This is a genomic window from Zestosphaera sp. (assembly GCA_038843015.1).
Taxonomy (GTDB): Archaea; Thermoproteota; Thermoprotei_A; order Sulfolobales; family NBVN01; genus Zestomicrobium.
The window spans coordinates 1-48070 of the sequence record JAWBSH010000011.1; the positions used below are offsets into that span (position 1 = coordinate 1).

At 42.8% G+C, this 48070-nt stretch carries 40 protein-coding genes and 1 tRNA gene; 20 read left to right on the top strand and 21 right to left on the bottom strand.

Annotation, left to right across the window (positions count from 1 at the left end; translation table 11 throughout):
• Positions 1–42: 42 nt before the first annotated feature.
• Together QXL29_07215 and QXL29_07220 are read left to right on the top strand one after the other, a co-directional pair.
• Positions 43–1347, top strand: coding sequence for a DUF438 domain-containing protein (locus tag QXL29_07215; protein MEM2284382.1), 1305 nt, complete (start codon positions 43–45; stop codon positions 1345–1347).
• Complete coding sequence (locus QXL29_07220; protein ID MEM2284383.1) at positions 1348–1767, top strand: transcriptional regulator; 420 nt, start codon at positions 1348–1350, stop codon at positions 1765–1767. It abuts the gene before it with no gap.
• A gap of 11 nt (positions 1768–1778) precedes the next feature.
• Here QXL29_07220 and QXL29_07225 read toward each other — a convergent pair whose 3' ends face one another.
• The 4 genes from QXL29_07225 to QXL29_07240 all read right to left on the bottom strand — a co-directional run bounded on the left by QXL29_07225 (position 1779) and on the right by QXL29_07240 (position 6666).
• Positions 1779–3674 carry an aldehyde ferredoxin oxidoreductase family protein gene (locus QXL29_07225; GenBank protein MEM2284384.1) on the bottom strand — a complete coding sequence of 632 codons (1896 nt, stop codon included), beginning with the start codon at positions 3672–3674 and terminating at the stop codon, positions 1779–1781.
• Positions 3675–3708: 34 nt separating this feature from the next.
• Positions 3709–5169 (bottom strand): sodium:solute symporter family protein, encoded by a 1461-nt coding sequence (locus tag QXL29_07230; protein MEM2284385.1) that lies wholly within the window; start codon positions 5167–5169, stop codon positions 3709–3711.
• Between the two features lie 196 nt (positions 5170–5365).
• Entirely contained in the window at positions 5366–5887 is a 522-nt protein-coding gene (locus tag QXL29_07235) for a type 1 glutamine amidotransferase domain-containing protein (GenBank protein ID MEM2284386.1), read from the bottom strand.
• Positions 5888–5967: 80 nt separating this feature from the next.
• Complete coding sequence (locus QXL29_07240; GenBank protein ID MEM2284387.1) at positions 5968–6666, bottom strand: DUF72 domain-containing protein; 699 nt, start codon at positions 6664–6666, stop codon at positions 5968–5970.
• Between the two features lie 139 nt (positions 6667–6805).
• Here QXL29_07240 and QXL29_07245 point away from each other — a divergent pair, with 139 nt between their 5' ends.
• Positions 6806–8092 carry an SLC13 family permease gene (locus tag QXL29_07245; protein MEM2284388.1) on the top strand — a complete coding sequence of 429 codons (1287 nt, stop codon included), beginning with the start codon at positions 6806–6808 and terminating at the stop codon, positions 8090–8092.
• Positions 8093–8211: 119 nt separating this feature from the next.
• Here QXL29_07245 and QXL29_07250 read toward each other — a convergent pair whose 3' ends face one another.
• From QXL29_07250 to psmB, 4 genes are all read right to left on the bottom strand, one after another.
• Positions 8212–8469 (bottom strand): Lrp/AsnC ligand binding domain-containing protein, encoded by a 258-nt coding sequence (locus QXL29_07250; GenBank protein MEM2284389.1) that lies wholly within the window; start codon positions 8467–8469, stop codon positions 8212–8214.
• 396 nt (positions 8470–8865) lie between these two features.
• Positions 8866–9279 carry a DUF120 domain-containing protein gene (locus QXL29_07255; GenBank protein ID MEM2284390.1) on the bottom strand — a complete coding sequence of 138 codons (414 nt, stop codon included), beginning with the start codon at positions 9277–9279 and terminating at the stop codon, positions 8866–8868.
• On the bottom strand, positions 9257–9904 hold the full coding sequence (locus QXL29_07260) for an endonuclease V (GenBank protein ID MEM2284391.1): 648 nt from the start codon (positions 9902–9904) through the stop codon (positions 9257–9259). The genes QXL29_07255 and QXL29_07260 overlap by 23 nt, the downstream gene beginning before the upstream one ends.
• Before the next feature lie 13 nt (positions 9905–9917).
• Positions 9918–10526: an archaeal proteasome endopeptidase complex subunit beta gene (gene psmB, locus QXL29_07265; protein MEM2284392.1), complete on the bottom strand. Its 609-nt coding sequence runs from the start codon at positions 10524–10526 to the stop codon at positions 9918–9920.
• Positions 10527–10607: 81 nt separating this feature from the next.
• Between psmB and QXL29_07270 the strand changes: the two genes are divergently transcribed.
• Genes QXL29_07270 through QXL29_07280 form a run of 3 tightly spaced genes read left to right on the top strand, consistent with a single transcriptional unit; the run spans position 10608 to position 13950 of the window.
• A complete protein-coding gene (locus QXL29_07270) occupies positions 10608–10862 on the top strand; it encodes an RNA repair domain-containing protein (protein ID MEM2284393.1) in 255 nt (84 codons plus the stop codon).
• Positions 10844–11884, top strand: coding sequence for a GTPase (locus QXL29_07275; GenBank protein MEM2284394.1), 1041 nt, complete (start codon positions 10844–10846; stop codon positions 11882–11884). Before QXL29_07270 ends, QXL29_07275 begins: the two co-directional genes overlap by 19 nt.
• On the top strand, positions 11881–13950 hold the full coding sequence (locus QXL29_07280) for a phosphoadenosine phosphosulfate reductase family protein (GenBank protein ID MEM2284395.1): 2070 nt from the start codon (positions 11881–11883) through the stop codon (positions 13948–13950). The genes QXL29_07275 and QXL29_07280 overlap by 4 nt, the downstream gene beginning before the upstream one ends.
• A gap of 361 nt (positions 13951–14311) precedes the next feature.
• Here QXL29_07280 and QXL29_07285 read toward each other — a convergent pair whose 3' ends face one another.
• The 3 genes from QXL29_07285 to QXL29_07295 form a co-directional block, all read right to left on the bottom strand.
• Entirely contained in the window at positions 14312–14659 is a 348-nt protein-coding gene (locus QXL29_07285; protein MEM2284396.1) for a DUF2286 domain-containing protein, read from the bottom strand.
• 15 nt (positions 14660–14674) lie between these two features.
• Positions 14675–14857 (bottom strand): hypothetical protein, encoded by a 183-nt coding sequence (locus QXL29_07290; GenBank protein ID MEM2284397.1) that lies wholly within the window; start codon positions 14855–14857, stop codon positions 14675–14677.
• Between the two features lie 191 nt (positions 14858–15048).
• A complete protein-coding gene (locus QXL29_07295; protein MEM2284398.1) occupies positions 15049–15651 on the bottom strand; it encodes a CDP-alcohol phosphatidyltransferase family protein in 603 nt (200 codons plus the stop codon).
• 533 nt (positions 15652–16184) lie between these two features.
• Between QXL29_07295 and QXL29_07300 the strand changes: the two genes are divergently transcribed.
• Complete coding sequence (locus tag QXL29_07300; GenBank protein MEM2284399.1) at positions 16185–18182, top strand: hypothetical protein; 1998 nt, start codon at positions 16185–16187, stop codon at positions 18180–18182.
• 262 nt (positions 18183–18444) lie between these two features.
• Here the strand turns inward: QXL29_07300 and QXL29_07305 are convergent, their stop codons facing one another.
• The 5 genes from QXL29_07305 to QXL29_07325 are packed head-to-tail and all read right to left on the bottom strand — an operon-like array spanning position 18445 to position 23734.
• A complete protein-coding gene (locus tag QXL29_07305) occupies positions 18445–19242 on the bottom strand; it encodes an ABC transporter ATP-binding protein (GenBank protein MEM2284400.1) in 798 nt (265 codons plus the stop codon).
• The gene (locus QXL29_07310) at positions 19229–20194 is read right to left on the bottom strand and encodes an ABC transporter ATP-binding protein (GenBank protein MEM2284401.1); all 966 of its coding nucleotides are present in this window, start codon (positions 20192–20194) and stop codon (positions 19229–19231) included. The genes QXL29_07305 and QXL29_07310 overlap by 14 nt, the downstream gene beginning before the upstream one ends.
• Complete coding sequence (locus tag QXL29_07315) at positions 20185–21117, bottom strand: ABC transporter permease (GenBank protein MEM2284402.1); 933 nt, start codon at positions 21115–21117, stop codon at positions 20185–20187. The genes QXL29_07310 and QXL29_07315 overlap by 10 nt, the downstream gene beginning before the upstream one ends.
• Before the next feature lie 3 nt (positions 21118–21120).
• Positions 21121–22149 (bottom strand): ABC transporter permease, encoded by a 1029-nt coding sequence (locus tag QXL29_07320; protein MEM2284403.1) that lies wholly within the window; start codon positions 22147–22149, stop codon positions 21121–21123.
• A 1-nt stretch (position 22150) separates the two neighbouring features.
• Entirely contained in the window at positions 22151–23734 is a 1584-nt protein-coding gene (locus QXL29_07325) for an ABC transporter substrate-binding protein (protein ID MEM2284404.1), read from the bottom strand.
• Positions 23735–24394: 660 nt separating this feature from the next.
• On the opposite strand from QXL29_07325, the gene glnA reads away from it, so the two are divergent.
• Both glnA and QXL29_07335 read left to right on the top strand, forming a co-directional pair.
• Positions 24395–25753 carry a type I glutamate--ammonia ligase gene (gene glnA, locus QXL29_07330; GenBank protein MEM2284405.1) on the top strand — a complete coding sequence of 453 codons (1359 nt, stop codon included), beginning with the start codon at positions 24395–24397 and terminating at the stop codon, positions 25751–25753.
• 92 nt (positions 25754–25845) lie between these two features.
• Complete coding sequence (locus QXL29_07335; GenBank protein MEM2284406.1) at positions 25846–26148, top strand: transcriptional regulator; 303 nt, start codon at positions 25846–25848, stop codon at positions 26146–26148.
• A 47-nt stretch (positions 26149–26195) separates the two neighbouring features.
• Here QXL29_07335 and QXL29_07340 read toward each other — a convergent pair whose 3' ends face one another.
• Positions 26196–27143 (bottom strand): glycosyltransferase family 2 protein, encoded by a 948-nt coding sequence (locus QXL29_07340; protein MEM2284407.1) that lies wholly within the window; start codon positions 27141–27143, stop codon positions 26196–26198.
• Positions 27144–27189: 46 nt separating this feature from the next.
• Between QXL29_07340 and QXL29_07345 the strand changes: the two genes are divergently transcribed.
• The 9 genes from QXL29_07345 to QXL29_07385 all read left to right on the top strand — a co-directional run bounded on the left by QXL29_07345 (position 27190) and on the right by QXL29_07385 (position 41590).
• Positions 27190–27468, top strand: a complete 279-nt coding sequence (locus QXL29_07345; protein ID MEM2284408.1) for a hypothetical protein — start codon at positions 27190–27192, stop codon at positions 27466–27468.
• Between the two features lie 4 nt (positions 27469–27472).
• Positions 27473–28453, top strand: a complete 981-nt coding sequence (locus QXL29_07350; protein ID MEM2284409.1) for a hypothetical protein — start codon at positions 27473–27475, stop codon at positions 28451–28453.
• Positions 28431–29567 carry a hypothetical protein gene (locus tag QXL29_07355; protein MEM2284410.1) on the top strand — a complete coding sequence of 379 codons (1137 nt, stop codon included), beginning with the start codon at positions 28431–28433 and terminating at the stop codon, positions 29565–29567. Before QXL29_07350 ends, QXL29_07355 begins: the two co-directional genes overlap by 23 nt.
• Complete coding sequence (locus QXL29_07360) at positions 29557–31050, top strand: hypothetical protein (protein ID MEM2284411.1); 1494 nt, start codon at positions 29557–29559, stop codon at positions 31048–31050. The genes QXL29_07355 and QXL29_07360 overlap by 11 nt, the downstream gene beginning before the upstream one ends.
• Positions 31051–31056: 6 nt before the next feature.
• Entirely contained in the window at positions 31057–31716 is a 660-nt protein-coding gene (locus tag QXL29_07365; GenBank protein ID MEM2284412.1) for an ATP-binding cassette domain-containing protein, read from the top strand.
• A 444-nt stretch (positions 31717–32160) separates the two neighbouring features.
• On the top strand, positions 32161–32841 hold the full coding sequence (locus QXL29_07370; GenBank protein MEM2284413.1) for a hypothetical protein: 681 nt from the start codon (positions 32161–32163) through the stop codon (positions 32839–32841).
• 74 nt (positions 32842–32915) lie between these two features.
• Positions 32916–37145, top strand: coding sequence for a S8 family serine peptidase (locus QXL29_07375; GenBank protein MEM2284414.1), 4230 nt, complete (start codon positions 32916–32918; stop codon positions 37143–37145).
• Between the two features lie 57 nt (positions 37146–37202).
• Positions 37203–40598: a hypothetical protein gene (locus tag QXL29_07380; GenBank protein ID MEM2284415.1), complete on the top strand. Its 3396-nt coding sequence runs from the start codon at positions 37203–37205 to the stop codon at positions 40596–40598.
• 74 nt (positions 40599–40672) lie between these two features.
• Positions 40673–41590 carry a hypothetical protein gene (locus QXL29_07385; protein ID MEM2284416.1) on the top strand — a complete coding sequence of 306 codons (918 nt, stop codon included), beginning with the start codon at positions 40673–40675 and terminating at the stop codon, positions 41588–41590.
• A 58-nt stretch (positions 41591–41648) separates the two neighbouring features.
• Here the strand turns inward: QXL29_07385 and QXL29_07390 are convergent, their stop codons facing one another.
• The 3 genes from QXL29_07390 to QXL29_07400 form a co-directional block, all read right to left on the bottom strand.
• Entirely contained in the window at positions 41649–42404 is a 756-nt protein-coding gene (locus QXL29_07390; GenBank protein ID MEM2284417.1) for a tRNA (adenine-N1)-methyltransferase, read from the bottom strand.
• A 157-nt stretch (positions 42405–42561) separates the two neighbouring features.
• On the bottom strand, positions 42562–42897 hold the full coding sequence (cutA, locus tag QXL29_07395; protein MEM2284418.1) for a divalent-cation tolerance protein CutA: 336 nt from the start codon (positions 42895–42897) through the stop codon (positions 42562–42564).
• Between the two features lie 5 nt (positions 42898–42902).
• Entirely contained in the window at positions 42903–44177 is a 1275-nt protein-coding gene (locus QXL29_07400) for a M20 family metallo-hydrolase (protein MEM2284419.1), read from the bottom strand.
• Between the two features lie 81 nt (positions 44178–44258).
• Between QXL29_07400 and QXL29_07405 the strand changes: the two genes are divergently transcribed.
• Entirely contained in the window at positions 44259–45050 is a 792-nt protein-coding gene (locus tag QXL29_07405) for a nicotinamide mononucleotide deamidase-related protein (protein ID MEM2284420.1), read from the top strand.
• Between the two features lie 34 nt (positions 45051–45084).
• Here the strand turns inward: QXL29_07405 and QXL29_07410 are convergent, their stop codons facing one another.
• Positions 45085–47868 carry a DNA-directed DNA polymerase I gene (locus QXL29_07410; GenBank protein MEM2284421.1) on the bottom strand — a complete coding sequence of 928 codons (2784 nt, stop codon included), beginning with the start codon at positions 47866–47868 and terminating at the stop codon, positions 45085–45087.
• Between the two features lie 112 nt (positions 47869–47980).
• Between QXL29_07410 and QXL29_07415 the strand changes: the two genes are divergently transcribed.
• A tRNA-Arg gene (locus tag QXL29_07415) sits at positions 47981–48055 on the top strand.
• The last annotated feature ends 15 nt before the right edge of the window (positions 48056–48070 follow it).

The window sequence follows — 48070 nt, forward strand, 5'->3', positions numbered from 1 at the left end:
AAGCTTATAAACTCTGAAAACATTCTCTTTTTGGTGTGACACGTGTCAAATATTGAAGAAAGAAAAATAGAGCTCGTTAAGAGTTTGCTTAAGAAGCTTCACGAGGGTGTTAAGCCTGAAGAACTAAGTAGAGAGTTTAGTGAGGTTCTTAAGCAAGTGTCTCCTTTCGAGGTAGTGCTTATAGAGCAACAATTAATTAAGGAGGGTTTTAGAGTCGACGATATTCTTAAACTTTGTGACCTGCACGTTCAGCTCTTCAGGAAGTACTTAATCTCTAGGGAGCTGAAGGGGGTTCCTGAAGGACACCCACTAGACCTCTTACTCAGAGAGAATGAGTTGATTCTTAAGTGGAGTGAGTTGTTAGGGGTTTATGCGGGTGCTACCCTCAAGACTACTGGCGAGGATCTCGTGAGGATACTTAATCAGTTAGCAGGAGTCGTGGAGAACTTGAGGAACTTGAGACTACACTACAGGAAGATACAGATGTTGGTCTTCCCGTACTTAGAGAAGAGGGGGATTATAGCAGTGCCGAGGGTTTTGTGGGGTCGTGAGGATCAGGTGCTTCAGAAGGTGAGGGAGCTTAAGAAGCTTGTTGAGGAGGCTCGCGTGAAGAGCGAGTTAGTTAGTGAAGTAGCTAGTAAAGCTTTAGAGTTGTCTAGAGAGGTTAGTGAGTTAGTCTTCAGGGAGAATAAGATATTGTTCCCTGCCGTATGGGTTCTCTTAACTGAGGGTGAGTGGGCAGCTATAGGCGAGATTAGCGAGGAGATGGGTTACTTAGTACCAGTAACTAAGGAGTGGAAGCCTAGCGCGCGCCCCGTAATGCCTTACGAGATAGTTCCTGAAGTAACTAAGGAGCAAGTTGATGCTCTACCTCCTGAGTTTAGAGAACTAGCTCTCAAGAAGCTTGAAGCAGACACTTACGACGTGAGGGTGGGTAGCGACATAGAGTTAAGTACTGGTTTCCTGAGTAAGAAAGAATTAGAAGGTATTCTCAAGTCACTACCTCTAGAATTAACGTATGCCGACATGAACGATAGAGTGAAATTCTTTACTGAGAGCAAGCTGTCTAGAGGATTCGTGAGGACTAAGACAATATTAGGGCGTAGACTACTCTACTGTCACCCACCAAGACTTGAAGGCATGGTTAGAGTTAACGTTGAGAGACTGAAGAAAGGTGAGGAGTACAGAGAGTACTGGACTAAGCAAGGTGATAGAATAATTAGGGTTCTCGTAGTAGCTGTTAGGAGCGAGAGTGGAGAGTATTTAGGCACGCTAGAAATAGTTGAAGACCTTACTGAGGTAGTTAAGAACCCTGATGAGGTTATGAAGAAATTAGTGGTGCTCTAGATGTCGTCAGTTTTTGAGTTAGGGTATAGGTACCTGGTCCCCTCACTCAAGAAAAGACTCGCAGAAATAATGAATAAAGAGCTAAGAATGAGTGAAGTAGAAATAGCTAGAAAACTCAAAATAACTCCGTCAGCAGTATCGAGGTACCTGAGCAGCGAGAGGGGTACTGCGATAGACTTAACTAGATTCCCAGACTTAGACAGAGAGCTCTCGAAACTGGCTAGAGACTTGATCGCGCGAGACCTAGACTGGCTAACCATAGAAGCAAGACTCCTAGAGATATCTCTGCTAGCTATGAGTAAGAAGTACTTATGTGGGCTACACCACAAACTACAGCCAATAATAGACCCCATGAAGTGTAGGATATGCCCTGAATTCTTCTCAACATCAAAAACACACCTTAGTAATTTCTCTGAATAAAAGCAAACCAATTATTTGAGTTTCCCATACTTTTCAAGCTTACTCACTATGTCTTGTAATCCAAGCTCCAGTAACGTTTCTCTTTTTTGTAAGCCTGTATTCTCATCCCACCCATGTAGATTATAATACTCACTAAGCATCTCGTCATACTTCTTTCTATCTATCTTTAGACCCTTTAACTTACCACTTTTCACTTCCTCTACGAAAACTCTAGGCGGTGGCATGTCGTCAGTCCTTGTGAAGTTAGCGTGGATGGTGTTGAATGCCTTCTCATATTCTCGGATTTTTCTTCCAATTAAGAGTAGCTCAGACGACGTGATTTCCTCGCCTGTCACAGCGTAGTAAAGCTTCGCGTAGTCGTCAGGCCCTAATAGCTCTAATGCATTACCCCAATAGGTTGCGAAGTAGCATATGCCTAACGCGTCTGTTACCGCTTTAAAATTCTCAAACCAGAAGACTAATCTAGCCTTTCCCTCGTAAACTGTTTGAAGAGATGCTGTCGCTACTCCAAATAGCTTAAGAGACTGATCTGGCGTGTAGTCTCTGGCTTCAGTTGTTGGTGATCCGTCTAGGTGTCTAGCGCCTCTAATTGATGTGAAGTGACCGAACCCCCATGCTACGGCTGTCCTGACGGAATCTATTATTCCTTGATTCTTAACCTGCATGGCGTAATAGCCTGAGCCCCTATCTATTAATAGGGTTGCTTGTTTAAACCCCATTGCTAATATGTCTCCAATACCTTCCCTGTAAGCAAGCTTCCTAAGCATCTCAAGAAGAGCGTCTCCACAACCCCACGTAAGTTCTAAACCATCAACCTCCTCTCTGCTTATTAATCCCTTGTTATAAAGTTCGAAAATCCATGAGATGATCGTCGCCGCATTATCTATGTCGAGTCCTAACTCATTACATAAGGCGTTAGCCTTGATAATTACTGAAGGGTCATCTATATCGAATCTAGGACCGAATCCATATCCTGCATTAGCCTGGAGCCCTACACATCTAGTGCCAGTATGCTTACCTTCATGTATCTCTAGAACGTTCATGCAAGGCATATGGCAGAGAGGACATCCCTTCATATCTACTCGATATTTCAAAGCGTCAAGTAGCTTATTCAGCTTATCTTCATCCCATACATCATCTTCATAGTTTCTGACAGGAAGCATTGAGAGTTTCTGGAATCTAGGTAACACCCTGCCGAAAGAACCAAGATTCTTGTGAGTTTTTGCAAAGCTAGATTTTTCTATCCTGCCAATTATTTCCTCTCTCAACTTACTGAAGACCTCTGGGTGAGCTACCTGAATTTCCTCATCACCGTAAGCGCTTATAGCCTTCAGCTTCTTAGAGCCTAGAACGCTGGCTATGCCGCAACCACCAGCGGCGTTTCCTTCATCTACTATGATGGCTGACGCAAATACTAGGTTCTCCCCGGCCGGACCTATAGTCATGACACTAATGTCGCTCCCTAGTTCTTTCCTTAAATATCTTAAGGTCTCCGTAGTAGTTAAGCCCCATAAATATGGGGCGTCTCTTATCTCTATGGTGTCCTTCGTGATTAATAGGTAGGCAGGTTTTTCAGATTCACCGTATATGATTAGATTATCTATTCCAGCACACTTTAGTCTATAGCCGAAGAACCCGCCGACGTTGGAGTACCCTATTCCTTCTGTAATGGGGCTTTTTGACGATACGTTCGTCCTATTTGCTTCGGGGCATGCAGTGCCTACTAAGCGACCGGGTGAGATTACTACTATATTAGCTGGGTCAAACGGCTTAATTTTTGGTTCTAAAAAATGAAATAATAGATACGCCCCAGTACCTCGTCCGCCGATTAGGCGGACGTAATTTCTTGAGTCTTCTAACTTAACTTTCTTCTTAGATAGGTCTATAAAGGCAGTCTTTCCAGCCAACCCGCCGTAAGCTTCTTTTATAGTTTATCCCTCCTCAGAAGTAGGGCTTAATGAGTTCCTCTGAGGGTGGTTTAGTTAGCAGCGATACTATCACCGTTAAAACGAAGCTGGTTATGACGCCCATGCCGACTGGTGGGAGACCATAAATGCTAAAGCCCCATAAAGTCTGCCATGCTATGAATACTAAGACTCCCGCTATCGTGCCTACTGCTACGCCGAGTGCCGTGGTTCTTTTCCAGTAGAGGCCGAGCAACACTGGAGCGAAGTAAAGCACGCCCATGAGACCCAGTGTATACCCGCCTAAAGCTAGTATCTCTGCCGCGGGATATATTGAGTAGTATATGGCTGCGGCAACTAAGATCGCTGTTACTGCCCTAGATATTAGAAGAGCGCTCTTCTCTGAAATTCCTCTCATTAAGTTTCTTACGACATCTATAGATAACGATACTGAAGCTAAGTGTATTTGTGTGTCTAAAGTTGAAGCCGCAGCCGCTATTATGCCGGCGAGAACAGCGCCGGCAATGATCGGGTGTGTATAGTTAACCATGAGGTAAGGGAATATCCAGTCAGACTTATATCCTTCGGGCATCGTAGGTACTAAGACCCTACCTCCTAGACCTATTACTACGAAGAAGAAGTATATGACAGTCAATGCTAACCAAGAATACACGTACATACGTAGCGAGAGCTTAATATCTTTAGCAGCTTGAATTCTTTGCAGATATTGTGGGTGAGCTCCAGTGCCTGGAGCCTGAGTGAACCACTGAGCTATGAACCAAGGTAGTGTTAAGAAGGATGCTACGGTTACTAAAGCTCCTGGAGGTGTTGGTGATAAACCTACTTCAGGAGGTGTGGATATTGTGGCAGCATTAGTGATTATGGTGTCTAATCCGCCACATAACTGTAAGACTGTTATGCCACCCACTATAGCGCCTGCGGTAAGCACAAATCCCTGAATAACGTCTGTCCAAGCAACTGCTACTATGCCTCCTAAGACTGTGTAGAGAGCTACGATTATACCACCTATTATGACGCCCTCACTGAAACTTCTACCAGTAGCTAGCGTGTAAACGGCGCCTAATGCATTTAATTGAATTATGAAGAACGGTATGAGTGCCACACACGTTATTGAGGCTATAAGTATGCGTAAGCTCCTACTTCCAAATCTTTTTTCAAAGTATTCTGCCGGGGTGATTAAAGCCACTCTCCTGAATTTATAGGCTATTATAGGACCTATCGCGCTTCCAGTAGCCCACATGATGGGGTATACGACGTTAGTGATACCTACTCTGTATATGCCACCAATACCGCCCAGAAACGAGAGAGCGCTTATAAACGTCGCGAAGTATGTGCCAGTTAGCGCTATTAAGCCCATTTTATGTCCTGCCACTGCATAATCTTCTAGAGTCTTGATCTTCCTAGCTGCAAGTAGGCCTACCGCCCCGTATATTATGAAGTAGGCTATGATAGTGTAGATTATTGTTTCAGAATTCATTTCTATTCACCTTTTTCAACTTACGTAGTATAATCGTTGCTACTATAACTGGGGTCAGACAACCGAGAGTCTGTAACAAACTGAAGATATATACAGTTTCAGACAATACGAGTGTCACCCATGAATAACCTTATTAAAGGTTAATAAACTTTAAATAAAAGTTTGATACCGTATAAGTCAGGTAATGAAGCATGCTTTAGCTTTTAGCATGTTTAATCAGTTTAATGAATTCTTTCATCCAATATGGTAGGTCTGGTGGTGTTCTAGCTGTTACTATGTTTCTGTCTACGACTACCGGTTGGTCAACCCATTCACCACCTGATACTCTGATGTCATCGGCTATTCCTGCGTAGCTAGTTAGTTTTAGTTTCTTGACGACGCCTGCTGATATTAGTAGTTGGGGTCCGTGACATATTGCCGCGACAGGCTTTCCAGACTCTACGAAGTGCCTCACTATCTTGACTGCTTCTTCTCTTGCTAATACCCTAATTCTCTCAGGGCCTCTACCGCCAGGAATTACTAGAGCTATGTATTCTTCAGGATTCACTTTACTCAGAGGTACTGCATTCACTACATAGCCGTGCTTACCCTCAACCCTGCCCTCACTAGGTGCCGCAACAACAACCTCAAAACCTTCCTCAACGAGTCTATAGTAAGGATACAGAACCTCAATATCCTCAAACTCCGGACCAACTATCATGAGGACCTTACTAACCACTACAAACACACCAACTTATATACGCTAACCACAAATAAATTTGTGTGAGTATCTAAGAGTTTCTTAGTAGAGAACTCGCGTTAGAGAGACTTAAGTATATTTAACATGACTCTAGCGTTCTCAAGCATCCAGTGATTGTTGTTGAAGAATACGTAGATTTTCTCTGGGTATAGGTTGAGTATCTTCTCAGCTAGTTCTTTTAGCTCGTCGTAGCTGTATTCGTAGGCGTACCACTCTCCACGCCCGTGTAGTCTTAAGTACACGTTAGTGTTAGTTCTGACAATCCATGAAGTCTCTGGTGAGTCTATAGAAACTAGTGTTAGTCTTAAGTTACGCCCCCACTCAGCTACCCTCTCAGTAAAACATGAGGGATGCCTGAACTCGACAGCAAACCTCTGCTTAAGTCTTGTTTCATCGTAGAATACTTCAACTCTACTCAGCAACTCTTCTCGACAAGTGAAGTTAGGCGGTAGCTGGAATAAGTAGAAGTCTATGTTTTCTTCCAGCAACTTAAATAATTCATGAAACCTAAACCAAGTTTCTAAAGTTCTCTCACTCATTTTGCCCGCGTGAGTTATGCCTCTGTAGACTTTAACAGACCACCTGAGACTACTGCCTCTCCGAGACCAGCCCAAGACTTGATTCCTGTAAGGAAACCTATAAAAACTTGCGTTGAGCTCTACTGCGTTAAGACCTGAGAACTTGACATACCAGTCTAGAGTCCCGCCTAAGTTCCAGTCATAAACCCACCCACTAGTACCTACGAAAACCTCCGGCACGAGAGAGCCCCAAAGAATACGTGTATTACGTAGTAAAAATTAACCCTATCTCTGACCTCCTCCCAGCCCTAAAGGGCAAAGCTTTCGGATTGTAAAGTCTTTATTACCTCACCCCTTCTTAACAGTTAGGTAGCAACCCATGCTGTACGAAGACGTAGTGCGTAGTGAGTGGGTAGGTTTAGGAATAGTAGTGTACTTAGTTACTTCATTAATTGTGAGGAGCAGGAAAACCCACGTACCGGTATGGAGTCTCATGGCTTTCTCAGCCTTCATAACAGTTATTACGGGGCTAGTTAGTTTCGATGAGGTAGGCTTAGTCATAGATATAGACGTCATACTATTTTTGATTGGCATGTTCAGCTTAGTAAGTCTCTCAGAATCTTCCGGACTCCTCTCAGCCATCTCTGCTTGGTACGTGAGTAAGTTTAAGAATAAACACTCACTAATCTACGCTTCCTCACTTCTCTTCGGCTTCTTATCGGCTTTCGCAGTAAACGACACAGTAGCTCTCATGGGTCCTCCCATAGCTTACGTAATCTCTAGAGCTGCCGGCCTAGACCCTAAATTCATGTTTTTGCTCCTAGCATACTCACTAACTATAGGTTCCGTAATGACGCCTATAGGGAACCCGCAGAACGTCTTAGTAGCTATACAGAGCGGTATCCCAGCACCATTCATAATATTCATTAAGGAACTCACAATACCGACACTCATTAACTTAATTGTGTTGCCGTTAATTTTAATAAAGATTTTTAAAATCAAGAATGAGCCAGTCAAAATAAGCTTGATACCTTACGAACTCATCACAGATAAGCGAGACGCCTTACTCGCAGGAGCCGGACTACTCGCAACAGTGGCAAGTCTGGTAGCGAATGACTTGCTAGAACTCTTAAGCTTACCTCACGTAACTCACAGAGGCTTCATACCTTTCATAGTAGCGGCCGGCACATACCTTCTCTCCAGGAACCCTAGGAAAGTGCTCGCAAGCGTTGATTGGGGGACTATAGTCTTCTTCATAACAATGTTCGTAACTATGGAGGGAGTATGGAGGAGTGGGGTCCTGCAACCAATCCTGACTTTCTTAATGTCTGGCAAACTCGGGAGTGTGGAAAGCGTGTTATCAGTGACAGTAGCTTCACTGCTCTTGAGTCAAGTACTCAGCAATGTTCCGTTCGTGAAGCTCTTCATAACTTTCTTGAAAAATGTTGGTTATGGGCCAGCAGACGTTAATATATGGTTAGCCCTAGCTGCTATGTCAACTATAGCCGGCAACCTAACTATATTGGGCGCTGCCTCTAACATAATCGTGTTAGAGACGTTAGAAACTAAAATGAAGACCTCAATAACTTTCATAGAATTCTTTAAAATAGGTCTTTTTGTAACAGTCGTTAACACACTAATATACTTAGTCTTCCTGCTCACGTAACTATCATCATAAAGTCGTGGAAGCTAGCCCTCCAAAAGCGGTAACTGAAGCATCTCTAACTACTAATAAGGTGTAGTATTAAAACTTATGAAGAAGACAAAAACATTAACTACTTGTTCTTACGAGATTATCCTTTGCTCTACTACTATCATAGTAGTAGTTCCTCGTACTTGAGGAATCTTTCTAATCTTGTTTATTATTAAGTCTCTTAAAGCTTCGTGTGTAGGAGCTTCTATCTTGACTACGACATCATACATGCCGTAAACTTCGTAAATTTCTTTAACTCCCTCGATATTAGCGAGAGCGTTTAATACGTCAGCTTCAGACCCTATCTCAGTATTTATGAGAACTATAGCTACAGGCATGCTGATCCACAATATATATAATGTAATCAAAGTTAAAAAACATTAATACGTGAGTAAAACGAGTTTTATTAAGAGCTCTATATGAGCGTTAAGTCAGTGGAAGTGTTGTGTGAGGTCAGCATATCATGTTTAGAAATCATAACCTATTACTTCACGAGACTCATATCTTTTTAGTGTGAAAAGTGTTTTCAGTGTGGAAGTCTTCGTTAACTCCCACATTCTTAAATAAATGCTGGAGTATCCTCTCTGAAATCCTAGAAAGAAAGTCTGCGAGACTAGAAGAAAAGAGCTGATATAACTAATTCCTAGGCCTCGTTATAGTTCTCTAGTTAATAGAAGAAGTAGTAAAATTCTCTGGTTCGTATCAGCACTTGATCTCTTGAAGGAGGTAGAGAAATAGCTGTGAGTTTAAATAGGTATGAAGTCAGCGCAGAATATCTTAATACTTACTAGCTTTCCATCTTCTAGAGAGAGTTTCTTTCTTAGGTTGTGCCCTGAAATTACCTCTATGATGTTTGGCTTGTGTTTACTTAAGTACGGTCTAATCACTAAAACCCACTCATCCGAGAGTTCGGGGATCTTGCCAAACCAGTAGTAGAAGCCTCCTCTCTCAGTCCCGTCAACTATGAGGCTTCTTATCATTGAGGGAGTGCACTCTCTAATTAACTCCTCGTAAGTTTTGTTTATTTCTATGTTGAGGGTTCCTGGATATGGCTCCTCATCTATCAACTCTGTCAGAATTATGTTGTAAGGCGGCATAGAGACGTACTTAGCTCCAACTCCTAAACCAGTTATTACCTTACCTTCGAGTACTACGTGCAATCTTACTCCTCACCTGCTTAGAGATCTTGTCAGCGGTATATATTGGTTCCGGTAATTCGTGGTCTTTAAATAGTTTTGGCGTGACCTCAACTATGAATTTCAGACTCACTTTATGACCTATACTCAAGTATGTTTTAGATGTGCCTCTCACAAACACGTAAGCTCCTAACACTCCATTATTTTCTAGGTACTTCTCTCCATTAATTACTACCTCTCTTCCTGAAAGGATTCTCTTAGCAACGCCTATAGTCGGCTTGTCGAGAACCACGCCCACATGTGAAGCTATGCCGAAAGACCTGGGATGCGTTATGCCATGTCCGTTAACTAGAATTAAGTCTGGGTCTATGTCTAGCAGTTCATAAGCAACAAACATTAGAGGCGCTTCTCTGAAAGCTAGTAGTCCGGGCACGTAAGGGATGTGAACTTCGTCGGAAGCCACAGAATACTTCACTAGACTCATATCTGGATACTTATGCAATGTTGCTATAGCTATCCCTATATCGCCGACATACGATAAGTCTAGCCCTACTATCGTGTCTATCCTGTCAGGCTCGTACGAGGTATCAACTAACTCAGAGAGTTTCTTCTGTATTGCTGACGCTCTGTAGTGGTCGAAAAGAAGCATAAGAACTTATTCCTCATGTTGTGAGACTCACGAACTTCTCAGTTACTCCCCCAGGTCTTATCAATACTACGTCTACACCGTCTCCTGAGAGAGCGTCTCTCTTTATAGCTGCGGAAACAGCTTCTACGGCTATCTGCGCAGCTTCTTCTAGGGAAATCCCCTCCCTATACTTAGATTCTATGATGCCTATAGCTATCGGTGCTCCAGAGCCTATAGCCGCGTACACGTCCTCTATTAGTGATCCGAGCATGTCCATCACGTATAGGTGTGTGCCAGTCTCGTCAACTCCTCCGAAGATTACTTCAGATATGAAGGGTAGCCACTTATTCTGGTATAAAATGATTGACAGTAGCCTGGCTGCTGAGTGAACACTTATTGGTCTTCCATTCTCTAGCTCGTAAGAATGTATTAATACGTTCATGGTCCTATTCAGTGTTTGTATATCAGAAAATAGGCCCGCAAACGCTAAGCCAAACCTGTCTTTAATAGCGAATACTTTCTTACCGCCTCTACTCATAACAAACCCGCCGTAAGATACTCTCTTCTCGGCAGCCAGTACTACACCCTCTCTAGTCTTGATACCGACTGCTGTGGCGCCAGTCCCTATCCTCTCGTACGACATACAAACACCTAATTAATTGAGTTAAACACATAATATAAAGGTTTAATACCGTGTATAAGGAGTAAATGTTTATGGTGTGAGGTGCACGCGATTAAGAAACTAGAAAACTATGAGTTGATTAAGAAGATAATTCACACTGTACCGGCTGAAGAGCTAGGAGACTACGTTATAGTAGTCTTAGATAGGAAGGCTAGTAACTCTCTAAAAGAAATTAGAGTTAGTGAGGTTACTAAGTTAATGAAGGATAGGTTAGTCTTGGGAGATACTATCATACCTCTTCATAGGATAGTAGAGATTAGGAGGTTAGGTGAGGTTCTGTGGAGAAAGAATGTTTGAGTAATGCTTTAAAGAGTGTTAGAGTGTGGAACTACGCTGAGGTCAGAGAAGTACTAATGAGTATATACTCAGAACCCGTCACTCTAGCTAAGAAAGTTAAGAGGAGGAACGTGATGAGATATTTAGTTAAGCTAGATAAGACGTACGAGGCGCTCAATAAAGTTTTCGAAGTCTTAAACACTCTGCCAGACCCAAACACGTTAAACCCCTTCTACGCTGAACTCTTAGCTATTTCAGGAATAACAGACTATAAGTCACTCTATCTCAGGTTGAGAGGCTTCAAGAAAGTTGTGAGGAAGTTGTGGAAGTATTATAGGATCCGAGTAAAGCTCGCCCTAACTAGTGAGGAAGCCAAGAAAGACTTAAGAGAGTTTATTGGTAGGTCTTTATCTATTATTAGAAGACTTAATAAAGACTTAAAGAAACTTGAGGTAGCCGTTAATGAGTTGAAGAAATTACCTTGCATCGACTTCGCTAGTCTTAAAGTCGTTGTTTCTGGGATGCCTCAGGTAGGTAAGTCAACGCTAGTTGGCAGAATCTCGACATCAAAACCGGAAGTATCTCCGTTTCCCTTCACAACAAAAAACATAATTTCTGGTCACCTTCAGCTAGACCACATGAGAATACAAGTTTTTGACACTCCAGGAATACTTGATAGGCCTATCTCAGAACTCAACGAGATAGAGAAGAGAGCTTTAGTAGCTATTAAGTTCCTTGCTGACGTAATAATATACTTGGTTGACCCAAGAGAGTCTAGTTACTACACTATAGGTCAGCAGATAGACTTGCTCCAGATGATTAAGGCGATGTTTAGCGACAAGCCTCTCTTAGTAGTCGTAAATAAAATCGACGAAACTTCGGAGGAGAGAATATCAGAAGTCTCGAAGCTGATTAAGAAAGTTTACGATAGCGAGCCATACAAAATAAGCGCTCTTAAGGGAATTGGTGTAGACGCTCTACTAGAGTGGGTTAAGAGTAAGTGTCTTGAGTTTTACGAGTCTCGACACCAGTTAACTCCTTGAATGCCGTAGTTATGTGTGAGAGCTTCAGCGGGGGTAACGTCTTGACGAGAAGATGGGGTGTGAGGCTTAAGCTCTACTGGTGTAGTAACTGTAATGTGCCTATCAGAGACCAGATTTGCAGTAAGTGTGGGGCTGCTGGAAGGGAATTACGTGTAGGAGAGCCTGGTGACATAAGACCTGGTTTCTATGGTGACCTGAAGATAATTGAGGAAGGGATTGTTAACGAGTTCGGCACTGCTAAGTTAGTTAGTCTTCTTGATTTAGAGTCGAGTTTATTCTTCTTGAATAAGGTTCCTCACGTAGATGATATGAGAGAAATCATAGTTGGCGGGGTTGTTGTAGGTAGACTCCACTTTGACCCTGATTTGATGTGCTGGAGATGGAGGTTAAGTAAGTATAGCTCCCTACTAGCACTTAATGAAGGATTAGTTAAGAAGTTCGTTGTAGACAGGCCTAAGCCTCTAGAGCCTGTAGGTGATGAGGGAAGAGATGGTGAGCAAGCAGTCATAGTAGATAAGTCTGGCTATCCAGTAGCGCTAGCGGTGGCTAGGAAAGGTAAGTTTAGAGTGCAGACTCTGTTTAAGGGAGAACCTGAAGAACCTATAAGGAAGAGAACTACCTTTGAGGACTTAATAAAGAGTAATGACTTCTGGCTTAGAACGAGAATCTCGAAGGGAGTGAAGAACGTCGCTATAATGTCTAGAAAGACTGGGCTGCCTATAGTTGTCTCTTATTCTGGTGGTAAAGATTCGTTAGTAGCTCTTCACTTAGTTCTTAAAGCTGGTATAGAACCTACGATGTTATTTAATGATACTGGTTTAGAACTTCCTGAGACTCTCAGGAACGTCAGGGAAGTTAGTGAAGCTTACGGCTTGAAGCTGATTAACGCGGACGCAGGTAATAAGTTCTGGGAAGCCGTAAGAGTATTCGGTCCTCCCGGGAAAGACTATAGGTGGTGTTGTAAGGTAGTGAAGCTAGTTCCTATATCTAGAGCGTATAAAAGCAGTTTTCGAGGAAGTGTCTTGTCTATTGTTGGGCAGAGAGCTTTTGAATCTATTGATAGGTCTCTTTCAGGCAGTGTGTGGAGGAATAGGTGGCTACCCGGAGTATTGTCTATGTCCCCCATACAAGAATGGGACCAGATAAGTGTGTGGTCGTATATACACGTCAATAAACTGCCTGTTAACCCACTCTATTTTGAGGGGTTTGAGAGACTTGGTTGTTATTTGTGTCCGGCAGCTAACGTCGCAGAATACCATGAAATAAAAAAGAAGTACCCGGATTTATGGTGTAGGTGGGAAGAATTTCTCAGGACGTGGGTCGCTGAACGTGGACTACCTGAGTATTATGTCTCAAAACATTTATGGAGGTGGCATAACCCCGAAGCTCAAGGGAGGAGAAGGGTTGAGAAGTGGGCGGGCATTACTGCTACTTCATGGGTCTCAGAATTCATTAGGAGGTCGGGATTTGAGGCAACACTACTGAAGAAAAATAGTGAGGAAGTTTCTGTTAAGATTACTCCTAGGCTACCGCTAGATTCTCTTTTGAGTCAGTGGAGAGTTCTAGGATATAAATACTCACTAACTAACGAACTACTAGAGATTAAGTCGGTTAACGGCATCTTACAAATAAACTCAAACGGGCTCATAAATGCTGTATCGAGTGATGCGTTCGAGGAAGTAATCACTACTATAAAGCTTGGTGTTAGGTGGCTTAAATGCGTTAATTGCTTAAGTTGTGTTAATTGGTGTCCCCGCGACGCTATTAAGATAGTTGATGGGAGACCTCAAGTAGATTCTTCAAAGTGTTCAGGTTGTAGGATATGCGTTGACGCATGCCCGATCGCTGAGATGTTAGTTGAGAAAAACATAGTTACTCAGTTGTTAGGGAATCCTAGGAGTAGGGGGAGGAGAAAAGATGTTGTTACTAAAGCCCTCTCAATACTCTCTGGTGAGGGTGTTAGGAGAGTAAGTAGGAGAAGTATACTCTACACTGAGGAGGATTTAGGAGGATTTATAGACTTTCTTAAACACATCGATACCGCGCCCGAGGATGAGAGTCCTTAATTCTCGTGTAGTCGTGAGTTAGTAGCTTGCGGTAAAATTAGGAGAATTAATCAGCTTGTGGTCCTTCAATCACCGCTCAGGCAGGACACCACTCATCATTTCGTGTGAGTAGGTCCTTACAGTAGCTATATTTGTGCTTGCTTGATGTACACGCTACCTAGACTTGCTCTGACCTCCTCCCCGCTCTGAAGTGTGAGGATTCCGGGGAGGTTTAGAGCTACATCCCCATCGAAAGCGGGTTTAGCTCTGCACCCGGTCTCAGGCGCTTTACCCCTACCCCGTGTAGAGCGGGGCTCAGGGATATGACTTCACAGTACCTAAAGAATGCAGAGCTTATAAACCTTACTACATCATCCCCGCCCTAAAGAACGAGGCTTTTGAGATTGTAATCACTAAGTACTCGTAAGACCTCGTTTGTTAGTTCCTCGTTAACGTATGGGAAGACAGTTATTATTTCTTTCTCTATTAGTTCTTCACCAACCCACTCACTCGAAGGACTTAGCACGTAGATGGGTATTGACTCCTTAGACTCGCTTATCTCGCTTGACTCATGCCTAGTTATTATAAGGTCGTGTTTTTCAGGGTCCCACTCCTTAAGAATATCAGAGACTACCTTCTTAATAGCTTCCCCAACACTCTCAACTTCTATTATGTCTAGCGACTTGATTTTCCCTTCACTTATTCTTGCTATTACTGTTTTTACGCTCAAAATATTACACACCTGCTAGCCTAAGTAGTTCTTTAGTATTTCTAGGGAAGCCTTATAATCTCTTTCTTCGTCGAGGTAGCCTGTCTCGCTTAAGTTGGGCTGTGTCAAGACTTTAATTACCGTCCCGTCATCTAATTCTGCAAATAGTTGGGGTAGCCAAGTAATGCCTAGTTCGTCGGAATCACCGTATTGTGACACGTAGACGTAGTCGCCCCACCTGTACTCAAGCGGTATGTTGAGTTCTTTAGATATTTTCTCGGCTATCCCGCTGAAATGCTTATGTAGTGCGTGGTCTTTGTCCGTAACTAGTACTAGTTTCTTGAGCTTAGACAGCTTTACTCACCAATAGATACTAGTAGTAATAAATAAATAGTTTAGCTTCGGCAAGTCTAGAGAGTAACTGAGGCTCTAGAAGAAGTGCCTAGTAAATTAACTAATTTTAAGAGGCGCTGAAGCACCGTTATAGTATTAAGTAGTATGCCGACAGCTATTAATAACTCGGCATAATGCATCATGTTAAGTAATAGTAATGCTGTTGATGATATTAACAGCAGACCTCTTTCACCTCTCTCCATGAAACCAACGCCTTCTAGATTAATCCTATATTGTGAGGCTATAGCTCTTAAGTAACTTATGAGAAATGAAGTGCCGAGAAACAGTATTAACGTGATCCACTCAACTCCTATAATTCCTAAACTTAAGACAAACATTAACTCCTCGACTCTATCACTGAAAGAGTCTAGGAGAGCTCCCTTAGGTGTTGCGAGGCCAGCTACTCTAGCTACGGCGCCATCAAGCATGTCGCAAGCCAGACTTAAAATCATTAACGTTAAGACTGCTGAGATTACCTTAAAAAATGCAAAGACAGGTGTTGCGAGACTTAGCACTAGTCCACTTAAGGTGAGTATGTTGGGAGATATTCCCAGCCTCCATAGAAGAACGCCTAAGTGCTTTAGGAGCGGCGTTATCGCGTCCCTAACTCTAGTAAGCACAGCGCATCACCAGGACTACTTAGAGATATTTCCATCTTTCACAGTTATCATTATTCATTTCTTTCTCCTCCTGAGTCTCACGTAGGTATTCATCCTACCTAACTAAATTCCTGTAGTGAGGACTATTTTCTCTTTTATTTCTTACTTGAGGTTTTATAAGCTCATGGTCCTATCTCTATGGATACGTAGTAGTAAGGACCTGTATAACCCGTAAGAATTATAAGGCTCTGAAGTCTGTGAACTCTTCAGCGACCCCGGGTTTCCGAGACCTGCGGTAGACCGTGAGGAGAGTGGTTCGGTAAAAACCGTGACGAACCACCCTAGGAAAACCCGCGAAAGCCTAGAGCAGGAAACGGTTTAATAAAAATCTTATAACCTACGACTATTTCACAAGAATAACTGAGCTTGTATGGTCTCTTCACCTAGCAAAGATTAGTAGTGTTAGGAGGAGCAAACATTTATTAGTTATGAAATCCCGAGAGTTGAAGGAGATAATGAAACATATTGGTATAGTTATTCCCCTCTTAGCTATTATGATTCTCTCAGTTGTAGTGTTGCCTTCCTGGTTCGCTCTCCAGCCTCTCCCATCCTACGGTATCGTTCTAAGATTTGAGGGTGACGAGCTAGTTATTAATGGTGAAGAAGTCTGTAAAGATATTGTAGGAAGTGTGATAATCAAGTTTGGGAATGAATTTAAGTCAATAGACGTTTGCGAGTTAATTAGTAAGAAAGTAATTCACGTATCATTTAGTGAGGGAGTGAAAGACTGGATCAATAGACTTGAGGAGTTAGGAATAAAGCCTGGAATGAAGGCTAGCGTAGTTCTTGGAGTTCTGGAGAGTAGGGGTTATGGTGGTGTGGTGATGCCTACAGTATCAATAACTTTCTGGTTAATTAGTGAGGACATACACTACATATCTAACGGCATGTTTACATCACTAGATTACTTCGCGTCTATAGGTTACGATTATTACAGAGCCTTCCTGAAAATGCTTGAAGACCCACTAGCAATAGTTAAAGAACACGCAATGATACTAATCAAGTCTGAGGACTTAGCTAAGAGTCTAGCCTCGATAAACGTGACGAGAGCTCTAGAGAAGATCCGTAGAGAGTTAGGCCTTATAGAAACCACCTCCAGTGATGTTGTGAGTAATCCGTTATCATGGAGAGGTTGCCCACCAGGCACTAAAACCGTTAGTACTGGCGTCTGCGAGTGGGAGAATTACTGGGACTTCTCAGAAGACCCGCCTGACTGGTTCTATAATAGGATTATCGTGAGGAGCGGTGATAAGAATTATGTGGTTGGAGAGCTGTGGCGAAGCTTCAAAAAATACTTCAGTTCAGCCTACCTTTTCCACAAAGATACTTATTCAACTAAGGAGGAAGCGGCGGACGCGTTATGGCACGTATGGTCTAACCCCTGCTTCAGATCATGGAGTGATTTCGGGAAACTCATAAACATGAGCACCACACTCAAGACTTGCATAAACCCCGGCTCCAACTACCAGGTTGACTGGAACCACACAAGAATCTTAGGGAGTGAATTCACCATGTATGAACCCCTCGCAATAAAAATAGAATCATCTGTGGGTGAGATGCCACCTATAAATATCCAACTAGAGTATGTAAACTTCATGTCTGGATTCAAGAAAACTGGTTTCTCGTTAATGGGTATAATGATATACGGTAATCAAGGATATAGCGTGAGTGCCGCCGATTTCGGAACTATAACATTTAATCCTTCTGATTGGAATAATGGAGCCCGTAGTTCTGCATTGATAATTCCTACGCATATGAAGTACTTATTTGATTCTCTCATATTCACTTGGAATATAAGGAGTTATTACTGGGATGCTTACTATGGTTCATTCTGGTTGTTTGAACCCGTACCCATAATCACTCCATACTATGAGGAGAAGGGGCGGACTTTAAGTGACTATTGGGGTCACGCCTACTACAACGAGCACGGGAACTGTATATATGGTGGTTGTCAATATCCTCAAAATATTTATGAATTAATTGAGGAAGCGACTGGGACGCTAGATAGAGTTTATTATGTAATTAATAGCACGAGATTCAATGATGTGCCGATGTATTATGTAATCGTGGATAAATCTAACATAACTAGCGTAGGGTATTCAGATTCTCTAGGGTCTATTATCTTCGGCATAGCAAAGAATATAGTAACAGAACTCTTTTATGGAAGCATTTCGAGACCTCTCGGCAAACTCCTAAACTTCCTAGACTATACAGACACAACGTTTAGTGCGTCTGTAGTAAAACAGCATCTTTGGTGGTGTAGGACCAATCAAACTCAAAACAATGTCTGGGTAGAGATATGGAAGAGATCAAAAAGTGAAAGCTATCTTAGCGACTATTATGATGAGATAGATAAAAAACCACTTGCAGCCGTATATAGCATTAATTTCTTCACAGTAGGAGGGGAATCTCCTCCACCACCAGGCGGAGAATATCCACTTAGAGAATCCGGAATACGCATAGAAGCCGGCAAACCCGCGCAATATAAATAGATCTCTCGAGATAGTGATAGGGTGATTTATAGATTTTGGGAATAGTGTGTTGAAGCTAATAATTGACGTGCGGGATAGTAGAAACGTAGAAATATGATTGAGTAACGTAGTAAAGGATCAGTTATGTAAGAATATTTGGTAGGAAATAAGAAGGATTTAATAAAGCCAAGAACGTTCTTAACCACGTGAATTAACTCATAAGAATTCTCTAGGAACCATCCAGAACTGGCCGTGAAATATGACGTCTATATTGTTCCGGCATTTAAATACTTGCTTTGTAGCTGGCTATAAGTAAGCTCGTGTATTCGTGTCTCGGTTTTGTGATTATGTCGTCTATGTAACCTTCTTCGACTATGTTTCCTTTATAGAGTATTATTGCTCGGTCACTTAGGTATTGCGCTACGCCTAAATCGTGTGTTACTGTGAGAATAGCTAGTTCTAGCCTCTTATGTATGTTATTAATTAGTTCTATGATTTGAGCCTGAATAGAGACGTCAAGAGCTGACGTAGGCTCGTCAAGTATCAAGATTTCTGGATCGTGTATTATGGAGCGTGCTATTAGTACTCTCTGCATCATCCCCCCGCTAAGCTCACCAGGGTATTTATCCAAGATCTTATCACTTAATTGAACCATCCTAGCGACTTCCCGTACTCTCTCCTCAATTTCTTCGGGCTTGACTCTCATGGACTCTAACGGCTCGCTTATTATGGTCTTAACACGTAGTTTAGGGTTTAGAGCCTTGTAAGGATCTTGAGGTACGTAACCTATCTGCCTGAGTATGCGCACGCGCTCACTCCACGAGAACTCGTAGATTTCTTTGCCTAAGACCTCAACCTCCCCCCTCACGGGCTTAAGTAGCCCCAGAATTACTTTAAGTAGCGTTGTTTTTCCTGAACCACTCTCACCTATTATGGCTACTCTCTCTCCATCATATATTTTCAGATTTATGTTCTTTAGTACTACGTTGACGTACTTAAATAATGATCTCAATCCCTTGCCTGTAGTCGGGTAACCTGCTATGACGTCTTTGAGTGAGACTATCGCGTTATTGCTTAACACTGCTGACGTACCTCCAGCACGCTACTTCCCCACCATATGCTTTGAAGTATGGTGGTGGCTCGACACACTTCTCGAAAGCTAGGGGGCATCTAGGTGCGAACACGCATCCAGTCATTTCTTCATCAGGTTTTGGTGGCTCGCCAGGTATTGACTTAAGGCGTCTCTTAAATCCTAGGAGTGGTACCGCGTCTGCTAACATCTGAGTGTATGGGTGTAGTGGCTCCACTATCACGTTACTCCCCGAGCACTTCTCAAGGATTTTACCTGCATAAACTACTGCTACTGTGTCGCATATCTTGCCTGCAGCCACGAGATCGTGTGTTATCATGACTAGAGTTAATGACTCAGACTCTTTAAGTCTCATCAAGAGCTTAATTAGTTGTAGTCTTAAGTGAGCGTCTAAAGCTGAAGTAGGTTCGTCGGCTACTATGATTTTAGCACCTGTCGAGAGTGCTATGGCTATAGCTGCTCGTTGCTGCATCCCCCCGCTGAGTTCGTGTGGGTAGCGGTCGATAGTGTCTTCCGGGTCTAACTCAACTAGAGATAAGTACTTCTTAGCTACTTCGAAAGACTTCTTCTTATCAAACCCGTATATGCTGTTTAACACGCGATAAAGTTGTGTCCCGATTGTCTGGTAGGGGTTTAAGCTAGTACCGGGGTTTTGCGGAACGTAAGAAACAACTCTTCCTCTAATACCTGAGTAGTCTCTCTGATTACCTTTAACTACAAGCTTGTCGAAAACGTACAGCTCCCCCTCAGTCACTGCGTAAGGGGGTAGTATCCCTATTATGGTGTTTCCTATAGTTGACTTACCACACCCGCTCTCACCAACTAAGCAAAAAACCTCGCCTTGACTAATGTCGAAGGAAATATCCTTAACAGCCCAGAGGATATTCTCTTCTTCGTCCATGTAACCAACTTTAAGATTTCTGGCTTTGATAGCTAAAACCATAATCTCCACCTCCTCCTCAGTCTCGGGTCTAGCTCTTCACGGAGTGTATCACCGACTAAGCTGAAACCTAGCGCTGTTATGAGTAGGAAGAAGCCTGGGTAAGCACTTATCCATGGAGCAATCTCGAGGACGCTTAAGCCCTCAAACATTATTACTCCCCATTCAGGCGAGTTTAGTGGTAAGCCTAGGCCCAGGAAGTTTATAGTGCTCGCCTCAAGAAGCACGCTACCCATATCAGTCACTGCTTGAACTAAGACAGGTGTTAAGACATTCCTCATAACATGTCTAGTCATGATCTTTAAGGGGCTTAAACCGCTGAGTCTAGCTAACGTGACGTAATCCATCTCCATGATACTCCTAGCATAGACGTAAGTTACGCGTGCGTACCAAGACCACCAAGTAATTACTAGGCTGGCTATTACGGTGAGTAATCCGGGACCTAACGCTAGCCTCAAAACTAGAGCTATTATAACTGCGGGAATGCTGATGAATAACTCGATTAGGTAGTTGAGAACAGTCTCTACAACGCCTTTGAAATAAGACGCTAAAATACCTACGACGAGACCTATTAACAGGCTTAGTGAAATAACAGTAACTATTTGTAGGACAGCTGACCTAACACCCATAATAACTCTTGAGAACAGGTCTCGCCCTCTAGTGTCAGTACCGAAGAAAAACTTAAGACTCGGGGGTTCTTTCTCTCTTTGAGATGCTTCAGGCGGGACGTACCCGGCACCTTCATCAGGGTAGGGTACTACCCAAGGACCTATTAGTGCTAGGATGAATACGGCCAGAGTTATTATGAGACCTACTCTAAACTTAGTCCTCTTCAGGTACCTCTTAATACTTATTGTTAAGTCTTGGAAGGACTTCTTGTTTGAGGACTTGAGTGACTTCATAAGATCGCTGAGTGTCGCATTCAATCTCTACAACCTCACCTTAGGGTCTATTAAAGCTTGTATGATGTCTGTTAAAGTGTTGATTATTAGGTAAAACACAGCAACTACGATAATTAGACCTATTGCTAATCTGAAGTCACTGTAGTTTAGTGAGTCTATTAGTAGGCTGCCTAACCCTTCTCTCCCGAAAACTACGTACTCGACGGCCATAGCGTCCACTAAGCTGTACGCGAAAGCTAAGCCAACAACCTGCACTAAGCCGGGCGTTATAGCTTTGAGTGTATATCTCCATATGATTACAGACCTGTTAACACCCCAGGCTACAGAGGCTCTTATATAGTCTTCAAGCAGTGTGTCAGACACTAAAGCTCTCGTGAGTCTGACTAAAACTCCTATGGGGTAGATAGCTATGGCTATAGCTGGTGGTATGATCTTACTTAAGACGTTCGTGAAGACCTGTAAATTACCTTCAATTAAACTATCGATTATGTAGAAGCCTGTTATCGGGTAGAAGCCTGTCACTGTAGCTATCTTGGGGTCTACTCTCCCGTAAGGGTATGCGCCTAAGAGTATTAAAGTGAGGAATAGCCACGCGCCGAGCCAGAAAGTCGGCGTGTTAGCTAGTATTGTGCCTAGAGACTGCAGTATAGTGTCTAATCTTCCGTTCCTGTGAAGTGCGGACTCAATACCTAGGAAGACTCCTAAGGGTATGGCTATCAAGTAAGACACTAGGAGGAGTTCTAGCGTAGCTACTAAGCGTCTTGATATGACTTCAAAAACTGGGATCTTGTAAGCTATGCTTAATCCTATGTTGCCTGTGAAGACGTCTGTCACGAACTTCAGTACTTGAATTAGTGGTGGTTTATCTAATCCTAATTCCTTGCGAGCTAGTTCTATAGCTAGTGAGGCGTTAGGTCCTCTAGGGTTGCCCGCCCACTTAACTGCTGGGTCGCCGGGAGACAAGATTATTGCAGCGTAAGAGAAAATCACTACACCAACTACTACTAAGAATATCCAGATGATTCTTTTTGTTAGGTAGTTTAGGCTGAGGGGCAATCTATGCTCCCACTCTCACGTACTGGAAGTATATCACGTACATGTATAAAGGATTCATACATTCGGGGGGTAACTCAACCCTAGTATTGTATATGAAGGGTCTTACCTCGTCCCATAAGTTAATTCCAGCTACGTCGTTAAAGAGTATTTCTTGAGCTTTCCTGTACAGGCTTAAAGCCTCAGAATAGTTTGTTCCTTCTATTTCCCACGCGTAATCTATTATGTTCTCGAACTCCTCATTCTCGTAGCCCGCGTAATTCCATTCTTTTGAATCGCTGTGGAACATCGTGTATAGGTAATCGTATGGTGAGGGTATTGTAGGCCACCAATCAGCTATTATTAGGTGCGGAGTGTTTTCAGGGTTTTCCCAGACACCCTTCGCTATCTCCTTGAGTTGCGACCACGGCTGCGGGTTAAGAACTAACTCTATGTTGATGTCTCTCAGCCTAGACTGAAGAGTCTCAGCAAATATTCTTGTTTCTTCATAGTCTACCTGGTACAGTATCTCCATCCTTACTGGCGTCTGAACGCCTGACTCGTTAAGATACTGTAGAGCCTCACTTAACCCGCACTGGTGGTAGAGTCCTTCAGCAAACCCTGGGAACCCGTGTGGTATTATGCCGCTCCCTTTTAATGCGAAGCCCTTCATAGCTAGTCTTATAGCCTCGTCTAAGTTAAGTGAACACGCTATTGCTTTCCTGAACTCAAGTATGTTTGTTGGGTATCTCCTCACGTTAAAGAACATTAGGTAGTTGTGATATGTTGTTAGGTTGTATACTTTGAAACCTCTATTAAGTAGTAAGCTGACGTAGTCTCTGGGAACGCTAGAAGCTATATCTATCTCGCCAGAAATTAAGCCGTTATACTGTGATTGAGGGTCTGGCAATATCTTTATGATGACGTAGTCAGGAGCTTGGTCGTTGTTTACTAGAGACCAGCCCCACCACTTATCAAATTTCTTAAGCCGTATTTCTGAGTCTGGCTTATAGTATTCTATAGTGTAGGGGCCGGTGCCGGCCTCATTACCTCTGTTAAACCACTCCTCAAGTTTTCTGTCTAGGTATGATGACGCGCCACTAGATGAGAGAGCCTTAGGAGAGAAGATGTAGGCCGCGTAAGTAGCTGCTACCAGGAGGTCCAGCCTCTGCGGGTACTCAAGCTTTATCTTGAGTGTATACTCATCTAATACTTCTATGTCTGTTACGGCATCCCATATGTAGCCAGCACCTCTGCCGGTCTCCCTATATATGTCTCTAGCCCTCTCAATACTCAGCTTAACTGCGGTAGAGTTGAGTGGTGTGCCGTCATGAAATACAACACCTTCTCTAAGGCGGAAAACCCATTCAGTGCCGTCCTCACTACTATTCCACGCAACAGCTAATACAGGTTTCAACTCTCCAGTAACGGGGTTATAGTGTAGTAGTTGTTCATAAACTAAGCCTATAATAACGAGGCCTGTATCATCTTCTATACTTGGGTCGATGCCTGTAATTCTGTCGTTATACGCGTAAACAACTACTCTCTGCTTAATTTCTGGAGTCCCCCAAATATAGTGGTAAGCAATAAAGCTAACAACTATAAGCACAACTAATGAAATAGAGACGCCCAAGAAAACACTTCTTCGCACTCTTCATATCACCGCATGAAGTTATCGCTAAGAGTTTAAAAACTTTTTCACGCAAGCTTCTGAAGAACAAATATATTTGTTTGAATTAATTATGGAGAGAAGAATAAAACAAATTTACATCCACTTAATGAAAGAATAGAAAAAATTAAACTTGCTAAAAAACACCTATTATTTATTTCGCTTCTCGCATAATTCAAAATCGTAGAGAATTTAATGCTTGATCTACGGGATAGTGAGTCGGGAAACACTACTTGTTATGCTTTTCTTCTTGCTTGAAGATGATCTATGCTTAAGTCCTGGGCTTCTTGAGAGACACAACTTAATAAGCTCTCTACAGTAAATCTTATTGAGGACGAGCACAACATATTTAGTCGAAGATGAAGAATCCGGGATCTGAATGACGTGATGAGAGCGTACTTCACTGAAGCAACCTCAATCTAATTTGTAGTGAGGCTTAGGTCTTGAGTTTCTGTGTTACTTAATTATTGATTTTTATTGTCATAATGTCTTATAAAAGTTTTTCTCTTATATTGATGATTGACTACATGACAATTAATTCTAAAATAAGTTTTTATGCGTGACTACCTACTTATATATAATTGTTTAAGGTAGTGAGCGATGCGTAATTACGTCGAGACTAGAGACTTAAGATGGGTTAATCTTCAGTTCACAGATTTAGCAGGCTTTCTCAGACAAGTTACGGTGCGTGTCAACCCAAGAAGTGAGTCTCTAGATGAGCTTATTAGTAAGCTTGATGGGAGTAGCGTTAAGGGATTTACTGGAGTTGAAGAAAGTGATCTACTTCTTAAGCCCGATATTAATACCTTCGCTAAACTTCCCTGGAGTGACGGTTTCGGGAGACTTATCTGTGGTGTTTACGTAAATAATGAGAGATTTACTAAAGACCCCAGATACGTGGCTGAGAAACTTGATAACATACTTGCATCTACTAACTTAAGTCCTTTCGTTTCTGCGGAGCTAGAGTTTTTCGTGTTTGATAAAGTATCTGTTGAAGTGAGTCCCTGGAGACAGTTGTTTGAAGTTAGTAGTTCTGAAGCGCCTTGGGGGAGTCTCCCCTTCGCTAACAGGATTAAGGAAGGGTATTACGTAGCATACCCTAAAGACAAATTCGTTAGTCTGAAGACAGAGCTTGCAGAAACACTAATTAATTATTTTGGTCTTGCCGTAGAAGCACTGCATCACGAAGTTGCTGCTGCGTCACAACATGAAATATCTTTTAGAGGAGGTTCCTTAACTTATGTCTCAGACTCTATTCAGACAGTCAAGTACGTTGCTAGAGTCCTTGCTTCGCTCAAGGGGTACACGGCCACCTTCATGCCTAAACCTATTCACGGCGATAACGGTAGCGGGATGCACGTGCACATAAGCTTGTGGAGAGGTAATGAAAACTTATTTTACGATCCTAACGACGATTACGCGTGTTTAAGCCAGGAAGCAAGATACTTTATAGGTGGGTTAATCGAACATGGTAGAGCGCTCTCAGCTATAGTTAGCCCTACAACTAACAGTTACAGAAGGCTTGTTCCAGGTTATGAAGCCCCAACATACTTGGCTTGGGGTGCGGGGAACAGAAGTGTAGCTATAAGGATACCAATCTACGAGAGGTGTAGTAGGTTTGTGAGGATAGAGTACAGGCCTCCAGACCCAAGCGCTAACCCCTACTTAGCAACAACAGCTATAATGCTGGCAGGTCTTGACGGCATTAAGAAGAAGTTAGAGCCGGGGGAACCAGTTAAGGATAACCTGTATGAAGCCTCAATAAAGCATAACGACATTAAGAACCTGCCCGAAAGTCTTGACGAAGCGTTAGACGAGCTTGAGTCAGATAATGAGTGGCTCAGTCACGTGTTTCCTAAAGAGCTTCTAGAAGCATATATTGAAATGAAGAGGGAAGAGTCTAGAACACTCAGGTCTTACCCAACCCCCGCAGAGTTTTACTATTACCTAGATCTTTGAGTACAGCATCTCTTACTATCATAGGCTTCCCTACAATTAAGAGCTTAACTTTATATAAGTCGTCCTTAAACATATTATTGTGAGGTGGTCAATTGAGTCGAGACCAGGTTATAGGGTACTTACTTCTCGCGGCTTCCGCAGTAGTGATAGTAGTTTATGGGTGGTTAGTTTTCGCGACTGAGTACGCGTTGTTGATACTGAAACTAACAGGCTTCATAGCAGTAGCAGGAGTTTTCGGTATTCTTGCTTGGATTGGCTACACACTAGCTACGACACCTCCCCCCAAACCCATAGAAGAGATTGAGAAAGAGATAGAAGCTGAGCTAAAGAAATTAGAGAGTGAGGTTACTGAGAAGGGAGTAACTAGCACAGAGAGATCTGAAGAGAAGTCTTGACCGATTATTTCTAAATAAAGCAATCTCTTACGAAGGAGGTTTATTGATTAGAGCTTCTTAAGCGTCTCTCTTAATTCATCGAGACAAACTTTTATCTCGTTGATCTTGTGTATTGTCCTCATTTCTATTCTTTTGGTGTAGATGGACATTATCGCCATTAACAGTGACTGGAAGCCTGCTAGCGTGAGTAGTATTGCTACTAACCCCTTAAGGTAGTAGTTAATTCCCGTAAAGAAGTAATGGTAGGCAACGTAAGCTCCTAAAGTAATGCCTGGTAGTAGGAGGACGGCACCTAACAGGAATATCAGATAACTAGGGTTATACCTCCAAGTTAACCTAATTAAGTCCCAAGTTATTTTAAATCCGTGTGATATCCCTAGTTTTTTAATTCCTTTTCTCTTCCTATACTCGATGGGGACCTCAGACACTCTGCCTGTCATGTTAGCGACGTGAGAGAATATCTCGACTTCTATGCTGAAATTTTTCGCTTCATAGAAAATTTCTTTCAAGATGTTTGACCTGACTACGTACATGCCTGTCAAGACGTCAGAGACTCTTGTGCCGTAAAGAATGTTGACAAATCTCGTTATAATCTTGTTCCCGAACCTGAAGATAGGGTTCATAGCGCCTTTCTCAACGTATTTTCTGTAACCCAAGACTAGGTCGTAGCCTTCACGGATCTTGTTGAGTAGGTCGGGCACGCGCGTAGCTGGGTATGTGTAGTCGCCGTCCATTATTAAGGTGTAGGTTGTTTTAACGAACTTAGAACCGGTTTTGATAGCGTCTGCCTTACCAAAACCCTCCTGTAAGACTACCCTGACACCTTTGCTCTCAGCTATTTCACGTGTTCCATCATCGCTAAAACCATCAACTACTAGTATCTTATCTGGTGGAATACCTATTGAGAGTAACTCATCTAGTACCAGACCTATGCCCTCAGCTTCCTTAAGAGTTGGTATGATTATTGTTAAGTCATCGTACGTAGTCTCATACACCAAAAATAATAATAATGAATTCCAGTAATAAATTTAGGTAGTGTGGATGCTCTCCTCAAGAGTTTTGTTGTTATTGACTCTACTCACTCTCATTTTATTACTGGGTTTTATCTCGTCATCAGTTATAGCGGTACGTGAGGACTCCTACAAGAAATTTCTGAACGTATATAGTGGAACCGTGAATTTAGTGTTAAGGAGTATTGACGTGAGTCAGTACGTCACGTCCTTAAATGAGGCTCAGCAACTCCTTAAATTGAGTGTGTTTTGGGAAGTCGTAGAGTTAATGAGCAGGGTCAAGTCTGGCTTAAGTCTCGAGCAAGGATGAGATCATGAAGAGGTGGCACGAGCTTACTGTCTTACTATATTCTCTTTTTAGAAAGAGGCTAGCCATGATTGTTTTGCTAGCTATATTACCACCAACACTCATTCTCATCTCATTTTCACTCTCTATTAACGTTATCGAGACGTATTCAGAGAGATTACTAGAATACGCTAGCAATACTGCAATAACTATTAGTGAAAAAACAGATTCACTAAGTTGTTGTCTCTCGATAAGGTACGGCCTAATGACTATAGTCTCACGTGACGCCTCGCTACGAGCACAGGTTATCATGGTAGATGATGTAGTGAAGTTGAAGAACCTTACAAACATTAATTTGAGAATTGCTGGGAGTGGTTGCGAGCATGTGAGGGTTTCTGTAAGTCCTGTATTGATTGAAGTACTGAATATCTCTCTAGGAGAACCTATTAAAGTATGTGCTGATAATGAGTGTTTCGTTGCTTGCGTAGCGTATTATCACGATAAGAGGCTAAAAAACTACTTAATAATTGAAGGCATAAACGAAAGCACGAGACTCAACGAAGGTTTCTTATGTGTACGTGACGCAAGAGAAGTCGACAAATCTCTCATAAGGTCTCTAATTAATGAGCTAACAGAGTTTTCTAAAAATTTTGTCTTGATAGTGCTCTCGACTTACGTGCCCGTACTTTACTTAGCAGACGTTAAACTACTTGAGGAATTAAGTAAAGAGTTGAAAATCCTGAGTACTCAGGGCGTGAGCGTATCTGACTTGCGCTTAGTCTTCGCATTGTCTACTTCGTTAATTACTGGGCTCGTAACCATATACTCTACTGCGTTAGGCTATCTAGTAGTAAGTGCTGGAGTTGCTATACTAAGAGTTTTCGGTAACCAAATAATACCTACGCCAGAACTGCGTGTAGAGCACGTCACACTAGCGATTATCGCTACTCTCTTAAACTTTCTGATAAGTTACTTAGTTTTCAGAGGTGGTCGCCGTGTTATTAGCTAGTTTTAAAACTACTGTTAAGTCTCTCTCGCTAATCACTCACTTGAGTCTTGTGGTCTTGCTAGCTCTACTAGCGTTAGTTTCTTTGAGTATCTTAGGTCTTTTTACATCTTTGTATAATTTCTACGATAACCTGCTCTTAATCAACGGTGACGGCTTAGTTATCTCCAGTTACGCTGTGTCGCCATTAACTTCCGTAGTTAGTGAGAAATACGTCAAGGACTTAATAAGTGGTGTTGAGGGGGTTAAGGTAGAGCCTCTAGTATTTTCTCTCGTGCACGTCAAAAACAAGATAGTAGTCGTTAGAGGAGTTGAAAAGACAGTATTTTCTAGTTTTTATCATGGCTTAGAAGACAGTGCTTACTGTGTTCTCGTGGGTGAGGGTTTGGCTAAGGAATTAAATCTTAGTGAAGGAGATACACTCGTGTTATACTCGCCTTTTGTTAAAGAGCCTGTCATCGCATCTGTTTGTAGTGTTAAGTACTTACCCTCACTCCTAAACTACGAGATTATAGCAGATATTGAGTTTTCTAGAACTATTAGAGGGTTAGGTAGTGATTATTACTCAGTCGTGATTTTGCGGGCAGATAACTTAAGTGTCTTAAGCGGTATAAGCATGAAGATGGGTCTTAGTTCTGAGGACATAACACTTCTTAGAAAGGCTTTGTTAGTCTTATCGCAGCAAGGTGGTGTCTTAGCTTACGAGTTACGTAGCGAGATTCCTGAAGTATACGTAGCTAAGCTAGGTATACACAAAGACCTAATCTTCACACTATCTTACACTGTCGCGGCTTTAGTAATAATTAGTGACTTGCTTATCGGCGAGCATATCTTTAGGTTGGTTAGAGGGTGTATTGAGATACTTAGATTTTTGGGAGTTTCTAAGAAGAGAATCTTCATTACTCTGGTTATACAGACTCTCGCTTACGTCGCGGCGGCAGTCTTTATCGCTATCACGTTACTTCACTGTCTTAGTAGTTTGATTAGGTTAGAAGTACTTAGTCATTATGTGGGTCCGCAGATATCCTTCTCACGCGATTCTTTGTTTGTGTTCTCTTCTAAGACTTTCTTGTTGCTTGCAGGTATCTTGTGGGGGTTCGTGAGGTATGAAAAGTAAATTTCTGTTTGCGACTATTCTAGTCGCGCTCTTGATTAGGCTAATCCCAACCTTAACGACTAATCAGCCTTTCTCAACAGATACTTGGCCTCTAATAAGGCTAAGTAGGGTTCTTCTAGCAAATCCTGAGTATAAGATATGGGACGACTCCCTACTAGGTGGGTACCATAATAGGTGGCCTGCAGTAATTCTTGAGAGTACTTTGTTCGCCACACTCACTGGCTTAGAGCCGGCTTACTTCTTCAGATTTGTGGGAGTCATCATTACTCAAACTTCTATGTTAGTCACTACTTACGCCTTAATCAGGAGGTATAGGGGGGCCTGCACTGCTCTACTGAGTACCTTAACTCTCACTTCTCTACCCTCGCTAGTTATTTTTACATCAACTACACTGAAGGAGGTTTACGCTTACCCCCTAGCCTTACTGTATGTTCTGACAATTACTGAGGGTTCTTTAAACACTTTAGTATTGACTCTTTTAATAGCAATCTCGTTAGTAGCTTCACACCCGCTGACTCCTCTGATGATGATTGCATTCTTAAGTAGCTACTTATTCGTGTCGTGGGTAAAGCGTTTAGAAAATCCGTTTTACTCAGCGGATTTCAGGAAATACTTGCTTGCGTTTTTGTTACTTAGCATTACCTACACTATTTACACAGCGTTTTACGGGTGGGAAGGACTAATATTTAAGTTTGGTTTAAGGGATTTCACGGCTTTGTTCATTGTAGGAGTTGCAGTGTATGGTTGGTATGTGTTAGTGGGGAGAGATTTTATTAAATCTTTACTGATTCTTATTCCGGGAATCACGACAATCTTGGCGTCGAACTATAGGTTTCTAGAGTCTTCCCTCATGCTACTATATGTGGTCCCCTTCATAGTTCTGCTCCTCTTCTATATGTGGGGGAGAAGTGGTGAGAGTGGTGAGGCCGTAGTAGCGCCTATACTCCTCCCTATATTAGTAGGGGTTCAATACGTCGTTATAGTGTCGCCACTTCTTATGGTTATATTGCATAGACTACTCAACTACTTATTTTTTGCTGTAGTCGCGATTACAGCATCTCTAAACATACGTCACGAGAGAACTAGGAGGTACGCAGTAGCTGCACTCACCATCTCTTTAGTTATCACGGCGTTAATATTAGCTAACTTAACGTTCTACGGCGACTCGCTCGCCCATTACTGGAGGTATGGAGATCGTGAAGTAATTGGAGTAAGTAACTTAGTTAAGTACGTGAGTAGCGAGAAAGTATGTGGTGACGTTAAGATAAAGTACTTAATCAATGATGTTGTTTCGGTAGACCTCCTCTGCGGTCTCAGACTTCACGAGAGTGATTCCGGGTACCCCACTATACTCTACTCTGATAATTTCAGGTTTGGCTATGTTTTATCCCCTGTTGACACCCACTCACTTCGAGAGTTAAGTACTCTCAATTCTATTAAGAACGTTATTTACAGCAACGGAGTCATTTACGTGATGAGGTGATATTAATTGGACTTACTGCTTGAGTTGAGAGATGTTAGTAAAGTAGTAGGTAATGAGTTTGTTCTGGCAGGCGTATCTCTTAGTTTGAGACGTGGTGAAGTTTTAGTAGTTAGGGGGAGGAGTGGTGTCGGCAAAACAACGTTAGCTAAGATAGCGTCATTACTGCTAACGCCTGATAAAGGCTTCGTGAAATTCATGAGTAACGACTTAAGTAACTCAAGTGATAATCTTAAGTCACTTCTAAGACTTAAGTACATCGGTTACGTCGACCAAGAGTACGCTCTCCTACCAAGACTTACTGTCTACGAAAACGTTGAATTACCTCTAGCCTTACTCGGGACCCCGAAAATAGAGAGACGAGGTAGAGTTAATGAAGTTCTTAATCAAGTTGGTTTAGGAGGGCTAGAGAATAGGTATCCTGCTGAGTTAAGTGGCGGTGAGAGACAGAGGGTAGCTATAGCTAGAGCATTAGTCAAGAAACCTAGGCTACTAGTTGCTGACGAGCCATTCTCAAACCTAGACGAGATTACTACGTCTAATATAGTACGTCTATTTAAGACTCTAGTTTCAGAGACAGAAGCCGCGATACTAATAACCACTACAGACCTAAATACTGATTACGGAATAGGTACTAGTAAGTTCTTAATACATGGTAAACTCATTTAAAGAGTTCACAAAACGCGAAGACCGCGTCACGCACCAAACTTATTCTAGCGTCTGTAATACCTAAATAACTTAAAGTATTGAGTGATGTGCATAATCTAGTTAATGAATGCGGACAACCACTACAGCGCGCTATCTAGTCACTCGCAAGAAAACACAATACTCAAGAGCAGAGAAGGTCGTGGTAGCTAGGAATAGAGCAAGTTTATGAGTAACTCTAAACACTACTTACTTCCGCACCTCAAAACATCACGAAATAAAAGTTCTGTGAAGTATTCTCGCATATCTCGATAGAGTTAACACTCAATAATTTATGTCTGTGAGTGGTTTCGGTGAGGACTAATACTTGCACGAAGCTCTAAGGACGCTAGACCTAAGATAATAGCTTTCATACTAACGTATAAGGAGAAACCATTAAGAGTCTTATCATGTCTAGCTTTTCAGACTATGAAGCCAGATAAGGTGGTAATTGTTGCTGCGATGAAGGAAGCTTGCTTAAGTGATTATGTGAACTTAGGACCAATAGACTGCCTAGTAGTAAAGCCAGACACCTCACTATCCGTTGGCGAGAGGGTTGGGATCGCTCTCACGGTAGCTTTAAGAAGGTACGCTGTAGGTAACTATGACTACTTCCTCAAACTAGACGATGACGTTATGTTCGGTCCTAAATTCGTAGAAACTAACGTTAGAAGCCATTACGACTTGATGGGACGTGGCGCGGCTATGGTGATCAACGCCAGGAAATATGTTCAGTTATTTAACCATAAGTGGCCCGTGTGTCCGGCTGACGACACCTACGTCATCTACAGGTCAGTCGCGAGTGGTCTTAGAGTGCTTGAGTGGAGGTGGGTTGAGAAAGCTTTTCTGCTTAAGGAACCCGCATATAGTGCGCGTAGACGTTTTCTGTTAGGAGTAGAACTATATAAGTTCGGAGTACCGCTTGCTTACGTGGTCCTCAGCTCGTTGAAGAGCGTAGTTAAGAGCGGGGTTCTCTCTCATTTAATTACTGTTTATGGTTATGTAGTAGCGCTAATTGTTAGGAGAACTAAGTATGAGTTTAGCGACTTTGTGCGAGACTATCATAAGAAGAAGCTAACATACAAGGTCCTAGAATTTATTCGCAAGTAAGCTTTAGTTATGAGGAAGTGACGTTAGAAGTATTTTTATAAGGCTTATTGAATAAGATAACATGAGGTGTAATCTTGAAAAGAGTCTTAACCCTAAGACTCGTATCTATACTCGTGGTTGTCTTGATACTAGCTCCAGTAGCTTCAGTAGTCACGCAATCAACTGCTTCAAGCTCCTTAAGTAATTCAGGCTCTTCAAGCGAGTTAGCTTATGTTAGTCCCGCACTATACGATAGTAACTTCTGGAAATATGGTGCGTATGTTGAGGACCAAGCCTACTTATCATTCGAGAATCCGATAGATGAGGACGCGGGGTTCAGCGTAATCAATAATGTTGAGGTAGGAAGGGTCATAGTAGTTCTTGAGAAAACCATGACTCCTACGAGCTTAAGAGGTAAGGTAAGAGGTTTGTTAGGGATTCTTCCAACACACTTGTATAACGTGGTCTTTGCCCTAATATCAAAGAGTGATTTAGAGGAACTCGCTAGCACTAAGGGGGTCCTAGCAATACTACCCGATATAAGGATTGACGCGCTCATAAACAAAGAAATGGAGTCTCTTAAGGATGTGGAGGGAGCTATCCAGGAACTAAATAACGTCTACCAAGCTGCCGCGGAGGGTAGCTACCACTATACACTCAACATAACTAGGTCTATAGATGTGTGGTTAAACTACAACATTATGGGCGAAGACGTAAAGCTAGCTATAATTGACACAGGAGTTGATTACGGGTCACCCGGGTTAGGGCTGGACGCAATAGCTAGAGACGAATACGGATACCCACTAATATTTGACGCTAGCAGTCTAGGACTAGTTTTAACGCCTGTTGAGGCCGTGGATACCGAAGATGGTTATATATACGTAGACCCCAGCCAACTATACGTATTCCAGCCACCCTACTACGTGTGGAAGTGGACTGACCAGCTGTATGTTAGAGTATCTGGTTGTAGGCCTTCTCCTCCTTATACTTATACTGCCTGGGTTCCGTTCCCAGAAGACAATAAGTGGTATGTTGGGAACATACCTAGGTACGGCGTCACTAAATTCGGCTTGTTATTCCAGTACATGACTGCAAGTGTTGGCGGTACCTCAACGACGATCTGGTATACTATCCCGATAATATTAGTTGACAGTGATGGGGATGGATTCTACGACACTTTATACGCTGACACGTCTACAGCACTTTACTTACTAGGAGTGGCTTTATCCCCATCGCCCTGTAGCGTCACTATACCTGGTGTTCCAACATCACCAGATTTCTCGTTTGCTGATGAGGTGCCAGCATATTACGGTAATGAGGTCATAGCTAAAGACCTTAACGGTGATAACATCACTGATTACTCTGTCGGAACGCTGGCAGGGTATGTGTACGACGCAGCCTTCACGATATTACTTAAGAAGATTGGGTGGTTAGACGCGAATGTACTGCCTCTGGACCCACTGTATGGTTATCAAACCACTAGCGTAGTGAACTTATATGATGTGTGGGAGTATGAGCCAGTGTCAATGATATGGCCGGGTCTAGACCCCTACGGAGATTACGTTGTTATAGAGTATGACTATAATAGTCACGGTACCTTCTGTGCTAACACTGCTGCCGGGAGAGACTACTACGCTCAGACAGGATATGGAGTTAGAAGCATTGCAGGACAAGCACCAAAAACAAAGATAGCGGTTGCACCCGCCTTATATTACGGTACTGTGGCTACCTCAATATACTTCTTCAGCGGGTTTGATCTAGTAACGCCGTACGGTGATGGTTCTGTTTATGTGTGGCCGACACTACTTACTAACCCGTGGATAGCTTTTGAGGGCTGGAACTGGAGTTGGAATTACTTTGGTGAACATCAAGTAGACATAACGAGCAACTCATACGGCGTTAGTGGGTGGGCGCTTTGGGGCTGGGCTTCGGGTATGGATCCCTCTAGCGCAATATTTGACTACACCACCTTGAGGTCAGGGACTGCCCACTTCGTCGCTGTAGGTAATGGTGGTCCTGGATGGGGCACTATAGCGTCACCCGCTTCTTCAACGCTAGCTATTGGTGTGGGCGCTGCTACAGAGTTTACCTACAGACCACTTTACGGTTATTACTGGCCTGGCTCTAGTAGGCAGGTCGTAAGCTGGAGTAACAGAGGTCCTACTGAGTTAGGCGTGACCAAACCAGACGTAGTAGCCGTTGGCGCTTTCGCGTGGAGCATAGGGAGAACGTGGGAGGCACTAGGTTCAAGAACACTAAATGGTGTTTTAGTGCATGGGCTATTTAGTGGCACTAGCCAAGCTACTCCGATGGCTGCTGGAGTAGGCGCTTTAGTCGTGTCAGCTTATAAGAGTCTGGGAGGCTCCAGGATGCCGCCCTACCTACTCAAGACTGTGTTGATGAATACTGCTCAAGACATGGGATTTGACGAACTATCTCAAGGTGCTGGATTCGTAGACGCGTATAAGGCTGTCACAGCCGTCATAGATCCAAACTTCCCGAAAGTATATTCTCCAAACATCTTGAGCGACTTAATCTCAGAGATGGGTGAAACTCACAAGTCCTTCACTTACGGAGGAGCACTTGATGGCGTTTGGTACGAACCTAAGATATTCGTGCCTTCAGTTAAGTCAGGCTCCAGAGTTATGAGACAGTTAATAATCGAGGGCACAGGTAGTTATAAGATTTACCCGGTCAGACTACAGAGTGTCGGTTCTGTAGGGCTATGCGATATCACTTTAAGAATTATCGAGCCAGCAACGATAACCTCCTGTACTGGTGAAGACATATCGTTTAATGTTGATGCAGCAACACGTTACGGACACTTAGTCATAGATATGGAGGCTCTCAAGCAGTACGACTTCTTCGAGATTGAAGTAGTGTTCCCGTTTGAGTATTTCGAGAGTGGTGGTAGGACAGGAGCCTATAACGTAAGGATACCGACTACAGTTTTAGAGCTTGCTTACTGGATTGACGTGGGAGGAGATAATGTCTTCTCATGGTCCGAGACTGCCAGGATGTATTACGACATCAGGAGAGCTAATGCTGTGAGGATTCAAGCAGGTGATTTAGAGAGGCAGATCGAGGAGATAGAGAATCTAGTTATGGCTTATATGGGTGTTAACCCAACCCAACTCCCGAGGTACCTTGTCGTAAGAGTTGGTGTGTCGGGCGCTACCTTCAGAGGTAGCCTGCCAATTAAGGCTAGAGTCGTAGGTTATAAGTATGTCTCATGGAGTGACGTGACAGTCATACCTTCAAGGTTTACTAGTTCGGGTTCTGTAAGAGCTAACGTCATCGTTAGGGGTCCTGCGAGACCAGGATTCTACAGTGGTTACATAGTTGTTGAAGAAACTACACGTAGTCATAAGTCTTTAGTGCCTGTCTCGTTCTTTGTGCCAATAGAGCTCAGAACACCGTCTAGGTATGTGTTATCTCCTTACACCGAAACGAGACAATACAGGAACACGTACCTCAGAGGCGCCTTCGACTACACTTGGAGGTATGAGTCGGGTGACTGGAGGGTCTTCAAGGTTTACATACCACCTACGTTTAAGAGTTTATGGGCTCTAGGACTTAAGGTCACGTGGCCTACGCACGACAAGCCAGCATACGCTAGCAACTTAGACGTGCACTTATATGGTCCATACACGTACTACATGGTTGAGGAGGAAACAAACCTTGTGCGTCAGTATAAAGTGTCTGGGGCTCAGTTAGCAGCTGAGCTCAGCAGAGACCCAAGTGGAGGTGGTAGCTACAACCCAACAAGATTCTGGGACTCTGTAGGTCCTGGCGAATCACTAATTATATCTCCAATAATGTCTACAGGCACTTACAGAGTAGTTATCAGGAATATTCAGTTTAGTGGTATGAGTTATGAAGAACCCTTCACTCTAGAGTTGATACCGATGACTCTCAGCGTTAAGTATAGCTATACAGCATCGACGAGAACTGGAGTAGCTGAAGTAACCATAACTGGGGTGAGTGAGTTATTCCCTGCGGGAGTCGCTGTAGTCGGTGACGGGATAGTCAGACCGTTAAGCGAGAGTATGTATTATTACATCTCAAATCTTACGGAATATGGAATAACCATGACGATTAGCTCGCCCGTAATTAGTGACAACACCTATAAATTCAACGTAACTATGAGTTTCTCGCCTGGCGTGAGTAGAGGACACTATATTATACCCTTAGACGCTACTATGTCATTCCCAGTAACTACTGTAGGTTGGATCAGTGCAGGCACTCCTACAGTATACTTCAGTTGGTATGAAGTACCTGTATACCTGAAATTTACTTTAAGCTATAACAGAATAATAGGGTAATTTTAAATCTATAAAGCTTTTTTATTTTTGTTCATATAATTATTTGTGGTGTGTCTCATGAATAAGATAAAGTCTCTAGCCTTACTTATGACTTTAATTATATCACTACCACAATTAGGTGTCTTAGTATACGCTCAGGTAATTCCTGAATTGTACGTTAGTCCTAGTAGTGGGTACGGGATAGATGAAGAGCCTGTGATTGTTAGTGGGTGTTACTTTAGGCCTAACTCCTTAATAAGCAAGATAAGCCTGTATAACACAGTCACGGGGCAGACATACGAATTCTTAGTGAATGAGCCTACAGACGAGTCAGGCTGTTTTGGCCCCATAGACCTGAAAACGTATTTAATGACTAACATGAGTTACGGCACGTACTACGTGATAGTCTATGAGACGCCGGTTGAGCAACCAGAACCTTTCGTGGTAACTGATACTGTAGCATTCAACGAGTCCAGCTCGTTAATTGTAGACGCGTCAGTTCTTGGGACACCAGCAACTATAACAGCAGAATTCTATGTGGAGGGGTTCTTCGGCTTTAACGGCCACACTTACGCGTATTCTAGTGACGTCACCACCACCATAGGAGTTTTATTTACTGGGGAAGACGAAAAGGCTTACAGACTTAATGCGTGGAGAGTTGATGTCACTCGAGTGGATAGTCCTGTTATGTTCCAGCTAATTGATATGGAAACGAATTCTGTAGTTTTCAGTGAAGAAGTTGTTCCTGAAGAAGTGGATGGGGTGTTCGTAGCTACACTTACCTTCGATTTAGGCGGTAGGTTAAGAGAAGACTTACCTAATAATATGGCCTTATTTACTAGTGCTGAAGACTTCATAAGACTCGACCTATATTATGGTGGTAGACACGTGGAGGTTCTGTATGCGTTGCTCAGTATAACGTACTACAATGAAGAGACAGATACTTACTGGGAATACCTCTATGAGTATCCAGGCAATCTGTTAGTAGATCCGGAGACAGGTATAGTGTATGTTGAGCAGTATTTAGGTATAGACGCAGACATAGAGTGGTCCTCAATATTCGAGTGGGATGCTATAAGTGAGGACGTAATCTTCGTAGTTTACGCAACCTATCTGAGTAGAACCCTCTACTTCTTGGAAGACCTATATACGGTTACCCCACTCCTTTACATTAACGACATGCCTGCAGAGAACGGGGAAACATATGATTTCGGTGTATTGACTGCAGGACATACATTCGAACTAACTATCTACGGTTCTGCACCATACTCGCCCGTCACCGTAATAGTTGACGGCACCTTAACCTTATATAACGGCTTAACAGGAAAAGACGGTAACTCGTCATTCACGATTCAAGTCCCGTACCTAATGCCCGGCGAAGAACATCTAATAACTATTGAGTTTCAGTATGATACTAACGTATACAGAGTCTACGTAATCTATACTCAGTATTGGTACGCGTATTACCAGATACTCAATCCAGTCACGGGCGAGTACTTGCCCGTAAATAAGGCTTCAGCATCTTATTATAATGAAACATTAATAGCGTATCTTGACGGCGAGCCTTTTGACTATTTAGGAGACGTTATTGAAGTATATGCTGAGGGCTTGTTACCAGGCGCTGACGTAGTTCTTAAACTTGACGGATACTCAGATTTCGGTGTATGTTCTGGGAGAGCTAGTGAGAACGGAGTGTTAAGCCTGGTCTGCACTATACCATCAGTGCCGAGAGATAACTATGTTGTTAAGCTTGCAGTAACTGATGACATAGAAGTAAGTATACCTTGGTTTGACGGCTCAGAATATGTTTACGAGCCACTGGAGATTTACCCGAAGATACTGGTACTCAGGGTAAGCTCTGATGAAATTCCGGTAGTAGTTGGTAACACCGTGGTCAGAGTAGTTGGTACAGGTTTCCCCGCCTACCTCAGTGGCTTCTTAGTATTGCTTAACGGGACAGACGCGCTAGTTTCAGTAAACCTGCACACGGGGATTTGGTGGGGAACTAACAAGTACGGCATACTCGTTAATGTCTTGGGAGCTACTCCAGGTCTCACAATACCAGTTCTAGAACCAGGAGTTTATGAGTTAAGGTTGGCAGGAAATGATGTAGTATCAGAGCCTGGTTATGTCTTTATAGTGAATGAGTTAAACAATGTAGCTACTAAGGAGGATATAAACAACCTCATAAGTAATACTACCGACTTAGTGAATGGGTTGAGGGAAGATATATATAATGTTAGGGACAGCCTCGCTACACAGTTAGCAGGTATTGAGGCGCAGTTGATGAGTATTGAAACGTCTCTAGCTAGCGTTCAAGACATACTTACCTCAATATATTCTGAGATGGTCACCAAGGAAGATTTAATGACAGCCTTAAATACTGTCTTGTCAGAGATAAACTCTTCTAAGATGGAGTTGCTGACTACATTGCTAGAACAGTTCTCGTTAATTTCCAGCAGTATTGATGGTCTCTACGTAAGACTTGACGAGATTGAGGCAGTAATTTATGATGTGTCAGACAATATTATCAATGAGTTACTGATACTTCAGGAAGGACTTAATGAAACACTACAAAAACTGGATATCATACTAGAGGATATGGTGACAATGGAGGACTTAGCTGCCGTCTACGAAGGACTCTCAACCCTGATAGAGTCTGTTCATGACTCGATAATTACCAGAGTAAACGAGCTTGAGTCAAACATTATTAACAGGATAGGTGAAGCCGAGAGTAACCTAATTGCTGGCATGGAGACTTTGAGAAGTGACGTGTTAGAAGCGATATCAGGAGTTAATTACACGATAGTTTCAAAGATAGAGTCTGTTCATGACTCGATAATTAGCAGAGTAAACGAGCTTGAGTCAAGTCTGACTAATGAAATGAGCCTGTTACGTGGTGAGATCTCGTCGAGTACTGCGGAACTCGCTGGACTAGTAAATGAGTCTACTAGCATGGTTATGAATAAGCTTAATGAGTTAACTACTAAAAACGACTTACTGAATGCTGTTGAAGACTTGAGTACTAGGATTGACGGGGTAGAATCTAATATTCTTGATAAGGTGGACTCGTTAGGCAACATGTTGCTGGACGTTAATACTACGTTATCAGAGTCTATTTCCGTAGTAGAGAGCAGGATAGTTAGTGTTGAAGATAAGATTACAGAGCTTGAGAAATCTGTTAGTGAGTTAAGTGAGATTATTTCAGGTATTGGAGTGGATTTAGCCGGCGTTAACGAGAACTTAAGCAGTAAGATTGACGAGCTTGAGAGTAGCATCTCAGAGAAAATAACTCAAGCTAAGAATGAGGTTAAGACAAGTTTTAGCGATAGCTTAGCCATTGTTGAAGAGAGAGTTGAAGGTGCTACGGGAGTAGCTAGCAACGCGTTCATGTTTAGTTTGCTGTCGGCAGTCTTCGCCATTATCGCTACAGTAGTAGCTATAGTGATACTCGTTCAGCTCAGGAGATTTTAAAGATAACAAAATTGTTTTTGTTTATTGAAACTTAAAAACAATTAATTATTCCTTGGTAGTAATAAGTTAGGTGAGTGTGTCTGGAGAAAGAAGTATTAATTAGATTTACGTTTAAAGACTTCATGTGGGTCGCTTCCCTAGCAATTTTACTGGGGGTATCTCTCTACGTAATCTACGTTGATTACAACACAACATATACTTGGGTTTACCCATTAGATAAAGCTAGGCTAGCGGGTGAGTGGTATCCGAAGTCAACAGTGGGTGTTGGGATAATTGATTTAAGAGGTAATATGACTCTCTTGACTGTGTATAGGGGATTCTCTACGTCAGTGATACTTGACGAGTACTCTTCCGGCTATGCCTTAATTGTTGCGCGAGGCTTCAATCTCTATGTGTTAACTCTCACGATATTCTCAGTAGTTTTTTACGTTTTGATTTCCCGACTACTGAAGAAAAAGGCTGGCTTGTTGTGTACCTTGCTTTTGTTAGTATTCTTCTTTGTTGTGCTCGCTTCAGTAGCTTCTCTCATACCATACGTTAGTGCAGGTAGTGGGTTAGGGTATGTGTACAGGTCTTCCAAGATAGTTAGAGAGCTTAACTCACTAAATTTCACGAGTCTTAAAGAGCCGTTTTTGAACGTGTTAGGTTACGCGTACTTATTCAGAGATAGCTTTGAGGGAGTTACTCTAGTCAATACCAAACTTGAAGTTAAGAACTCGCTAGCTCTAATGGTTCTAAACAGGTCTGGAGTTCCTGAAGTAACATACAATACAGCTTTTTACGAGGTTGCTGGCAAGCAATTACTGATATACTTGTTCTCGTCATCACCTAACCCCACAGGAAGTTTTACTTACGTAAAGATAGAGTTCATGCCCAGAAGCACATACCCTCAAACTATACTATTTGCAGTTCCTCTAATACTCAGTTTGACGACCTTGATACTAGGGTTAGTAAGCGTGTTTGTAACGAGACGTTTACGTTCCCTACGCTAGAGACCTTGGTTACAAAAAGTTTTCTGTTGAAAGCTGGTCTTAGCTACTGACGTAGATATTAGGGTATTTCCTTGACAAAACGAGACGTAATGATGTAGCCTGTGTGAGTCACACCAATTGACTTAGGTCTGAGAGCTTCTTGATTTGCTTGATATTCTCTGAGCATCAACTCTGTCACACTGATGTTGATAAGTTTTTTAGATTCTTTCATGTAGTTCAGCGTTCTTAATACTTGATTTACTGTAGGGACGAAAATTACTACGCTACCTGAGGGCTTTAGAGAGCTTTGTAGGTGAGGGAAGACGTCCCAGGGGTTGGGCATGTCAAGGAATAGAGCGTCTAAATCACGCTCATCAATTCCTTGAGTAATGTCTTTATTCTTTATTGTTACTCTGTTAGAGAGTCCCGCAATCTCTAGATTTCTTAAAGCGACCTCAATATATTCTTTGTTGATTTCGTAACCGTACACATGACCACTAGAGCCTACTGCCCAAGCCAAGACAGCCGTTAAGAAGCCCGTGCCCACCCCCGCCTCAGCAACTCTAGAACCCTCTCCAATACCTGACTGCATCACTATGTAGGCTAAGTCTTTAGGATATATCACTTGTGTGACTCTCTTGAAAGACTTAAACATAAGGTCTACTAACGTCGGCTTCAAGACATACGCCGTGACACCAGTGCTTAACCTAACCTTAGACCCCCACTCAAGACCTACCAAATCATCGAGGTTCAGATATCCCCTATCAGTATGTAGAGTCTTGCCCTTAACTACCCTAACGACTTTAGACCTCTTCTCATCCACGTATATTAACACCAAATCTCCTATATTGATCAACCTAAACCCTCAAACTAAATAATCAAGTAATTCTTAAGCTATTAGCTTTTTGTCAGATCCGGTGTCACTCGTCACGAGTCCGAAATACCTGCCCTCATCATCTAATTAATTATTTCTTTAAACTCATTATTTATTTCTACTTAGTAGTCAGCGACTCAAGTATCCAGTTAAGGTATTCGGGGTTTCCCGTGTTTATCTCTAGTCCTATCACTTCAGGTACTCTATACGGGTGATTACTCCTCACGAAGCTTATTAGCTCTTGTGCTTTGCTGGACTCGGTCTTGATTATCAGTAATGACTCAGTGTCTTCACTGACTTTACCCTCCCACCAATAAGTGGACTTAATTCCGTTGATCAAGTTAACGCAGGCAGCAAGTTTTTCCTCGACTAACTTCCTAGCAAGCTCTCTCATGTGGTCCTCAGGTCCTGTCACAAAGAATAGTAGGTACTTGCGAGAACCGCCTGTAGCCATCTTTATTAACCCTCCTCAAGCACTGCTAGCGCGGCCATAACCTTTGAGTCCTCAATCATGTTGTCTATTTTGGAGTATTCGTTAGGTTGATGCGCGGTTTCGTCTATGGTAGACCACACTACGGCTGGGATACCTAGCTTCCTGAAGTACGCGGCGAAGGTTCCACCACCTATGCCACCAATCTTAGGTTCTTTTCCTCTTAATTCTTTAACAGCTCTTACGAGCAACTTAACTATTAGGCTGTCAGGCGGTGTAGGAGGCGGTGCGTCAAGCCTCTCCACCACCTCAACCTTAATCACTGGAAGTTTCTCGCTACCTACTAGTCTGTAGTGCTTGCCTTCAAGCTCTTTTGCTATGTCTTCTGCATCACGCAGAACGTTGTCGAGGCTATAATTGGGGAGTACTCTACAGTCAAAAACCACCTCGCACTCACCAGGTATTATGTTTGGTGCGTTGCTAGTACTCCTCCACAACGTCGGTTCAAACGTGCTTACTGGTGGCTCGTATAGGTCGTCTCTTAAGGAGTATTTCTCGTGAAATACTCTACTTAATACATTCACGTACTCAGATAACACGTTGTTGGGGTTGAAGCCTAAATGCGGCATGCTCGCGTGAACCTGCTTTCCTCTAACTCTGACTCTAAACCACAAAATGCTTTTTTCTGCAACTTCTATGAAGGTGCCCTCGCTATTTCCTGCGTCAGGAACTAACACTAAGTCGTCTCTTCTGAAGAGATCTGGACGTTTATTAACTAGCCAGCCCAGCCCGTACCTGCTCCCGGTCTCCTCGTCACTTACGAAAGCCAGCACTACGGTTCTCTTGGGTCTGATCCCCAAGCTCATTAAAGCTTTGACAGCGTATAGTGACGCGACCATACTCTGACCGTTGTCTTCACTACCTCTACCGTAGACTCTCTCTTCCTTAACTAGGGGCTTGAAAGGTTCCGTAACAGTCCACTGGCTGAGGTCGCCTGGCGGCACCACATCCAGGTGGGTAAGTATCCAGAGTCTTGGAGATTCACGACCTGCTTCCCCGTAATAATATGCTAGAATATTAGGTCTGACACCACCCTTAGCTCTCTGGTCTGGCACATCAACGCGCTCGATCTTATCGAAAGACCAATCACGGATTATTTCTTGGAGTCTTAAGGCCTTGTCAAGCTCGCCCTCGCCGCCGTTATCAGGGCCTATAGCAGGTACTTCAATAAGCTTCATTAACGTGCTAACCATCTCATCTTTGAAAGACTCAACAACTCTCGCGAGCTCTTTAACAGAGACCATATAAACTACCCTCAATAATCTTAGCCTTAATCACTTAATAAGGTATTCGCTACGTATTGATTGACGTCGTTGGGTGAGAGTGTGAGAGACTGGAAAGCCTGGATCTTCACACTAGGTACAGAAGTAGTTAGTGGTAGGGTAGTAAACACTAACGCAGCGTATCTTGGTAGGAGACTCACGTTGCTAGGCTTCAACGTGTTAGGTATTGTGTCGTTAATTGATGACGTGAAGCTCATATCAGAACTAATATCTTACGTTCTAGCTAGCAAACCAGACTTGCTAGTGACTACTGGCGGTCTAGGACCCACATACGATGACGTAACACTAGAAGCGCTAGCTAAGGCCTTAAAAGTTGAGTTACGTCTTAACGAAGAAGCCTTGAAAATCATTAAAGAAAAATACGATGTCTTGAAGTTGCCCTTAACTCCTGAGAGAATTAAGATGGCTTACATGCCTGAAGGTAGTGAGATAATACCTAATGAGGTTGGGACAGCTCCTGGTTGCATAGTGAAGCACGAGGAAACACTAATTATTTCATTACCTGGAGTTCCAAAAGAGCTTGAGAGCATGTGGGAATCTTATGTTGAGCCGAAACTTAAGGAGCTTGGCGTGAGGAGAGTCTTCGCAGAAAGGTCCTTCAGAGTTTCAGGAGTTCCTGAGTCTTCCGCGGCTAGAGTTATTAAAGAAATTCTCCGGAAGTATGGGAATGTCTACATAAAGACACACCCTAAGGGGCACGAGATAAGCGCCCCCGTTCTCGAGGTCTACGTTCAGGCGTTTAGTGATAGCTTAAGTGAGGCAGAGGAGACAGCTGATAAAGTCTTAGAAGAACTTAAAAAGAGCTTAGAGAGTATTGGAGGAATTATTACTTGATCTGACCTTCTCCCCGCCCTAAAGGACGGGGCTTTCACGTTGTGAAGTGAGTCAGTCCTACCCCACCAGCAACTTCTTCCCAAGATATGTTGAATGGCATTAGTAGTTGCTGGAAAGTCGACTTAGCGGTCTTTAGATACTCGGTTATGTCTACGTCGTCTATCTTAGTTAGCTGAACAGGCTTGACACCGCTAGAGCCCTTAACTTTAACGTATAGTATGGTGACGCCCTTCTCTACAGGCACGCCATGCCTTTTGAGGTGAGTTGCGGCTTTAACATGAATTGGTGTTGTCTTAACGTATTCTTCAAGGTCTTTACTTAAGGTAGTCTTGAAGACTACGTCGTCTAGAGTAAAGTCCTTGTTTTTGAGTTTCATGTATAGTTCTCTAACCTCACGTCTTATCTCGTTCTTCACTTTTTCTAGAGATTCTGCTGTACCTTCTATTCTGCTAATTAGCTCGAGGATTCTTACGAAAGAGTCTTGAAGTATTTTAGGGACGTTTTTCTTCTTGCCTACAAGACCCTTCACGTCTACTTTACCTCCTTCTAAGACGCCTACATAGTTTTTCTTGAGCGCGAAAGCCACGTATTTGTAGGTCTTGTCTTGTTCTATTTCTAGAGATAACTCTTTCTCAACCCACTCACTAAGCTTGTTTAAGGTTTCCGGGTCAGGGCTCCACACGAAGAGTGAGTCAGTGTCTCCATAGAGGACTCTGAGACCAAGTTCTTCAGCTCTAGAGAGTGTTTTCGTTATTACGTATCTCCCGAGAGCAGTGACAGACTCTGCTAGTGATGGTGTGTAGAGGGGGAAGGACTCGTGACCGAAGACGCCGTAGCTGGCGTTGACGTACACCTTGAGAGCTTTCTGAACAACATCATACCAGTTCTTAACTTCCTCTTCTCTTGCTTGCTTAGCGAGTTTCTTGTAGACTCTGACTCTAAAATCTCTTAATAAACCTACTAGGGCTGAGGTTATCCCCTTTCTAGACTTGCAGACTCTATGGAGTATCTCGCCTTTCTCGTCGATGACGTCTAGTAAGTCATCGTCTCTACACCACCCTCCTGGCGGGTCTATAGTCTCGTAGCTGAGATTCCACACCTTAATTATGCTTGGATACAGTGAAGCGAAATCTAGAACTACCACGTTGAAATAGACGCCAGGTATGGGGTCAATAACTATGGCTCCAGCATACCTCTTACCACCGATCTTAGCAGCCGTCTTGACTTCTCCTTTCAGCCTCTTCAGTTCTTCTCTCTCAGGAATCAAATAATTGTTTCTTCTGTGCTCCCAGTACATCAGGTTCTTAACCCACGCAGAAACTTTACGCCTAGTGACGTCTTCTAGAGACATCTTGGCTAAACGCATTATCAGGACTATAAGCTTCCACACGAGCTCGTTGTTGAATGTTGTTAACGTGAGTGATAATTCAGCGTCTTTTATGTTGTATTCAGCTAGCCTGTCTAGAGGTAAGTCACTGACGCTTGCTTCAATAACTACTTTAGTCTCTCCTAATAGGGCTTGAGCTATCGCGTCCAGAGTCTTCTCCTTATATGCTTGACTGAAAGCGTAGTTTTGTATTGCTTCGATACTGAAGAACTTGTAGAGGTCTATGTGGAAGCCGTGTCTGACACTAACGAAGTCTCTCACTTCTTCTATCGGTATGTATGTTGGGTCTATGCCTAAGATTAAGGCTCTGTTGTATATGTAAGGTAAGTCGAAGTTATCTCCGTTAAACGTTACGATTAGTGGGTACTCATTCATTACTCTAAATAATTCTAGGATTAGGGCTCTCTCGCTGTCAAATATCTCTATTTCAGCTTTAAGTTTTTTCAGTCTATCAGCGTTCTCAACGCTTGCTCCATCTCTGTAAGTCAAGAAGATTTTTCTTAAGTCGTCTGTACCTGCTAGAGCTACGCTTATGATGGGGTAGTGAGCGTCGGAGGGGTCGGGTATTCTGAGTCTGGTGGGTGTGTAGACTTCTATGTCGATAGCTAGCCTCTTCATCTTAGGAGGTCTTTCTTCGAATAGTGGAGCCATCCTAAGAGCTAGTTCTAGGAGTTCCTCCTCATCTTCAACGACTTTCTTGTATAGGCTTAACACGTCTTCCCCAAGCTTAGGTTGTATTGGCGTGATTCCTCTCCCGTTAATCCTGTACTTCATGCCTGGTATGAGTCCGTTGTCGAACACGTAGCAGTCATGGTATTTTATGTTGGCTTCCCAAGCGTTAGAGACTAAACCTCGCATTCGAGGTACTGCAAGAGGGTCTTTAACGATTATCTTAGTTAGAGACACTTCCTTACCTCTTAAGAGGTCGTACTTTTTAATCACCTCAACTTTCTCGAAAGACTTGTCTCTGATTATTTTCTGGTCGAGCTCGTCAGGCGGTGTGTCGGTCAGGAAGTAAGGCATGTGTCCAGTCTTATCAACCCACACGTAGGTCTTGCTACTAGAATCATCATAGAATTTCAGGTATGCTTTTCTGAGCTCCCCACTATAGTATGAGCCAAGCAAGTACGACTCAGGAATCTCATCAACTAATTCAAAATTACTGAGTGACTCCGTGTAGGTAGTAGACTTCATAGAACTCAAGAAAACATCAAACTCAACACCATTAACGACAACGTTGAAGTCAGGCTTCTTACCGAGAGACTCCTTAGAAACTAAAAATTCACTACTATTTAAGACGCTAGGCTCTTCTGGAACCACAGAACTCCCGCGAAGACCTCTAGAAACATTCTTAGCGAAGTCAGTGAGCTTCTTAGAACTACCTCTAGAAGAACTCACTACAGAGTTGCGCTTCACGCCATTCTTAGGCATACCCAACCCTAAGATTATTAGCGAGTAACACTAAATAACGTCTCACAGCAATAATTCAGTATAAACTAATGAAAACAGAAAACACATAAAACAGTGGAAACAAATGAAACAAGGGCCCGTGGCCTAGCCAGGATAAGGCGCCGGCCTTCGGAGCCGGAGACCCCGGGTTCAAATCCCGGCGGGCCCGCATTCTTTCTTTGAT

Excerpts from the sequence above, each read along its gene's own strand:
- QXL29_07220 (MEM2284383.1), top strand. The coding sequence starts at position 1,348 with ATGTCGTCAGTTTTTGAGTTAGGGTATAGGTACCTGGTCCCCTCACTC.
- QXL29_07230 (MEM2284385.1), bottom strand. The coding sequence starts at position 5,169 with ATGAATTCTGAAACAATAATCTACACTATCATAGCCTACTTCATAATA.
- QXL29_07245 (MEM2284388.1), top strand. The coding sequence starts at position 6,806 with ATGCTGTACGAAGACGTAGTGCGTAGTGAGTGGGTAGGTTTAGGAATA.
- QXL29_07260 (MEM2284391.1), bottom strand. The coding sequence starts at position 9,904 with ATGCTTCTTTTCGACCACTACAGAGCGTCAGCAATACAGAAGAAACTC.
- psmB (MEM2284392.1), bottom strand. The coding sequence starts at position 10,526 with ATGTCGTACGAGAGGATAGGGACTGGCGCCACAGCAGTCGGTATCAAG.
- QXL29_07300 (MEM2284399.1), top strand. The coding sequence starts at position 16,185 with ATGATTCTCTCAGTTGTAGTGTTGCCTTCCTGGTTCGCTCTCCAGCCT.
- QXL29_07310 (MEM2284401.1), bottom strand. The coding sequence starts at position 20,194 with ATGGTTTTAGCTATCAAAGCCAGAAATCTTAAAGTTGGTTACATGGAC.
- glnA (MEM2284405.1), top strand. The coding sequence starts at position 24,395 with ATGCGTAATTACGTCGAGACTAGAGACTTAAGATGGGTTAATCTTCAG.
- QXL29_07345 (MEM2284408.1), top strand. The coding sequence starts at position 27,190 with ATGCTCTCCTCAAGAGTTTTGTTGTTATTGACTCTACTCACTCTCATT.
- QXL29_07350 (MEM2284409.1), top strand. The coding sequence starts at position 27,473 with ATGAAGAGGTGGCACGAGCTTACTGTCTTACTATATTCTCTTTTTAGA.
- QXL29_07360 (MEM2284411.1), top strand. The coding sequence starts at position 29,557 with ATGAAAAGTAAATTTCTGTTTGCGACTATTCTAGTCGCGCTCTTGATT.
- QXL29_07370 (MEM2284413.1), top strand. The coding sequence starts at position 32,161 with ATGAAGCCAGATAAGGTGGTAATTGTTGCTGCGATGAAGGAAGCTTGC.
- QXL29_07380 (MEM2284415.1), top strand. The coding sequence starts at position 37,203 with ATGAATAAGATAAAGTCTCTAGCCTTACTTATGACTTTAATTATATCA.
- cutA (MEM2284418.1), bottom strand. The coding sequence starts at position 42,897 with ATGGCTACAGGCGGTTCTCGCAAGTACCTACTATTCTTTGTGACAGGA.
- QXL29_07400 (MEM2284419.1), bottom strand. The coding sequence starts at position 44,177 with ATGGTCTCTGTTAAAGAGCTCGCGAGAGTTGTTGAGTCTTTCAAAGAT.
- QXL29_07410 (MEM2284421.1), bottom strand. The coding sequence starts at position 47,868 with ATGCCTAAGAATGGCGTGAAGCGCAACTCTGTAGTGAGTTCTTCTAGA.